Below are 53112 nucleotides of genomic sequence, written 5' to 3'. Positions count from 1 at the left end.
AACTGGGCCCATCCCGCGTCAGAACCGGGTAAGCCAAGGCGGATCCAGCCCTCGGAGTAGGGGAAAATGCGCGACCAGATGTGGCTTTGCGCTAATGAGTCTTGTGCGGCGCGGGCACCGCCTTGGGCGGTGGTGTCATAGGTGCGAAACAGTGGCGTGCCGCCGATCAGGGTCCATCCGGCCGCGACGGCCAATGCATCAAGCCGGACGGCATCTTTCGCCAAACGGGCGCAGGTCGCCTGCTGCCACGCCACGTCTGCCAACGCTGCGCAGCCCGTCGCGAGGGCCGGGCCGTTGACCGCCCAAGGGCCGGCCAATCCGCGCAATTTGGCTGCGTTGGTGCTGCCGGTGATGGCAAATCCGAGCCGCAGGCCAGCGAGCCCGTAGAACTTGCCAAACGACCGCATCACCACGATGCCTTCGTCGCGCGCGCCAAGATGCGGCGCGAGCGAGAGGTCGGGGGCGGTGTCGCCAAAGCTTTCATCCACCACCAACAGCCCGACCCGGCCCCGCAGCGCCAAAAGCGCCTCGGGCTGCCAGATCCGCCCATCGGGATTGTTGGGGTTCACCACGGTCACAAGATCGGCCCCGATCCCATCGGCGGGGGTGTCGATCATCGTCACCTCCCAGCCTTGGGCGCGCAGCGCGGCGGCGTGTTCGTTATAGGTTGGCCCGACAACGCAGGCCCGCCCCGGCGTGGCAAGGCGCGGTACCAGTTGGATCGCCGCCTGTGCGCCCGCCAGCGCCACCACGGCGGCCTCGCTGCGATAGGCAGTTGCGGCGGTCTGCTCTAATCGGGCGATGTCGGTCGCGGTGGGCAGGGTGGTCCAGGCGGTGTCGGGCAGGGTTGGCACCGGATAGGCCACCGGGTTGATCCCGGTCGACAGGTCGAGCCAGTCACCCGCGCCGAACGCAGCCTTGGCCCGGTCCAGATCGCCGCCATGATCCCGTTTCACACTCGCCATATCCCCGCGCTCCCTATCCACGCCCCTGCCGCCAGTATCCCCAGCAGTGCAAACATCGCCCGGCGGTAAACCGCAAGCCCCTGTGCCACATCGTGCGCCACAGGATCGGGCGCTGTGCCGTTCAACCAAGGCTCTTGCGCCGTGCTGTCGCCATAGATGCGCGGGCCAGACAGGCGCACGCCCAAGGCCCCGGCCATCGCAGATTCGGGCCATCCGGCGTTGGGCGATCGGTGGTGGCGGGCATCGCGCAGCATCACTTTCAGGGCCACGCCCGCGCGCCCCGAGACCAAAGCCATGAGCAGCCCGGTCAAGCGCGCCGGGATCAGATTGGCCACATCATCCAGCCGCGCGGCGGTCTTGCCAAAGTGCTCGTAGCGGTCATTGCGGTGGCCGATCATCGAATCCAGGGTGTTGATCGTCTTGTACGCCGCGATCCCCGGCAGCCCCGCCACAACGCCCCAAAACACCGGCGCGACGATGCCATCCGAGGTGTTTTCCGCCAGACTTTCGAGCGTGGCGCGGGCGATGCCGGCGGTGTCGAGCTGCTGTGGATCACGCCCGACAATCATCGAAACCGCGTGCCGCGCCGCCGCCAGATCGCCCGCCGCCAAGGGGCGCGCTATCGCCGCCACATGGGCGTGCATCGAGCGCAGCGCCACCAGCGGCCAGGCCAAAACGGCGCCGACAAGCACCGTGGGCCAGCCGTCGGGCAGCAGGGCTTGCACCGCGCTGGAAGCTCCTGCCGCCACGCCAACCAACAGGGCGGTGGTCAGGGTTCCGCGCCAAAAGCGGCGTCTTGCCGGGCCGGAGTTCCAGCGCCTTTCCAACGTGGTGATCCCTGCGCCGATCCACGTCACCGGATGGCCGATCCGCTGAAACAGCGCGTTGGGCCAGCCGATACAAACATCGATCAGACAGGCGAGCAGCATCATCGCGGCAAAGCTCATGCCGGGCCGCCAGTCTGGAACTGCAAAACGCGGCTGAGGCCTGCGGCGCGCAAGCGGGGCGCGGCCTCGGCGGGCACCGTGCCGGGGGCAAATATCAGCCCGCGCGCCGACCCGGTGTGCGCGCGCAGATGGCCCAAAGCGCCAAGCTGCTGGGCAAGCTGTGGCGTCGGGTCGTCTGTTGGCCCTCGGAGATCGGTACACCGCCGCGCGGACTCTGACGCGATGTCCGCCAATGCGGCCAGAGACATCGGCGCGCGCAGGGTGGGGACCAGATCAGAGATGTCGGAGAAATCGAGGTCGGACGGGTCGGTCGCGACCGGCGGCCCCCAGAACCCCCCGACAATCTCGGCGCGTGGCAGAGCTTCAATCGGCTCCAAAACTCGGCCCTCGCGCGGTGCCCAGAGCACGCCGTCGGGGCGCGGCAACATCAGCGGATCGCTGGCACCTTCGGTGGCAAGGCAGGCCGCCGCCAGCCGGGTTTCGCATCCGCCCGCCGCCCGCGCCAGAGCAACAAGCGCGGCTGTCGACGCCCCCGCACCGCCGCCCGCAGGCATGGTACCGACAAGCGAAAACGCTCCGGCTTCGCCGCCAACCCGGCCCAGAAACGCCTCTGCTTGCGGCAGGTCAAGGATGTCCGGCTGCTGCTCTAAGGCCATGACTGCTCGGGATAATCTGCGAGATTCGACATACAGCGCGGCACAGTTGACCGTGACCAGCGCCAAGGGTCCGCGCGGCCCCAACCGGCCTTGCACCCACTCGCCGAAGTGCCCGGAGACCCGCGTCAGCACGCGCTGCTCCGTTGATTGGAACACAAGGCCGCCCCCGATTCCGCATCATGCCACAGGAGGGCGCGGGAAAAAGGCGCGCTGGCCGCATGGGCTCGGCGGCTGGCCCGAGCGTCACGCGTGAGCCCCAAATTGTCCTGTGCGGTCTCGGCCAAGGCGCTCTTTCCTCATTAAAGCGATTTTGAAATGTCATGCCTGTGTCGGAAAGTCGATTCCAATCCTCGACGGCGCGCAAACCGACGTAGATGTTTGGCCAAGTATCGGAGGGGCTGGACTGTTTGGGGGAACAGGCGTGCAATATTACATAAGTCTGATTCTGCGTGCTGCCGTATGTCATCGCGGCCCGCCCCTCAGGGCGCGCAGGTCACAGGCGAATGTCGTCCAACCGCTGATCGCCGGGCAGTTTGGAGCGTTCGAGGATGATCTGCGAAATGGCGCGGGCGCGCACCGGATCGAGGGCCGCCAAAATCGGCGCGGCGTCGCGTTCGTCCATCGTGCCCATCACCATCACCGACACCTCGATATCGAGTTCGTTCATGATGTTGGCCGCATCTTTGGGCTTCATATTGCGATACAGCGCCACCAGACGGTCGACATCGGCGGTATGCGCGGCGGCCACGCGCGACAACAGCCCTTCGAGCTCTTGCTTGAGGTCGGTCAGCCGCTGCCGCTCGATCTCTAGGGTTTCAGAGGCCAGATCATGCTCGGCCGAGCGCTCCGCACCGCGGTCTTTCTGCGCCGCCAGCAGCTCGCGTTCGCGGCGGATCAGCGCGAGCAATTCCTCGGGCGCCTCGCAGACCTGCGGCGCAGGGGTTGCGACAGGGGCCGCGGCCTCGTCGGTTGCGGCGGATGCGGCGGAAATCAGGCTGCCGAGCCCCGCGTCACTGGCAGGCATTTCCAGATAGGTGATCGCGCCCTTGGCAAGGACAAGCGCGGCAATCGCAGGCAGGATAAGGCGGAAGGGGCGCATGATCGGGTCTCAGGCTTCGCGCTGGCGCACGGTGTCGAAAAAGCCGCGGATCAGCTCGGATTTACCGGCAATCGGGGTGGCTTCGGCGGCGGCAGCGGCGCGGTCACGGTTGCTGCGGAACGAGGGTTCGGGTTTGGCGGCGGGCTGTGCCGGGGCCTCTGCTTCAGCGCGGCGCAGGGGCTGGGCATTGTCGCGGGCGGCGCGCAGGGCGGACACGGTGCTTTCGCTGCGCTCTACCGCCTCGGAGAAATTGCCGATCATCGGTTCAACGTCGCGCAAGGCGTCCATCAGGCGGCGCACCCGGCGATCCACCATCCAAGCATAGCCCAGCGTTCCAACAAGTACGGCAAGGACAGCAAGATCAATCGCGAAGGACATCAGACAGTTCCTCTTCCTGATAAAGTTTTTCGGAGAATTGCAGCGCCACGCGCCCGTTTTTGCGACGGCCCACTTCGGCGCGGGCGATATCCTTGCCCGCACAGCACAGGGTCACCGGGTCGTCGGGCGCAATCCCGAGGTCGATCACCTGCCCCGGTGCCCAGGCCAAGACATCGCGCAGCGGCACCGACAGCCGGTGCATCACGGCGGCCAGCTCGATGCTGCTGCCGCCAAGCATATCGGTCATCTTGGTGCGCCAGCCGCTGTCGCCGCCCAACTGGCCGCCGGTGAAATTCTGCGACAGCACATGCACCACCGGTTCAAACGAGGTGTTGGGCAGCAGGAACACCATCTCGCCCACCCGGCCATCAAGCTCGATCCCGATCACCGCCCGCACGCAGGCGCTTGTTGGCGGCGCAATCAGCAGCCCACGGGCATTGGTTTCGATGTGGTCGATGGAAAAGCTGACCGGGGAAACCTTGTCAAACGCGGTGGAGAGGTCCGCCAGAACCGTTTCGCAAAAGGCGCTGCCGACCCGCTTTTCGATGCCGGTAAAGTTGCGCGATTGCGGCTGTCCGGGGGGGCACATGCGGCCGCCAAAGGTGACTTCGACGATGTTGAACAACAGCTCCGGGCTGACGACGGCGGCAATGGCCCCGCCCCACTCGGCTGCGTCGACCACCGCAATCAGCGCCACATTCGGCAGTTCGGCGTTGGCATCCTGGCAGGTGAGGTAGTCGATGGATTTCAGCTCGGTCTCGGCCATGCCGCCGAAGTAGCTGCGCAAGGCTTGTGCGAGCGACAGGGCAAAGCGGTCGAAGGCCACTTCGAGCATCGGCAGGCGGGCATAGGAATCCTTGGCGCGCTCGACCATGAGCTCTTGCACGGCGCGGGTCGAGGCGTGAGAGGCGCTGTCCGGGGTCATTGGATGATCAGATCCGCGATAAGGAATTGCTGGGGGGCGTCGCTGTCCGAGATCGCACGGGCACGGCGCAGCAGTTCGGATTTGAGCCGCACCAGGCCGATGCTGCCCTGAAGGTCGCTTTCGTTCAGTTGCCGCAGATATTCCTGGAAGCTGTCGCGCAGGAACAGCTTGCGGGCCTCTATGTTTTCCGCGCCGGGCATGGCGGAGTCATAGGCCAGCGCGATGTTAAGTTTGAGAAACCGCGTGGTTTGGCGGCCGGTGGCGGTGGTCGAGGTGATGTTGACGATGATCTCTTGGAACGGCGTGACCACGATGGGGGCTTTGGGCGCAGCCGCCTGTTTTGGCGCGGCCTCAGTCTCCGCCTCCACCGCGACCTCGGGCTGTGACGTCAGCAGCGCCAAGGCCCGATCCGGCCCGATCGACACCACCAGCCCGCCCGCCAGCGCCGTGAGGCAGGCGACAAGCAGCAACACCACGCGCAGCAACCCGCCCTTGCGGGGCGCGGCTTCGGCGGTGTGTGGTCGGGATGCGGCAGCCATGAATTACAAATTCTCAGTTCATTCTGTTCTTGCACCATGATGCGCATTCATCGGCGTCAAAGCAAGTATAAAACGAACAATATCCTTGATGAACAAGAATAGATGTGGTTAGTTTTAGGCGAACAAAGCGGGCAGTACTCGACGTGCAGGCAATCCTCGAAAACCTTCGATCCTTGGGCCAGACGCGCCTTATCGCCCTTGGGGCGGTGGGCATCGCGCTTGTGTTGGCGGTGTTTGTCGGCCTCTCGGCGCTGTCCTCGCGCGATTATGTGTCGCTGTACCGCGATCTGTCGCCGGGCGACGCGGGCAGCATCATTGACGCGCTGGAGCAGGCCGATATCGCGGCCCTGCCCGAGGCGGCGGGCACCGCGGTCAGCGTGCCGACGGATGAGCTGGCGCGGGCACGGATGGTTCTGGCCGGGGCTGGCCTGCCCAATGACGGCACGCCAGGCTGGGAGATTTTCGACGGTTCCAGCGGGCTGGGCATGAACAGCTTTATGCAGCGGGTCAACCGGATGCGCGCGCTTGAGGGCGAGCTGGCCCGCTCGATCCAGACGATTGACGGGATCGAAGCCGCGCGGGTGCATCTGGTGCTGCCCGAGCGTGAGCCGTTTACCCGCGAACGCCCCCGCCCCTCGGCCTCGGTGATTGTGCGCGGCTCGCGCCAGATGGCGACCCGGCAGGCGCAGGCGATCCGGGCGCTGGTGGCCTCGGCGGTGCCGGATTTGGCCCCGACGCAGGTGACGGTATTGTCAGCCTCGGGCGAGACGATTTTGGCCGAAGACGGCGCGCCGGGCAGTGAAGCCTCGTTGCAATCCACCCGCACCCAGATCGAAGACCGGCTGGGCCAGCGGATCAACCAGATCCTGACGGCGCGGGTGGGCGCGGGCAATGCGCGGGTGCAGGTCAGCGTTGATCTGTCGACCGAACGCCGCGTCATCCACCAGCAAACCTTTGACCCCGCGCAGCGCGTTGTCCGCTCGACCGAAACCCGCGAGGAATCGCGGCAAGACCAGCGCGCAGGTGGCGGCGAAGTGGGTGTGGCCGACAATATCCCGGCGGCTTTGGCGGGGGATATTCCCGGCGGGGCCTCAAACTCGGCCAACAGCACCAATGAGGTGGTCAACTACGAAATCGGCGGCACCACCTCGGAGATCGTGCAAGAGCCGGGCGAGATCCAGAAGGTCTCTGTCGCGGTGCTGGTCAACGGCATCTATAATGTGCAGGACGGCGGCGGCGTCGATTACCAAGAGCGCGAGGCCGAAGAACTGGCGCAACTTCAGACGCTTGTGCAAAGCGCCATCGGGTTTGACGGCGGCCGGGGTGACACCGTCGAAGTCGTGAGCCTGCGGTTCATGGACTATTCGATGGACGTGGGCGAGCCGATGGGCGGTGGCATTGTGCAGGTGCTGTCTGACAATCTCGGCACGGCGATGCGCGGTATCTTTGCGTTGGCGCTGGTGGGGGCGGTGCTGTTTCTCGGGGTGCGCCCGGCGTTAAACCGGATTTTGCCGCCCGAGGGCCTGCCCGGCCCCGGCGATGCCGACGCGCTGCCCAAATCGGGAACGCCGGCGCAGGTTACGGCCGAGGGCGCACCGGGCGAGATTACCAACATCACCAACATTCAGGCCGCGCGCGACGGCGACAAAACGGTGTTTCACAGCGGCACCGTGCTTGATCCGCTGCCGCCGGGGTCTGAGGGGGACACGGTCTCGCTCGCGTCGGTGCAAGGCGGGGTGCAGCGCGGCTGGATCAACACCGTCGGCGAGATGATCGAGCATGAGCCGGATGACGCGGTCAAGGTGCTGCGCGGCTGGCTGGCCGAGGGAACGGGCGCATGAGTTTTCTGTTCGATCGCAATTTCGATGCCGAGACGGACGCCGCCGCCCGGGGTGCGGCGCAGGTGGCTGGAGCGGTCTTTACCCGCGCCGAGTTTGATCGCGCCGTGGCCGAGGCCCGCGCCGCTGGCTTTGAGGCTGGTGCGCAACAGGGCCGGTCCGAGGCGCATGACGCTGCGCTCACCTCGGAAACCGCGCGCCGCCTGAAGGTGGCGGAATCGGTGGTGCCGCTGTTGCGCGATTTGTTCGACGATGCCGGGCGCCAACACGCGGCGCTTGAGGCGCAGATGATCGACTTTGTGCTGTCGGTGTTTGAGCAGGTGGCCCCGGATATCAGCGCCACCCTTGCCGAAGGTCAGGCCCGCCGCGAAGCGCAGGCGGCGGTGCGTATGGCGCTGGGGGCGGCGCAACTCACGCTGTTTTTCGCGCCTGACAGTCTGACGGCGGCCACCCCCGAGCTTGAGGCGGCGGCGCGCGATGCGGGATTTGGCGGGCGGCTCACGCTGCGCCCTGACCCCGCGCTCCAGCCCGGCGATGTGCGGGCAGATTGGGATCAGGGTGTGATGTCCTACAGCTTTGCCGAGGTCTGTGGCCGCATTCTCGGCACGCTTGGGCTGGCGCGCGACCAGATCGAGCAGAGGCTTGGGCAGAAGGTGAGCCAGAAATTTTCAGGAGAACCGTCATGAATGAAATGACCAATACCCCCGACGAGATGCTTGCGGATGAGAGCGAAGCGCCCACCGAAACGGGCAGTGAAACGCCAAGCAGCGAGGCCACCGCGCGCCCCGCAAAAAGCGGATCGGGCATTGATGCGATGCTCAACGTCGGTCTGGATGTGCAGATCGTGCTGGGCCGCGCCCGGATGCCAATCGCGCAACTGCTCAAGCTGAGCCGGGGGTCGATCATCGAACTCGACAAATCCATCGGCCAGCCGGTTGAGGTGGTCATCAGTGATCGGCTGGTGGCGCGCGGCAATCTGGTCAAGCTTGATGACGACCGGTTGGGCGTGTCGCTGACCGAGATCGTCAAGGACTTTGTGTCCGACGAATGAGCCACACGCGCGCCCTTTGCACCGGTTTTGCCCTTGTGGCGCTTACCGGGTTTCTGGCCAGTCAGGCCGGACCCGCCGGGGCGCAGCAGGCGGGCAGCGATCTGTTGGGCGCGATTGGCGATGCGTTAAGCGACGCGCCTGCCGGATCGGACGAACGCGCCAGCCTGTCGGGGCGGATTATCCAGCTGGTGGCGGCGATGACCGTGCTGTCGCTGGCGCCCGGCCTGTTGGTGGTGATGACCAGTTTCACCCGCTTTGTCATCGTGTTCTCGATGCTGCGCTCGGCGCTGGGGCTGAACCAGACGCCGCCGAATATGGTGCTGACCTCGATGGCGCTGTTCATGACGTTTTTCGTGATGCAACCGGTGTTTGAGGACGCCTGGGACCGTGGCGTGCAGCCGCTGATGAACAACGCGATCAACGAAGAGCAGGCGCTGCGCCGGGTCGGCGACCCCTTCCGCGCCTTCATGTTCGCCAACACTCGCGAAAAAGACCTGGCGCTGTTTCACGACATTGCCGGGCGCGATTTGAGCACCGCGAAACCGCTGGCCACCACCGCCGAAGACGCCGATTGGCGCACCCTGGTCCCGGCCTTCATGATTTCCGAGCTCCGCCGGGCGTTTACCATCGGCTTTCTGATCTATCTGCCGTTTCTGGTGATCGATCTGATTGTCGCCTCGGTGCTGATGAGCGCGGGTATGATGATGCTGCCGCCGGTGCTGATTTCGCTGCCGTTCAAGGTGATCTTTTTCGTTCTTATCGACGGTTGGTACATGCTGGCCGGCAGTCTCATGGAAAGTTACGCGCCGGTTTTGGGCGTCAACTGACACAGTCAAGGAAGCAGGCTCATGGCCCTCGCCAATCTCAAGCGCAAGAGCACCACAGAGACCACGCCCCGCCCGCGCAAGCTTAGCGGGCCGCAGAAAACGGCGATCCTGTTTCTGTGTCTGGGCGAAAAACGCGGCTCGGCGCTGTTGCAAAAGCTTGACGATATCGAGATCCAAAAGGTGACGCGGGCGATGTCGGGCCTTGGCTCGATCTCCTCGGAGTCGGTGGAGCAGGTGCTGACCGAATTCGTTGACAAGATCACCAATGGCGGCGGCGTGGTCGGGTCGTTCTCGGTGGCGGAAAACATGCTGCGCTCGCTGCTGCCCGGCGATCAGGTCGATGGCATTCTCAAGGACATTCGCGGCCCGCTGAAAGAGCGTGATCTTTGGGCGCGGTTTGGGGCATTGTCGGAAAATGTGATCGCGAACTACCTGAAAAATGAGCATGAACAAACGGTTGCGGCGATCTTGTCGAACGTGAACACCGATGTGGCGGCCAAGGTGCTGCCGCTTCTGGGGCCGGAAAAGATGAACAGCGTGGTGGAACGGATGATCCGGATGGAGGCCGTGCCGCACCATATGATGACCCAGATCGAAGAGTTGCTTCAGGCCGACATCATGAACGCCAGCGCCCAGCCCACCACCAACGAACAACATCAGCGGATGGCCGATCTGTTCAACAAACTCGACCGGCTGGCCTTTGATACGATGGCCCCGGCGCTGACCGCGGCGGTGCCCGACAGCTTTGATGCGATCAAGGCCAAGATGTTTACGTTTGAGGATCTGGCCAAGCTGGAGCCGCAGGATCTGGCCAAGGTGATGCGCGGCATGCCCGGCAACACCCTGCCCACCGCGCTGAAAGGCGCGAGCGAGGCCACGCGCGAGGTTTTCCTTGGGGCGCTGCCACAGCGGTCCCGCGATATGCTGGTGGAAGAGATGGATTCGATGGGGCCGGTGCGCCGCCGCGAAGTCGGTGCAGCGCAGGCGCTGGCGCTGGATTATGCCCGCAGCCTGGCCGAAGACGATCAGCTGCGCCTGCCGCTCAATGACGACGAAGACGACACGATGATCTAGAGCGTGACGCTATAGGCGGGTCAGCGCGCCTTGTAGCCGCTGAACCCTGACACGGCTGTGATGTCGATGGTGATCGGCACAAAGCTGCCCGAGTTCCAGCCGTTTGCCGCGCTGGTCAGCATTTGCACCGCCGCGTTGGTCGAGCTGATGTCGGATGTGGCATCCGAAATCGCGATGTAGCGGCTGATCAGCGTTTCCACTTCGGCGGGGTCTTGCAGCTTTTCAAGATCAAGCGCCTCGCTGAGGATCGCCGCCTGCCGGTCGATATCAAGTGCTGCCATTTCTTCGGGCAGGCCCAGAACAGTCCGGGCAAACTTGGCCATATCGGTGTCTTTCAGGATGTCATACGCGCTGGTGATATCCGCCGCAGTACGGCGAAATTCCAGAGCAATCCCAACGGCTTCGTTCTTCTTCTGCCTTGTCGTTGACGTATTGCGTATCGATGAACTTGTCGACGATGCCGGTTTTCCAGCTCTCCACCACGGTATTAAGATTGGTGGTCCCGTTGGCCCCAAACCCCATGCCGTTGTACAGGTCTTTGAACCGGCTATCGGTCAGCTTGTTCACCAGCGCGTCGTCATCCTCGATGTTGCTTTTGAGGATCTGCTCCATCATCGCCTTGCCGAAAATCTGGTCCTCCAGATCATGTGCCTTCATCACGAAACTATAGAGTTTGTAGTCCGCCATCAGGTCATCGACCGTCTCAACCTTGGAGATATTCTCCATGAAATAGTCGATCTCGCGCGCGTTTTGCGGCTGGCTGCGCATCAGCGCCTGTTCCTTGGATTCGGTCGCATCCACCAACTTGAGCGCAAGAAAGCCGGACATGCCGGAGACCGAAATCATGCGCGGACCTTCTCCGCCGGCCCAAGGATTTCAGCTTCGCGTTTAAGCAGCGGGCGCAGATTGCGCAGAGCGCCGAAGTAGTTGGACACGCTGACATTATTGGCGGCTTCAAACACGTTGGGCCGCAGCTCTGACGAAAACACATTGGCCAGAACGCCCAGCTCTTGCTGTGCGGCCTTCACGGTTTTTTGCCGCCGATCGGGGTCGATCAACGCGCTTTGAATCAGGAAATACACCGATTTGACCGGTGTATTTGCCTCTTCTGGCCGCAACAAATCCGCCTCGCGGATGATGCTGGCGCGGGTTTCTACCGTGATCGTGGTTTTGCGGCCGCCGTTGCGCAACATGCAGCCGTTGACGATAAGCCGTTCAAACGGTTTGAGCGTAAGATTGAGTGCCATCTTGTTCCCTTGCCGTTGGGGCCGGACGACGCCCGGAGAGGCCGCCCAGAATGTTATTGTTAACGTCGATCAGCGCTTGCAGACCGTCTTTGCCGCCGATCACATCGCCACAGGTGCGATCCACCCAAAGCGACAGCGAAATCAGATTGGCGCGCAGGGACTCTGGCAGTTGATTGCCCGGGTTGGCCAGATCGTTTTGCAACCGGACCCAAAGTTGGCGGTTTTCGGCCAGGGCGCTGCGCAGGCCATTGGCCAAGACGGTGGTGCGAAGGGTTTTGCTGTCTGCGGCGCTCCAGGCCTCGAGATGCTGGCCCATTGCGCCGGTGATGCGCGCAAAAACCCGTGCTTCGATTTGCCGGGGGCTCGCGCTTTCGCGGATGGTGTTTTTGTATGCTGCTATGCTCATGTTCAACTCTGCCTCTATCCCCATCTTTGCGGGGCAAATTCCAGTCCGGGTGCGGTGTTTCCGCTACTCCGGAGTAAGGGAGGCGCCACGCGGGCCCCTCCCCGTTGATCGTGTGACTGGCCCCATTCAGGGGCCAATCGCAGAGGTTACTGGAACAGGGACAGAATGTTCTGCGGCTGCTGGTTGGCAATCGAAAGCGACTGCGTGGCAAGCTGCTGCTGAACCTGAAGCGCCTGCAAGCGGGCCGCTTCTTCTTCCATATTGGCATCGATCATCGAGCCAACCGAGCTGTCGATGTTGTCGACAACCGACTCGAGGAAGTTTTGCTGGGTCTCGATCGAGTTTTCCGACTGGCCGAGTTTGGTGGCGATGTCCGTGACGCCGCTCAACGTGGTTTCTGTTGTTGCAAGAACACCGCTCAGGAAGGCTTCACCGGTTGCGGCGCTTGCGTTGGTCGCAAAGTTGGTCGCGATGGTGTTGAAATCCGAGACGCTGAGGCCAAGGTCATGCGTGCCAACGGTGATCGACGTGGTGGCATAGGTGCCACCCGCGCGGCTGACGCCGGTTACGGTATTGCGATCTACGCCAACGGTGGTGTCGGCATTGGCCGATGCGGCGCTGAACGTGCCGTCGGCCGCCACCAGTGTTGCTCCGGTGATGTCGGTGCCAGTGGCATAAGCGCCGGCGCCCAGCATATCGTCGCCGTTAAAGGTCGACTGGCTCAGCGTGGTTTCCATCGATTTGACCAGTTCTTTCAGGTCATCTTCGATTTCGGTCAGACCGCTGGTTGCGCCTTGGGCAAAGGCCACTTTGTCGAGGAACTGTTGCGCGAGATCCTGCACGGTTTCAGCACCGTTGCGCGCGGTCGAGATCGAGCTTTTGGTGACGGTCAGGCCTTCGTTGATCGAGGAATACACCGAGCTGTCGCTCTTCATGGTTTCCGAGATCTGGAAGTAGGCGGCGTTGTCTTTGCCGGACTGAACGCTGAGGCCCGAGGAAATGCGATCCTGGGTGCCGCTGAGATCGTTGTTGATGTTACGCAGTGTCGACAGGGCGGACATCGCGCTGCTGTTGGTGATGATTGAGGACATTGTTTTTCTGCTCCGATTTCTATCGTTGATCTTCGTCTTTCTGACGAAAACGGTCCTGCCGTCTGCAATTCGTAGCACGACAACCGGAAGCAGAAAGCGATTTGATAGAGTGCGTTACACGGATTGATCCAACCGTTGCGAAGGAGTCACATCTGCTCCCTGCCGTTCGCCGTCGCGATCATACAGCCCGCGCAGGCTTTGACGGTCGCGAATACGGTCTATTTCCTGCGCCACGGCCCCTGTGGCCTCGGTCATACGGCGTAAAAGCGTTAAATCCGCCTGAATTAGCCCGCGCAGCGCGTCAACTTTGCGCCGCAGGGCCACGGTGGCCGGATCATCGCCCGAGAATATTTCTGCCTGATCGGCAAAGGCCGCCTCAATTTCGCCTAACAGTGCTGATTTGCGAGGAAAAATTTCTTCGACGCGGGCAAGTTGTCCTTGACCAATGGCGGCAATTTCGTCTCGCAGCAGTTTTGCGAGCTGATCGACAAGGGCAGCGGCGCGGGCCGGGGTGAGATCGGTCATTTGTCCACCTTTGTGTCGGCCGGGCTGCCAGCTTGTGAATAGGCGTCCAGCGCGCCGCGCAGGCTGGTCATCAGGCCGCCGCCGTTTTGTTCGGCAATCTCGCGCCCAAAGGCATCGGCCAGGAAAGACCGCCAGTGTTCTTCCGCCTGGCCGCCGCCGAATTCACCGATATCGACCTGCGACAGCATCTCGTTAACCATCTGGCTCAGGAACATCGCCTCGAATTCGTCGGTGGCATTCTTCGCAGCATCTGGCGCGGCCTTGCCCGACTGGGCGGTCATAGCGCCGGTTGCCCGAAGCGCCGCCATATTGGTTGAAATGTCCATGTGGCCCCTCTTAGATGATTTCCAGATCGGCATGCAGCGCGCCGGCGGCCTTGATGGCCTGAAGGATCGAAATGGTCTGCGTCGCGGTCAGCCCGATGGCATTGAGCGCATCAACCAGCCGTTGCAGGCTCACATCCGCGCCTTCGAGAATGGTGAAATGGGTTTCGGACTCTTCGACCTCGACGGTGGTGCGCGGCACAACAACCGTGGTGCCGCCGATGGTCACCGGGTTGGGCTGGCTCACTTCGGGGTCTTCGCGCACCATCACCGTCAGCCCGCCCTGGCTTACCGCGACCCGGTCGATCCGCACGTTGGCGCCGATGACGATGGTGCCCGAGCGCGCATCAATCACCACCTTGGCGACACTGTCGGGCGCGACCCGCAGGTTTTCTATCGCCGACAGCAGTTCGGGCACCGACACCTTGCCAACACCGCGAAGCTGCACCTCAATCGTGGCCGGATCAAGCGCCCGCGCGCCGCCGCCGAAGTTGTTGCGAATGGCCTCTTCGACACGGATCGCGGTGGTGAAATCGGGGTTGCGCAGGTTAAGCCGGATGCTGTCGAGCGAGGACAGTTCGAACTCGATCTCGTTTTCCACCGTGGCGCCATTTTCGATCCGGGCGACCGTGGGCACGCCTTCGGTGATCGAGGCCGCATTGCCCTGCGCCGCCCAGCCCGCAACCGCAATCGGCCCCTGCCCCACCGCGTAAACCTCGCCATCGGCACCGGTCAGCGGGGTCACGATCAGGGTGCCGCCGCGCAAGGAAGACGCATCGCCCAGCGACGACACCACCACATCAATCGGCGAGCCGCGCCGGGCAAACGGCGGCAGCATCGCAGTGACCATGACGGCGGCGGTGTTGGCGGTTTTGATGGTGTCGTCCGAAAGATTGCCAACGCCGAGCCGCTCGAGCATCGCCTCGATGCTCTTTTCGGTGAACGGACTGTTGCGCAGGCTGTCGCCGGTGCCATTCAGGCCAACCACCAGTCCGTAACCGACCAGTTGGTTCTCGCGCACACCCTCGAACGTGGCGATATCCTTGATGCGCACCTCGGCCCAGCCCGGCAGGCCCGGCAAAAGCGCGGTGGCAAGGGCGGCAAGAAAGGCAGCGATACGCATGGCGCTCCGGGGCTCCGTTTCCAAGGAGTAAACATCGCCAGTGAAGAAATCGCAACAATTAATTCTTGATTAACCATTCTATTCTTGCGTAATACTTGAACCTGCCGCAGAATTTGCGCAGAGTATGCTTGCGAGAGCATGAAGAGAGCAAACAGCTTCAAGGGGGACGTGGTGCATATTTACCTTTACGAACCACGATCAAACCCTTTGGCCGGCCTGCTGTCGGACCTGCGCGAGGCCGAATGGGAGCCGGTCGCCGTCAGCGACGACTTCTTTGAGCGCCAGCTTGATCTTGTCGCCCCCGATGGGTTTGCCGACCGGCCGGTTCTGATGTGGGGCCATCCGCGCAGCGTGCAGCATATTGCGCGGCTGCGCCGCTCGGGCTGCCGCAATCCTGTGCTGGTGCTGCGCGCGCAGCGTGATCCCGAAGCGGCGATGGAAACCCTTGATGCCGGTGCCGATGATGACATCGTCGGGCCGCTGACCGGCATGGAGCTGCGGGCGCGGGTCAATGCGATCACCCGGCGCTTTCATGGCCACGCCGCCGCCTCGATTCATATCGGTGATGTGACCGCTTATTTCGATGGCCGCGACCCGGATGTTGCGGGCCAGCCGATGCGGCTGTCGCAGCGCGAACTGGCGATTTTCCAACAGATTGCGCTGGCCGCACCACGGGTGGTGTCGAAATCGCGGATCTATGATGCGGTGTATGGCATGGCCGACGACCAGCCGTTCGACAAGGTGATCGACGTCTATATCCACCGCATCCGCAAGAAGATCGAAGAGATGTCGCCGCTCGGTGATCCGCATATCCGCACGCTGCGCGGACGCGGCTATAAACTCGCCCCCGCCGAGCTGGCCGGGTCGGTTGCGCCGGTGCCGCTGGTCGGATCAGCTCATGTAGTTGAGAAAGCTCAGCTGCGATAGGCGCGCAGTCACCGCATAGCTGGCCTGAAGCTGGGTTTCGAGCGCGGTGATATTGGTGGCAGCCTCGTAACTGTCGACCCCGACCAAGCTGTTCACGCGGTTGGCATAGACTAAGGCGCGGTCTTCCATCCGGGTGTTGGCGGCGTCGATCCGCGATGAGGCGGCATCAAGCCCGATCTGGCTCGACAACAGCGCCTCATTACCCGAGCCGAGCAGTGCGGTCGCGGTGCCCATCCATTCGGTATAAGCCTCGGCGTCGGATATTTCGCTGACATCGGTGGCGGCGAGCATGACAAGCCCCTGAAGAACCTCACGAAACGCCGGATCGTTGGCCTGTGCGCCATAGCGCAGGATCTCGCCATCGCCAATGCTGGCCTGCAACGGGGCATCGGTGCTGCCCGGCGCAAACAGCGCGTCAAAGCTGCCGTCTGCATTGTCAAACAGGGCGTTCAACTCGCTGATCCGGGCGCTGGCGTCGGCCTGGGTGTCGAGCCCCGGTGCCAGCAGCGCCGCGATGGTGGCGGCGGGGCTTTGGCCGGTGCCGCTGCTTTGTGTGGTCCACGGCGTCAGCGCCAGCGCGCTGCCCGAGGTACCGGCGAAAAGCGCCATGCCGGAATGGGTGAGATTGGCCTGACTGATCAAGGCGTCCAGCGCGCCTTGGGCCTGCACTTGCAGCCCGCTCGCGGTGCTGCCGCCCGGCTGGCTGTTGGCCAGTGCCAATGCCAGAACCGGCTGCACAGAGTCGCGCATGGTGCCAAGCGCGCTGCTCATACTGTCGATCCGCCCGCCCAAAAGCGTGTTGGCGGCGATCTGGGTCGCGTCAAGGTCGCGGGCGGCGTTCAGGCCCAAAGCCTCGGACGCGCCTTGCCCGAGCGACTTGTAGATGTCGGTGCTGACGCCGGTGGCCAGCTCTTGTTCGGCCTGCGCCAGTTTGTTTTGCAACTCGGCGTTGGTGTTGCGGCGCAGCAGGTTGCTGTACAGCGACGAGGGGCCACGGGACATGTTGTAAATCATCGCGGTTTCCCTGTTCAGAACGCGGCCAGCAAGGTGTCAAACATCTCAGACACGGTTGTCAGCGTGCGGGCGTTCGCGGCGTAGGATTGCTGGATTGCGGTCAGTTGTTGCAGCTCGTCATCGAGATTGACGCCGGTAAAGGCCGAACGGCTGCCTTGGATCGTCACCGCCCCCGCCGCAAGGCTTGCGGCATTGGTTTCGGCATTGGCGCGGGTGGTGTTCTGGCTCGCAATCAAGCTTGAGATATAGTTGGGCAGCGTCGCGCTGTCGCCCAGCCCGGCCCCGGCGTCAAACCCGGTTGTCGCGCTCAGCGCCGCGGCGAAATCCATCGCTTGGCTGTTGTCGCCCGCCGCACCGGGCGCCATAGCGCCGATGCCATCGCGGATGCGCCAGCTCGCGCCGCCCGCCTCGGCCACAATCGCGTCATTGACGGCAATGCGGGTGGCAAGCCCCGGCTCAAACGGGTCGGTCAGCGCCGCGCCGGCGTCGGTGAACAGACCGGGCGCGCCTGCGGGCAAAGAGCCATCGGCAGCGGCCATATCCTCAATCAACGCGCGCGCGACCTCATCAAGCTGGGCCTGCATCTTTGGCAGCGTGTCGACCATCAGCGTGAACTGCCCCGCCAGCGCGCCTTCAGAGATTCCACGCACGCCGGGCTTGCCGGGGGTGATCTCGATATCGCCCGCGTGCAGCGTGCCAGCGGCGGCGTCAAACCGCAGCGTTTCTGCAGTGTTACCGGTCAACAGCGCAGTGCCGCCGGTGGTGAACAGCTCCACCCGGCCCTTGGTGTCGGTCCGCAGGGTAAAGTCGATCAGCTCGGCCAAACCGTCCAATTCGGCGTTGACCTGATCCTCGATCGCAAGCTGCGCATCGCCCAAAACCCCGCCCGACATCCGCTCGTTCAAAGCCTGCAAGCGTGACAGCGAGGCGTTCACCTCGCCCACATGTGCAACGATGGACCGGGTGGTGAGGCGGCTCGCCACTTGCAACGCATCGCTGCTGCGGTTGAGCGACAGCGCCAGATCCTGCGCGCCAGACACGGCGCTTTGCTGCAACACCGCATCCGACGGCGAAACCGCCAAAAGCCCAAGCGCGCCCTGAAAATCGGTCAGCCGGGTCAGGATTGTATCGCTGCTTTCGCTGTCGCCAAGCGTATTTGTATAGGTCGACAACCCGGTCGCCATCGCATCCTGCGTGGCGGTGCGCGACACTTCGGTGCGGTACATCGCGTCAAGCGAGGCATCGACGGCGCGGGTGATCACCGAGACCGTCGGCGTGCCCTGCGCATCGGTCGTGATCGCAGCTTCGCGCCGCGCATAGCCGGCGTTCCCGGCGTTGGCGATATTGCCCGACACGGTTTCGGCCCAACGCGAGGTGGTTTGCAGCCCGCTGCTGGCAACGCTGAGGGCGGAATTGAGGCTCATGGTGTCATCCTGTCAGCGCCTTACCGCTTGAGGTTCACCGTTTCCGACAGCATCTCGTCGGCGGCGGTGATGATCTTGGCGTTGGAAGAATAGGCGCGCTGGCGTTGGATCAGGCTGGTCAATTCTTGCGCGATGTCGACATTGGCCGATTCCACCCCGCCCGCTGACAAGGTGCCGGTTTCGCCACTGCCCGCCTGACCAAGATAGAATGCGCCCGAATCCAACGAGGTGGTGAAGGTCGAATTGTTGTTGGTTTGCAGCCCGTTGGGGTTGGCAAACGTCGCCAGCGGAATTTGCGACAGCGCGGTGCGCGCGCCATTGTCAAACACGCCCCAGACATTGCCGAATTCGTCAAACTCCAACCGGGTGAGCGAGCTGCTCTGTGCGCCGTCGGCATCGATATCAAGCGGGGTGTAATCGCCCGAGAACTGGCTTAGCCCGTCAAAGCTCCCCGGTGCGCCAAGCGACAGCTCGACCACCTGCGGCGTGGTGCCGTTGTCGATGGTCAGGGTCATGGTGCCGGTGGCCGGGTCAAACACAAAGTTGGCCGGGGCGGTCGTCAGATTGCTGATCCCGGCATAGTTCAGCGGCGACCCTGCGGTTGGCCCACTGTCGGCAAAGGTCATGGTGACCTGGCCGTAATCGGTGGTGTCGTCGCTGATCAAAACGTCCCAGCTGTTGGCATTTGCGGTCGGCTGGAACGACAGGGTCACACGCTCAGGCTCGCCCAAGGCGTTGTAATATTCGATCGACGACACAAACGGATCGCCGGGATTGGCCTGCCCGGTTTCCTGCGACGGCAGGTTGCCACTCACGCCGATGTTGCCGGTCATCGTGCCTGCAATCGATTGAAACGCCACGTTTACCGGCTCAAGATCGGCAAAGCTGTTGCGGTCCACCGCGCCAAGCGTGCCATCGGGGCCATAGGGATAGCCCATCAGGTACAGCCCGGCGGAATTGACCAGATTGCCATCTTCGTCCGGGGCAAAACTGCCGACGCGGGTGAACAGATTGCCCGAGGTAAAGGAGGCGTCGATGTTGGTGTTGACCACAAAGAAGCCATTGCCGCTGATCGCGAGGTTGGTCGCAATCGAGGTGTCGATGTAGTTGCCATCGATGGTGTTGCTGTGGATTTCGGCGGTGCGCACGCCCGACCCGGTGCTGCCTGCGGTCGAAGACGACCCAAGGGTGATCATCTGATCAAAGCTGCGGCGATAGCCGACCGTATCGGCATTCGCAATATTATAGGAAATACTGTCAACTGCCGTGGAGTTCGCCAAAAGTCCGCTGACGCCGGACGCCATCGCGTTGGTAATGCTCATAACCGCCTGCCTTTGCCGTGCCGTTGTTCGATCACTGGTTCGGGAATTATATAGCCGGCGCAGGTTACACCAAGTTTAAAGCGGCTTGTTCTTGGGGATATTTTTCATGTCTTTGGCCAGACCTTGGCTGTTTTTGCGCAATCTTTTGCGCATCAGTTCACCGCATTTGGCCCTGACAGGGTGTCGAGCATCTCTTGCGCGTTGTCGATGCGTTGCCGCGCGGTGCCTTCGCGCAGCGGCAAAAGGTCGGCGGGGGGCGCGGTGAGCGATCCGACCACCTCGGCCCATTCCGGCACATCAGCCAGCGTTTCAAACCGCACCGCGAGGGCACGGGCGGCCTCGGCATCGCCACTGCGATGGGCGGCGAGCAGATAGCGGATGGCATCCGGCAAGGGCAGATCCGCCCCCGCGCGCTGTGCCAAAAGCGCATAGGCGGCCTGCGCCTCGGCCCATTCTTCGCGCTCAAACCGCGCCTGCGCCCGCAGTCGAAGCACCTGTTCCGGGGCCCCGGCGCCATCGGCCGAGACCAAGGCGGCCCGCTGGCCGGTCTCATCCAGATACCGCGCCGACACCAGCGCCAATCTTTGCGCCATTTCAGGGTCTTTCGGCGTGGGCGGCGCGGCCAGCAGCGCGCCCAGCACCTCGAACTGGCCGCCGTGCAACAGCGCCTCGGCCTCTTTCACCGCCAGCCGGTCAATCTGGCCGGTGTCGGCGTCAAACAGGCCCAGATCCTGCCCCGCCATAAGGTAATTTCGGATCGTGGCAAACTCTTGCGCCGCCATCACCGTCGCGCCGGCGGCATGGAAGGTATCGGCAAAACGCTCGGCCGCCTCGGCAAAACCGGGGGTAAAGCGCAGCCAAGGCGCGGCGCGAGCATGCAGCGCCATAAAGCCCGACATCGACAGCGTGCCCTCGGCGCCCTTGGCGTACATCTCGCGGGTCAGCGCAATCGCCTTGGCCGCCGCCTGCTCGGCCACAGGTGTGCGGGCATGGCGCACCATCAGACGGCCATAGGTCTCAATCGCCGCGACAGGATCGCCGGCGATCACTCGCAAGTCGGCGAGATCAACAAGCGTGTCCGCCGCCAAGGCATCGCCCCGCCACAACTCGGCCTCCAGGGCCAGCAGCTCAACCGCCTCAGCCGCCGTCAGCGCCTCGTGACGCAGGCCAAGATCGACCAAAGCGCGCCGCGCTCGGTGCCCCCAAAGGCCGGTGTCGCCCTGCGCCTGCGCATAGCTGTCAAAGGCGGCCATTGGCGCGTCGCCAGTCTCGGCCACTTTGCCGAGCAGGAAATGCAGCGCGGCTCCGTCGCGCAAACCCGCGTGATCCTCGAACCGCCCCGCAATATCGCGGGCCAGCCGCCATTGCTGCCCGTCGATGGCGCAGTCCAACAGGGCTGGCAGCACGCGTTCCCGCACCGGGGCCGGAAAGCGCTGGAGCCGGTCAAAGGCGCCGCGCAGCCCCGAACCCGCCGCGCCACAGGCCCCCGCATTCAGCCGCGACAGTGTCAGCAACAGCACCTGATCGGGCCATCGCGCGTGCTGCGGTTCAAGCAGCCGTTGGGCACGCGCGCTCAGAGGCCGACCCAAAGGATCAAGCAACCCGAGCGCCAGTTCCAACGCCTCGGCCCGCAGCCGATAGGCCAGCGGCACCGCGCGCCCCTGCACCTCGGACAACAGCGAAAGCCCCTCGGACATCATGCCATGGGCAAAGTGAAATTCCGCAAGGTCAATCAGCGCCCGCGCCCGCCGGGGCACCACATCCCCGGCCCGCAGCACCGTCTCCATCAGCGCCGCGCGTTCTTCAAGGAACGGGCGCTGTGGCCGAGGCATAAGGTAAAACTCGGGCGGATCAAGCACCCGCTGCGGCAACCCCAGATCCTGTAGCATCGGCCGGTCGCGCGTTTGCCCGGTCGCGGCCTGCGCCACAGGGGCAACAGCCACGGCCAGCGCGAGTGCTGCGCCAAGGATCCAAGGATAGATCGGGTTATTTCGCCGTTTCTTCATGATTGTTCTTGATATACACGAGATGAAATCGCATTGTCAGCAAGAAAAGAGCGTCAAACTGGATGCAAATCAAGAATTGATTGAGAGGGTCAATGGATAATTCAACCTACGTTGCGCTCTCCCAGCTCTCGGCGCTGGAACGACAGCTTGACGTGACCGCCAACAACATCGCCAACGCCAATTCGAACGGCTTCAAGGCCGAACGCGTGCTGTTTGAAAGCTATTTGCCGCCCGAAGGCACCGTCGCGCCCGAGGAAGCAACCAACTATCTGATCGACCGCGGCTCTTATATCGATGACCGCTCGGGCGTGATGATCCAGACCGGCAACCCGCTGGATGTGGCGCTGTCGGGCGAAGGCTGGTTTGCCTATGAAATGGCCGACGGCCAGCAAGCCTATGGCCGCGATGGCAATTTCGTGCTCGACCCGCAGGGCCGCGTCGTGACCACCAGCGGCGCGCAGGTGCTGGATGCCGGTGGCGCGCCGCTGGCTTTGCCGCCCGCGCTCGCCGCCTCGGTGTCGATTGCCGACGACGGGGTGATCTCTTCGGACGTTGGCGGCGTGCTCGGCCAGGTCGGCCTGTACGCCCTGCCCGACCGTCAGGCGCTTGGGCGTGCGGGCGGCGGCATGTTCGTCGCCTCCGAGGGCACCTTCCCGCTCACCCCCGATGAGAGCGGCACCAAGGTTATTCAGGGCGCGCTTGAATCAAGCAACGTGCAGGCGGTGAGCGAAGTCACCCGGCTGATCGACATCCAACAGGCCTATCAACACGCGCTCAATCTGCTCTCGTCCGAGGATGAGCTGAAGAAAGAGATGCTGAGCCGTATCGGCCAGAACAGTTAAACAGGGAACCGCAGATGAAAGCTCTTGGCATCGCCGCGACCGGCATGATGGCGCAACAGACCAACGTCGATGTGATTTCGAACAACATCGCCAACGCCAACACCACCGGGTTCAAAAGTTCCCGCGCCTCCTTTACCGATCTGATCTATGAGAACATGTCGCGCGAAGGTGCGGTGACGGCGGAAGAGGGCAACACCCGGCCTGTCGGGCTTGATGTCGGGCTTGGGGTGCAGGCGGTTGGCACCGTGCGGCTTAACACCCAAGGTGGGCTGACGCAGACCCAGAACCAGCTTGATCTTGCCATCGACGGGCGCGGCTATTTCGCCGTCAACCTGCCCGATGGCGAACAGGCGTTCACCCGCGACGGGTCATTCCGGCTGTCGGCTGAGGGGCAGGTGGTGAATGGCAAGGGCTACGAGATTGACCCCGGCGTGGTGCTGCCCGACAACACCACCGCGATTGAGATCAGCGACACCGGCATCGTGAGCGCCTATGTCGACAATGACTCTGTGCCGGTCGAGATTGGCCAACTCACCCTTGCCACCTTTGTCAACGATGCCGGGATGCGGCCCTTGGGCGACAACCTGTTTGCCGCCACCGTCGCCTCGGGCGATGCCATCCCGGCGCTGCCCGGTGACGAGGGCGTTGGCATCCTGCGGCAAGGCTATCTCGAAAGCTCGAACGTCGACATCGTGCGCCAGATCACCGATCTTATTCAGGCGCAACGTGCCTATGAGATGAATTCCAAGGCCATTTCGACCGCTGACGAGATGATGTCGGCCGCCAACCAGATCAGGTAAGCCATGCGCCTTGTCCTTGCCCTTTGGTGCGCTGTCCTTGCCCCGTTGATGGCGCAGGCCGAAACGCCCGAGATTCTGATCGAAGAACAGGTGCGCCAATCCTTGGGGGCCGAACTCCCCATCGAAGCCCTGATCCGGGTGCGGTTTTCCGGCGCGCAGATCAAACAGGCCGAGCTGATTTCCGCCTTCTGGATGGACCGCGACAGCGGCCAGTTCCTTGCCAATGCGGTGACAGACCAAGGCGTAACCCACCGGCTTTCGGGCGTGGCGCTGGCGGTGATGGAGCTGCCGGTTCCGGCGCGCCGTCTGATGCCCGGCGAGGTTGTCACCGACGCCGATATTGTGCTGACCGAGCTGTCATTGCGCCGTGTCGGGGCCTTTACCATCACCGATCCGGCGCAACTGCAGGGCATGCAGGTGCGCCGCATGCTGGCACAGGGCCGCCCGGTGATGACGCAATCGGTGATGCAGCCGCTGGTGATCGACCGCGGCGACAAGGTGAATATTCTCTACGACGATGGCCGGCTGGTCCTGACCGCCCCCGGCCGCGCGCTTGACAGTGCCCATCGCGGCGCCGAGTTGCGCATCGTCAATCTGGTCAGCAACACCTCGCTTGCCGCCATCGCGCGCGCGCCGGGGCTTGTCGAGGTAATCCGCTAATGTCTTTTCGCCGCTATCTGCTCACCCTCCCGACGCTGGCCCTTGTGACGGGCTGCACCGAACCGGTGTTTGACCGCGAACCCGAGCTGAGCCGGCTTGGCGTCGATCAAGAGGATCTGACCGCCGCGCGCACTGTGAATGTGCCGATGCCCGCGCCCGAAATCGCGCGCGCGCCGCACCGGGCCGAACGCGCCTCGCTTTGGGGTCAGGGCAGCGACGGCTTTTTTGCCGACCAGCGTGCCACCAATATCGGTGATCTGCTGACCATCGTGATCGAGATCGACGACGAGGCCAGCCTCGACAATGCCACCCGCCGCAGCCGCTCTGGCCAGTCCGCGATGGCCCGGCCCGGTCTGTTTGGCTATGGCTCGCAGATCGACAAGATCCTGCCCGGCGTCGGCCCCGCCGACCTGCCCTCGGGCGATATCGTCGACATCAGTTCCGAAACCAGCGCCCGTGGCGATGGCTCGGTTGATCGCAGCGAGTTGATCTCTTTGCGGATGGCCGCGCTGGTGGTGCAATCGCTGGCGAACGGCAATCTGGTGGTGGTCGGGCGCCAAGAGGTCAAGGTGAACGAAGAGCTGCGCGAACTGCGCGTTTCCGGCATCATCCGGCCACAGGACATCGACCGGGGCAACACCATCCGCTATGACAAAATGGCCGAAGCCCGGATAAGCTATGGCGGGCGCGGCGCGCTCAGCCGCCAGCAGGTGCGCGGCTATGGCGAAGACGTGATGGACGTAATTCTGCCCTATTAAATCGAACTTAAGTCAAGGTTTACCACAACTTTTGACTGAATGCGCCGCGATACAGGATCTCGACTCAACCAGTTCGGGATCCAATTATGAAGAAGTCCGTGATCACCTTTGTCGGCCTTCCCCTCGCATTTGCGGTGGCGGGATATGCGGGTGGCCTTGTGCTGCCCGCCGCAGCACGGCCGCAACATTCGGCGGTTGCGCCCGAGATCCCGGATCAGACAGCCGCAGCGCTTGTTCTCGACACGCTAGCCGAGGAAGAGGCCGCCAAGCTGGTGGTGGATGAGGCCGCGACAGCGCCGGGCGATCCCGCCGAAACCGCGCGCGAGAACCACCGCACCAATGCCAATGTGGTGCGGTTGGGCCGGGTGAGCATCCCGGTGTATCGCGCCAGCAGTGTGACCTATGTGATGTCAGATGTCGGCGTGGAAATGCGCGATGTCACCGTCGCGGCAGCCTTTGCCGAGGCCGAGAATGCCGCCCGTTTGCGCGACGCGGTGCTGACCTCGCTGCACAAGGCCGCCGAGGGGCTAAGCCTGACTGGTGGGGCCGTCGACACGCCCCAGCTCAGCGAACGGTTGGCGACGGATCTGCGCGCCGGGTTTGGCAGCGACGTGGCCAATGTGCTGCTGTTGTCGCTGATCCAGGCCGATGTGCCGCGCAGCTAAAGCGTTACGCAAAACAACAAGCATCGCCTAATGCGTTGAAATCTTTGATTTCAGGCAGTCTGAGGTGCGCCCGTTTTTTCGCGCAACGCTATAGGCAGCGTCAGCGCACCTCTTCGATCATCCCCGCCATCACGCTTTCGCCGGTGTCCAGTTGCAGCACCGCCAGCCCCTGATCATAGGTCAGCCCAGTGACCTGCGACAGCGCATAAGTCTGTGAAATCACCGTGTTACCGTCAAGGTCCAGCGCCGTGAGCTGCACGCCATAGGTGCCATCGGGCAGCGGCTGGCCCTGCTCGTCCAACCCGTCCCATTGCACTTCGTGCAGCGCGCCGGTGCTGCCCGGCAGGCCATACAGACTGCGCAAGATCGTGCCGCTGCCATCGGTGATGTCCATCGTCACCAGCTGCGCCTCGTTGTTCAGCCGATAGCCCAGCATGCTCTCGCCCCCCGCAAGCGATGCCTCGGACGACGGCACAACCACGCCGCGCCCGATAAGGCCCAGCCCGGACATCGCCGAGAGACTCGAGATCTGCGAGGCGATGCCTTCTAGGTTGGCGTTCTGCGCCACCGCCTGCTCTACCTGCGTCAGCGTCGCGAGCTGCGACACAAACGCGGTGCTGTCCATCGGTTCGAGCGGGTCCTGGTTCTGGATCTGCGCGGTGAGCAGGGTGATGAAGCTTTGGTAATCATTGCTCAATTGGCTCAGCGCATTGCCTGCCGCGCTCGAGGATCCTGTGGTGCCGGTGGTTGCGCCGCTCAGGGCGTAGGGATCGATGGCCATTGTGTTGTCCTGCTCAAACCGTGATGTCGATACGGCCCGAAGGCAGTGTGACACGGATCGGTGTTTCAGTTGTCTCGCCCGCTGCAGCGTCTTGCGCCGCCCCGATGGGAACGTTGCGGCCGGCAGAGGCGCCTTGTTCGGCCTCTTGCCCCATATTCTGTCCCGCGTTCTGGCCTGCGTTTTGGCCCGCTCCGCGCCCGCCCAAGTCATCAAAACTCAGCGCGCGGCTGTCGATCGGGTGGCCCGCGTCCCGCAGCAGCGCAATCAACCCGTCGCGGTCCGCGCGCAATGTGCCGAGCACAGCGGCTTGGTCGGCCCGAACGGTCACGCTGAACTGGCCATCTTCCGCCGGGGCCAGCACAATTTCGACCCGCCCCAACCCCTCGGGGGTGAGCGCAACCCGGATGGTGCCGCTGTCGCTGACATGGGCGCGCAGCTGGCACAGGATCTGCGCACTGTCGGGCAACGGAGGCGGCGCAGAGGGTGCAGTTGTCGGGGCAGTGGCGCTGGCGGCACTGGTGGCAGACACCGTCGTTAGCAGCGCCGGTGGCACATCCGCCCCGGCGGTGGGCACGGCAGGCGCGCGGGCATCAAGAGCGGCGGTCGGCATCGCCCCCGGTCCACCGCGCAGCGCCGGCGCCGGGGCCTCAGCGCCCGATTGCACCGCCCTGTCAGGGCGCGTTTGCACAGCGCCGTCAGCATGAGATTGCACCGCGCTGTCCGCGCGCGATTGTACTGCGCCGTCAGCGCGAGAGTGTACTGCGCCGTCAACGCGCGACTGTACTGTGTCCGCGCCGCCACGGGCCAAAGCACTGGCGTCGAGCGCACGCGGCGCAGCCTTGGCTTGCTCAGACAACGCTTCGAGCGCCTGCCCCAACTCGGCCCGCACCCCAGCGGGTGCCGGTGCCTCTGCGGGTGCTTCGAACGGGGCCGCACTCGGGTCGGCTTGGATAAAGTCGCGCAAGAGCGTCACAGCCTCGGTCAACCCCGCGCCCGGCTCCGCTGCCGCCAGCGCGCTGAACTGCGGCGCAAAACGGTTCGGATCGATCATCGCCGCGATCTCTGCAAGGATCGGGATCAACGCCTCGGCCAACTCAGCGTCACTCAAATCAGCCTGCGACAGGGCTGCATCCGCCGCATCGAACAGCGCCGCCAGATCGGTTTCACCCGCCTCCTGCTCAATCGAGATCGGGATGTCGTCGCGCGGCGCATCGGCCAAACGCTTGCCCACGAGCGCGGCAAACGGCCCGGCAGAGAGGTCGCCCTTGGGCTTCGACGCTGCACCGCCGCCACCGACATCCGAGGCCAAACCGGCCAGAGCAGACAGAATGTTCATCATGCCTGCAACAGGCTCCGCGAAAAGCCCGCCTCCACCAAATTCCGGCGCAAACGTGCCAGCGCGCGCCGCTCGATCTGGCGCAACCGGTCCTGCGTCACCGCCATTTCGGCGGCGATCTGGGCGTGGGCCTCGGGCTGCGCGGTCAGGTGCCGACGGCGGATCACCTCAATCTCTTGCGGCTCCATCTGTCGCAACGCCGCCGCCAAAACCTGCGCCAACCGCGCATCGCGGCTTTGCTGGCTCAGGCGATCTTCGGGGCCGGGCGCGTCACAAACCAACGCATGGCCGGGGTGCGCCGTCGGCCCGTCCGGCAGGCCATTGATCTCGATTGCGGCCTGAATCGCGCGACGGATCAGCCGGTGTTCGTCTTCCGGCAACCGCCCCGCACGCGCATCAAGATAGGCGCGGGCCGGCACATCGATCACCGCTTTGATGCCCGCCACGGCCCCGGAAATCGCGCTGCGCACCCACCAGGCGGCGTAGGTCGAAAACCGCACATTGCGGCTTCGGTCAAAACTGTCAGCGGCGCGCATCAGGCCCAGGATCCCCTCGGCGGCAAGGTCTTCGCGGTGGGTGGGATTGTCGGAAAAGCGGACGGCAAGCGCCCAGGCCTGACGGGCATGCGCACAGATCAAACGCTCCAGCGCTTTGCGGTCGCCCCGGTCCTGCCAGCCGCCAATGGCCGCGCGCTCCTGCTCATAGCTGAGCAGCGGCGCGCGCATTGCGGCCTGGTACGACATCGCCATCATCAGAAACTTCGCCTATCCTTGTTCGCAAGAATAGATAAACACATTTCTTGGATAGCAGAAAGAAATTAAAGGTTTAGTGAAAGTTAAACCGCGCCACGATGTCCTGCTCAAGCGGCTGGAATTCGCGCTCCGGCGCCCCCATGCACGCGCGCAGCATCATCGAGGTGCGGCTGGTCCAGTCCTCAAAGCCAAGCGGGTCGCTGGACACGTCAAGCAGGCGACTGCCAAACAGGAACAGGTCGGGCTGAACAAAACCGGGGTCAAGACGGCTGAGATGCGCCAGCATGTCGGGGCTGGTCAGGAAATCGGGCTGCGCCATCACGTTGCTGTCGACCAACCAATGCCGCCCGAGGCTCTGGGCCATACCGGTGCGAAAGCCGTCGAAATCAAGCGTCGCGCCGCCGGCCTTAAGCTCGGCTGCACGGGTCATCGCGGCCTGCGCCAAGGCATGCAGCGCTTCGTTTTCGCGCTCCATCGGCAGATCGCCCATGGTGATCGCAAGGATAAGGCTTTCGGCCACGGCCCCACCCAACAGACACCCCAGGTTGTGCTGATCGCGCGGCAGGAACAAAACGACGGTGTCATACGACAGATCCACCGGCAGCTCTTCGACAAGAACATCGCCCAAAGGCAGCCCCGCCGTCAGTTCAAGCTCATCCGACATCGCCATAGGCCGCGACAATCCCGCACCGGCCATCAGCGGCGCAGTCCGCAGCGGCAGAATGCTCGAAAACTGCGCGGCAAAGCGCTGCGAGGTCAAAGCGTCGGGCAGGGCAACGTGGCCTTCCCAGATGAGATCAAGAACTTGTTTTCCGAGCATTTCTATTCCGTCCGTGAGCAGTCGAGACACTCAATCGGTACGTGCAAATTAACCGTACTGAAAGACTCTTTGTGTAAAGACACGTACCAGATATAGCGACGGCGATTCAGGGAGACGCTATATTGTGGTCCAAGAGTCGCGCACCTAGCGCATTGATTCAAAGAGGAAAATTCAAAAATGCCACGAAAAAGGCGCATTATGAAACCATGAACACCCACTGAGTTTTCGTTACAATGCAGGAGGGAACTGCTATATTTTGCATTCAATACTAAACCAGACACTAGATAAGAGGCCACGGCGCAGGATTGTGCATCGGATTCACCGTGCAACCGGACGGACTTTTAGAATGTGGAAGAATCGGTCGCCAAAATCCGGGACCTACCTAGGATATAGCACCATGATGCCGATCCGCCGGTTCTCTGCCGCATCCGGGCTAAGCCCGCCCAGCGGGGCGGTATCGGCAAGGCCCGAAATGCGCATGATCCGTGAGGGGTTCACCCCATTTTCAACCAGGGCGCGACGCGTGGCATTGGCGCGGTCGGCTGAAAGCTCCCAGTTGGAATAGCCGTCGCCAGCATAGCGGCGCGAATCCGTGTGGCCCGTGATGGTCAGCGCATTGGGCAGGTCAGCCAATGCCTCGGCCACCACCTGCAACAGCTTGCGGGTCCGGTCGAGAATGCGCGCACTGCCGGAGCTGAACATCGACTGGCCGGTCTTGTCCACGATCTGGATCTCGAGCCCGTCCTGACGCCGTTCAAACCGGATATGCTCGGCCAGGGTTTCAAGCCCGGCCGTTGACGCGATCTCGTCAGAGATTTGCTGCTCCAACTGTTCCTGCGTCGCCTCCCAGGCTTCGCGCGCGTGCCCTGCCTCTAGCGCCGCCATCGCTTCGGCGGCGTCCTCGATGGCATCGCTCAACACGGTGCTGTCCGGCTTTTGCTCGGGCGCGACGGCGGGATCGGCATCAGCATCGCGCAACCGGCTGTCGAACAACGCCAGCGGGTTTTCCTGCCCAAAGGTCGGCACCTGAACCGGTGCGGCCTCGCCATCGGCCCCGCCCAACACACCCTCGGTGCCAAGCACGGTGCCGTCGAGAAAGCCATCGCCCCGCCCGCCCCGCTCCGACAGGCTGGGCGTGAAATAATCCGCCAGCCCGCGCAGCTTTTCCTCATCCGAGGCGGCGAGGATCCACAACAACAGAAAAAACGCCATCATCGCGGTCATAAAGTCCGCATAGGCCACCTTCCACCCGCCGCCGTGGTGGGCATGACCTTCGTCTTCCTCAACCCGGCGGATGATGATTGTCTGATCTTTGTTCGACGCCATAATCGGGCTCTATGCTTCGCCGGCCACAACCGAACGCGCGTATTTGCCAAGCCCGGCCTGTTTGGCATGGTCGGCCTTCTTGCGCGAATAACTGGGGGCAACCAGCGGGAAATCTTCGGGCAGATCAAAGGCGGCCCGATAGGCGGACTCGGTCATGCCATGTTCGGACCCGAGATGCCGCTTGAGCATCTTGAAGCTGCGCCCGCAGCACAGACAGGTCACACGGTCCTCAGACACCGCCTGATCCAGCGGCAAAGCGGGGCGCATCCCGTCTTCACGCGCAGGCAGGGCGGTGGATTTGGTAAGGCCGGAGGGGCGGGAAAATTCCTCGGCCAGCCGCCGGTACAGCGCGACAATCTCCTCAGGCCCGACATCCTGCCGCGAGGCATAGGCCGCGACGATCCGACCAGCGGTTTCTTCTTTCATGGCTTGGGCACACATGTACATTCTCCTATCAAACAGAGCCCGGCGGTCTTGCTGCCGCGCTGGTCCCTGCTGATCACCGTTGCAATCAATCGATGCGTAGGGTCGCCGTCCTTGGCTCACCATACGCTAAAACGTTCTATAATCCTTGCAGATTCTTGCAGGCCCCTTCCGGCGGGAAATTTTTCGCCGTATAGTTGCGCCCGAAGGGCAAGGTGCAATCTCCGTATATCAAAGTCTTTCCAAAGAGTTGTAAAGCGTTCGCGCCAGCGGTCAACCCTTTCGTTGCCCTGCCGATATTGGCATCTCTTTTCATGTCGCACGCTCTCATATGGTGGCTCTCTTCTTGTCCGTTGAAAGATAGATAGGACGCGAAAGTTAATCGGAGTTGAAAACCATTGAATAATTTGCGCAAATCTTGAGAACACTGCCATGCGGCGCCGTCACGAGGGGTATCAAACGGTCAATGTCACAGAGGGGCTCTTTCGCGGCTGTTGTCGAACGCGATACCGCGCGGCGGTCGGCCTGGGCTGCGGTGTTGCGCGATTGCGGGCTGCCCAAGGTGTTGCGCCGCACGCGGCCGTCAGAGATGCGCGATCTTTTGACCGAGGGTGCCCCGATCAGCGCCTTGGTTGTCGGGCTGTCGGCGCGGCAGGTGCCCGACGATTCGATGCTCACCCTGATCGCCGCCACCCGCAGATTGTCGCCCGAAGCGGTTATTCTGGCGATTGATCACGCCAATCGTTCGCAGGGGGCGGTTGCCGCCTTTGCGGCCGGGGCCGATGACGCGCTGTCGGCGGATCATGACCCCGGCGAATTGCGCGCCCGCCTGTCGCTGCGGCTGCAGGGGGCGGTTCGGGGCCGTCGGCGTGCCGCGCGACTGGTGCAGCTTGGACTGACGCCGATTGAAGAGCGCATTTTCAAGCATTTGAGCCGCCACGCCGGTGAAATTGTCGAACGAGAACACCTGGCCCGCGTGTTGGGCGAGGCGGATTGGACCTATGGCGACCGGCGCATCGATATGCATGTCGCGCGCATTCGCCAGAAGCTCGAGGCGCGCTCGGATGAAAATCTCGAGGTGCGGTCGATCCGGGGCCGCGGCTATCTGCTCGATGAGGGCGGCAGCGATTAACGCGCGGCCAAGCGGGTGTCGGACGGGCGCACTTCGGCGGGAACGGCACCGGTTGTGACCGGCTGCGGGTCTGCGCCAAGAGAGGCCGGAAGCACCGAAAACTGTGGCAAATCAACGTCCCGCAGCAGCGCCCCGGCCGCAAACCCCACAAAGATCAGCCCGATCAGCGCCGACAGCACTGGCGCAAACAATCCCCGCCGGCGCGGTTTGGCCTCGGGTGCCGGAGGCGGCAACAACGCGCCGGGCGTCACAAAAACCCCCTGCCCCGTCACCGTCACCTGCGCGTGGCGCGGGCCTTGCGCATAGCGTTGGCGCAACGCCTTGGGAAACCCCGTTTCCAGCATATCGATCACCAGCGCCTCGCCCGGGCCCCAGCCCGACACAACATGACGCGGCAGCACGAAACAGGAAAAATCATCGCGAAACCCTATCTGCGCGGCCCGCCGCACCGGGGTGCGAATGGTCTGCAGATCCGGTGCCAAATTAAGCCGCAACCCGTGCCGCCCCACCTCAAGCACGCCCTCGGCAAAGTCACATTCCGACGCGGCGTCGCGCGGGGCAAACCCCTCAGGCAAATCAGGCGCGGGGGCCCGTCGCGGCGGCGCTTCGGACAGATGCAGCCGGGGTTTCCAGCGAAACGCCTCGGTCAGCGCGGCGATTTTCGGCGCAGCTGACGGGCGCGGCTCTGCACTTTTGCGCGACACCTCAAAGCGATGGTTGAGCAGATAATCCTGCGCCAGCTCGGCCAGATCATCCTCGTCCGAAATCAGCGACAGCAGCTTTTGCTCGTCGGTGAACATCATCCGCCGCGTGGCATAGCCCTCGACCTTGGGCACAATCTCCAGATCGCCCCGCGCGCAGTTCAGAACCGCCGCAGCCTTGGCCGGCATCCGGCCGCGCTCGCTCTCGTGAAACAGCAGCGACTCACACAGCCCCGCTGCATCAAGACACAGCACCAACCCGATTTCCCCCGGCCAGTCCGCAAAGACATGGGCCAGATCGCAGGCTTCAAAGAAATAGGCGAGTTTGCCGGTCGACATTGCGCGACTCCAAGAACTACTTCGTCACAACTTGAAACTATCCTTATTTATACTTGAACGAAAGTCAAATATATCTATGCTTTCCATGTAACTTGGGTGCGCCCACAACCTTAGACAAAGCAGAGACACCACCATGACCTTCTTTATCGGGCTTGCTCTTGTGTTCGGCCTTGTCTTTGGCGGCTTTATGCTTTCGGGCGGCAAGATGGACATCGTTCTGTACGCTCTGCCGTTTGAGGGCATGATGATTGGCGGCGCGGCGATGGGCGCTTTTGTGATCGCAAACAGCATGTCGGTGATCAAAAGTTCGGGCAAAGGCGTGCTGAAAGTGGTGCGCGGCACACGCTGGAACGCCAAAGATTACAACGACTTGCTGCAACTGTTGTACGAGCTGACCCGCGCCTATAAATCCAAGGGCATCCTCGCGCTCGACAGCCATATCGAAGACCCGTCCAGCAGCGATATTTTCGCCCGCTACCCCAAGATCATGACCGATCATTTCGCCATCGACCTGATCCGCGACAGCTTTCGTATGTTGTCGATGCAGTTCGACGACCGTTATGCCACCGAGGACGTGATCAACCGCAAGATCCGCAAGCATCACCATGAATTGCTGGCCTCTGTTCATGCGGTTCAGCAGGTGGCCGACGGGCTGCCCGCCATTGGCATCGTCGCGGCGGTTTTGGGCGTGATCAAGACGATGTCGTCGATTGACCAGCCGCCGGAAATCCTTGGCAAAATGATCGGCGGCGCGCTGGTGGGCACCTTTCTTGGCGTTTTTCTGGCCTATTGCATGGTGCAGCCGATTGCCGGGCGGTTGAAACAGATCGAAGACGAAGACGGCGCGTTTTACTTGGTGATCCGCGATGTCTTTGTGGCGATGGTGTCGAACCACCCGCCCAACATCTGTGTCGAGATTGGCCGTGGCAACATCCCGACCCGGATGCAGCCCGATTTCTACGAAGTTGAATCGGCGCAAAAAGAGCTGCCGGTGGCATGATCCGCCTGCTGACCGCCGCCCTGCTGACAGTCTCCGCTCCGGTCTGGGCGGCCGAGGACGAAGACCCCGATTTCACCTCCGCCGCCGTCGCCGGCAGCTTCGAGGTGATGCCGCCCAGTGCCACAGGCTATCCACGCGCCATGCTGCTGAAGATGCGCGAACGGCTGGGCGGGACACCCCCACCCGACCCCGCAAAAACGTCTGAGACTGGGGCCGATGGCCACTGACCGGCTGCGCCCGCTGGCGATCATGGAACGGGTGAAAGAGCTCGAAACCCGCGAGCGCGCCGCCGCCGTCGGCACCCTGCGCGCCACCGCAGACCGGCTTGCCACCGAGCGCAGCGCCCTGATGGCGCGGCTGGCGGGAGAGTCGCATATCGACGGGTTGGAAGGCGCGCCATATCTGGGCCAGTTCATCCGCTCGATCCGTGCCGAGCTTGACCACAACGCCCGTGAGGCCGCGCGCCTTGCACCCGAGTTGGCCCGCGCCGAAGACGCCCTGCGTGATGCGATTTCGGAGCAGAAAACCTTTGAAATCCTGCGTCTTACCCGGATTGAGCAACAGCGCAAAGACCGCACCCGACGGGCCGCCGCCGCGCAGGATTTCCAAACGCTACAGCGCTGGTCACGCGGGCGCTGACCCCTCCGCTGCGGCGGGCAAAGCAATCTTCGCCGCCTCAAGACAGGCGCGCAGGGCGGCAAAGGTTTCCTGAGGCGGCATCTTCTCGCGCTTGGACTGCCCGAGCAACGCCTCCAAAGGCCCCGACAGCCGGATTGCGGCGTCCACCTCGGCATCGCTGCCCGGCCGATAGGCGCCAATACGGATCAGTTCCTCCATGTCGCCATAGCGCGCGGCGGCCTGACGCGCGGCGCGGTACAGCGCGTATTCCTCGGCGCTGTGACAGTCCGGCATCATCCGCGACAGTGAGCGCAGAATGTCGACCGCCGGGAACCGCCCGCGCTCGGCAATCCGCCGATCCAGGATGATGTGGCCGTCCAGAATGCCGCGCACCGCGTCGGCCACCGGGTCATCCATATCGTCGCCGTCCATCAGCACGGTATACAGCGCGGTAATGTCGCCGCCGGTGCCACTGCCCGGCCCCGACCGCTCCATCAGGCGCGGCAGTTCGGCGAATGTGGTCGGCGGATAGCCCTTCGAGGTTGGCGGCTCCCCCCCCGCCAACCCGATTTCCCGCTGCGCCATCGCAAAGCGGGTCACGCTGTCGAGCAGCAACAGCACCTGTTTGCCCGCGTCGCGAAAATGCTCGGCCACGGCGGTCGCGGTCCAGGCGGCCTGACGGCGCATCAATGGCGGCTGATCACCGGTCGAGACCACCACGACCGAGCGCGCCAGCCCCTCTTCGCCCAGATCATCGCGGATGAAATCCTGCACCTCGCGCCCACGCTCCCCGACCAAGCCAACCACAATCACCTCGGGCTGCGCATGTCGCGCCAGCATCGCCATCATCGAGGATTTGCCCACGCCGGACCCGGCGAACACCCCCATCCGCTGGCCCTGACAGAGCGGCGTAAAGGCGTCCATCACCTTAAGCTGTGTGGCAATGCGCGGCCCGACCCGGCGGCGGTCAAACGCTGGCGGCGCATCGGCGCGCACCGGGCGGGGCGTGGTGCCTTCGGGCAGGTGGCCCCGGCCATCCAAAGGCCGGCCCAACGCATCCACCACCCGGCCCAACCAGGCCGCATCGGGGCGAATCTCGGTCGCCGCGCGGGTCACTGTCACCGGGTCGCCGGTGCGCACCCCGTCCCATGTGCCAAACGGCAGCAGGCGGGTGCCTTGCGCGTCGAAACCCACCACCTCGGCCAGCACCGAGCCGTGCGCGCCCTGCACCGTGCAATGCGCGCCAATCCCGATCGCCCGCTCCAACCCTGACACAACCAGAGACAGACCCAGCGCCGAGGCAACCCGACCCGTTATGCTTGTACGCTCAAGCCCCCTTGCAAGGCTAGACAGCTCTGAAAATGCGGTGTGCATGTTTACTATCCATTGCTTATCAAGAATTAATAATGCTATTCTTGATCAAAGTAAAAGGAAAGTGTTGATGAAGCTTGCGGGAATGTCCTTTTTTCAGCTCGCCTCCCAGCGGATGAGCTGGCTTGGGGCGCGCCAGTCGGTGATCTCGGAAAACATTGCCAATGCGGATACGCCGAATTTCCGCTCAAAAGACATCACCAGCTTTGGCGAGGTGCTCAAGGCCAGCGCGCCGGTGCAGGGCATGGCCGTCACCGACCCCCAGCACATTCGCAGCGGCCCCACCCCGCCGCCGGGCGTGCGCGTCGAAACCGACGAAGGCGCTTGGGAAGGCTCGCTCAACGGCAACAACGTCGTGCTTGAGCAACAGACCATCAAGGCGGCGGAAGTGGCGGGCAATTACCGCCTCGCGGCCGAGCTGTATCGCAAGGGCCACACCCTTCTGACCGTCGCCGCAACCGGCATCAAATAGGAGCACGTCATGGACTTTTTCAAATCGATCCTGACGGTGGCGGCCAGCGGCATGAGGGCACAGGGCGAGCGGCTCAAAATCGTGTCGGAAAACGTGGCCAACGCCAATTCCACTGGCACCACACCGGGCGAAGAGCCCTATCGCCGCAAGATCATCTCGTTCGAGGAAATGGTCGACCGGGGCACCGGCAGTTCCACCGTCGCCGTCGCCAAAGTCAGCCGCGACGAGGCCAACTTTGAGCTGCGTTTTGATCCCGCCCACCCCGCCGCCGATGACGAAGGCTTCGTCAAGGTGTCGAACGTCAAGACCATCATCGAAATGGCCAACATGCGCGAAGCCTCGCGCAGTTATCAGGCCAATCTCAACATGTTCGAGACCGGGCGCACCATGCGTTCGCAGCTTCTCGATCTGCTCAAGTAAGGCAAGACGCGCATGGCCGATCCCACTTCCTTAATGTCCGTCAACGCCGCGTCGGGCGCTTACCGCGCCTCGCGCGACATGACCACGACAAGCGCGCCCGAGACCGGTAGCTTTGCCGAAATGCTGGCGCAATCGGGCCAAGACGCGATGACCTCGATCCGCCAATCCGAGGCGACGGCGATGTCGGGCTTGCAAGGCAACGCCGACACCCAAGCCGTTGTCGAAGCGACGCTTGAGCTGGAATCGACGGTGCAGGTGGCGATCTCGGTGCGTGACAAGCTGGTCGAAGCCTACAAGGAAATCCTCAACATGCCGGTGTAATCCGGCGCTGCTCCTGAACGGAATTCGATGACCGAAAGCGATGTTCATACCGTCCTGTCCGACGCCTTTCTGACCGTGCTTTACGCCGCCGGTCCGATCATGGCGATCGCGCTGGTGGTCGGTTTGATCATCGCATTTTTTCAGGCGCTGACGCAGGTGCAAGAGATGACGCTGACCTTTGTGCCCAAGATCGTGGCAATCTTTCTTGGCCTGCTGGTGTTCACCCCGTTCATGTACGCGATGGTCAAAAAGCTGTCGGACAATGCCTTTGACCTGATGATAAGCGGGTGGTTGTGATGCGCCTTGCCCTCCTGTTCGTCGCCCTGATGTCCGCCCCTGCGCAGGCCGATTGGAGCCGGTTTTACAGCCCCTCCCCCAGCGCGACAGCCCCGGCCATCGCCCCCCAGCCAACGGCCCGCGCGGTGCCGGCGGCAGGCGTCTGCATCCGCGAAATCCTCACCGCGCAACTGCGCCACGCCATCCCCGGCAACCTGCTACTGGCCATCGGGCTGCAAGAGGCCGGGCTGATGCATGAGGGCGAGCTGACCGTCTGGCCCTGGGCCGCGAATGCCAACGGCGATGGGCGCTATTTCGATCAACCCGGCACCGCACAAAGCTGGGTCCGGGTGCAGCAATCCTCGGGCACATCGTCGATTGACGTTGGCTGTATGCAGATCAATCTGCGCTGGCATCCCGAAGCCTTTGCCACCATCGAACAGGGCTTTGATCCAGCGGCCAATGTCGATTACGCCGCCCGCCGCTTGGCCGAACTCTACGCCGAAACCGGCGATTGGACCGAGGCCGCCGGGCGTTATCACTCCGCCACCGAGACCCTCAAAACCGCCTATCTCGACCGGCTGCGCAGCAATGTCGCGATCGCCAACAAGCGGCTCGACGTGTTCCGCGAACTGGCCGCCCGTGGCGGGGCCACGCGCCGGGTGGCCGCCGCCCCCTCTGCCGCCCCGCTGCCCGCCGGGCATTTCTGGACCTCGGATTTGACCCGCCGCACCAAAGGCACCGCCGATGGCGCGCGCTCCTTGTTCGGCCGCGAGCCGATGCAACCCGTGCTGCCCTCCTTCGAAAAGATGTTCTGATGGCTCTGACCGACACCCTCTCCTCTGGTGCAGGCGCATCGCTTTTGTCGCGGGGCCGCGCCAACCGCGATGTCGGCTTTGCCGTCGCGGTGGTGCTGATCCTTGCGATGCTGTTTGTGCCGCTGCCGCCGGTACTGCTCGACCTCGGGTTGGCAATTTCACTGTCGCTTTCGGTGCTGATCCTGATGGTGGCGCTGTGGATTCCGCGCCCGCTTGATTTCAACTCTTTCCCCTCGCTTTTGCTGATGGTGACGATGCTGCGCCTGTCGCTCAACGTCGCCTCGACCCGGCTGATCCTGTCACAAGGCCACACCGGCAGCGATGCAGCAGGCGGCGTCATCGAAGGCTTTTCGCGTTTCATCGTCTCGGGCAATTTCGTCATCGGCATTGTGGTGTTTGCCATCCTGGTGGTGATCAACTTCGTCGTGATTACAAAGGGATCGACCCGCATCGCCGAGGTCACCGCCCGTTTCTCGCTCGACGCGATGCCCGGCAAACAGATGGCGATTGATGCTGATCTTGGCGCTGGCATGATCGACGAAGACCAAGCCCGCAAACGCCGCAAAGACCTTGAGGACGAAAGCGGTTTTTACGGCGCGATGGACGGTGCCTCAAAATTCGTGCGCGGCGATGCGGTGGCCGGGATCATCATCACCCTGATCAACGTGATCGGCGGCATTCTGATCGGCGTGGCACAGCATGACCTTTCGCTGACCGACGCCGCCGGCTTCTATACCACGCTGACCATCGGCGACGGGCTGGTGACACAGGTTCCGGCGTTGATCGTCTCGCTTGCCGCCGGTCTGATCGTCACCAAGGGCGGCACCGAAGGCGCGGCAAACGAAGCAGTTCTGGGCCAGCTCGCCCGCTTTCCCAAGGCGTTGTTCATGGCCGCCGCCCTGCTGCTCGGCATCGGCCTTCTGCCCGGTTTTCCCATCCCGGTGTTTGCGTTTCTCGCCGCTTTGATGGTCGGCCTCGGCGTCTTTGTGGGCCGTCAGGCCGAGGCCGAGCGTCAAAGCGCCGCCGAGGCCGACGCCCTGCAAAAACGCAACGAAGCCGCCGCGCCAGAGGACGACATCAAGGAAACGCTGAAGCTCGACAGCTTGCGGCTTGAACTCGGGCAGGCGCTGGTGCCGCTGATCTCGGCCAGCGATGCGGCCCTGACCGGCAAGATCAAAAGCCTGCGCAATCTTTTTGCCCGCGAATTCGGATTTGTGCTGCCCTCGGTGCGGATTAAGGACGAGCCGATGCTGCCCGCCCAAACCTATGCGCTGGTGGTCCAAGGCGTCGAAGTGGCGCGCGGCGAGGTGCGGCCCGCGGGCCTCATGGTGGTCAATCCCGGCGAATGCGGCCTGCCGGGGGAACGCGGGCGCGACCCATCGTTCGGGCTTGAGGCGCTGTGGATCGACCATGCCACTGCCCCCAAAGCCGAGGCGATGGGCCTGACCGTGGTGGACCCCGAAAGCGTGATCATCACCCATCTGACCGAGGTGGTGAAAGACCACCTGCCCGAGCTGATGACCTTTGGCGCAACGCAAGATTTGGTCGCCGGGCTGGACCGCGAATACCAGAAATTGGCGGGCGAAGTCGCCCCCAACGCGCCCTTGGTGCTGATCCAACAGGTGCTGCAATCGCTGCTCGCCGAGAAGGTTTCGATCCGCAACCTGCCGCTGATTGTCGAGGCCATCGCCGATGGGCGGCGCGGCACCACCAATGTGGTGCAAATTGCCGAAACGGTGCGGCGGCGGCTGTCCAACCAGATCTGCAAATCGCTGCTTGATGGGGCCGGGTTCATCTCGGTCATCACCATGGCACCGGCTTGGGAAAAAGAGTTCCTCGAGGCGCTGCGGGTCAATGGCGACGAGCGTAATTTCGTGATGTCACCGCAACGAGTGCAGGAGTTTGTGCTCAACGCCCGCCGCGAAATCCAGCGCCACGCCGAGCAAGACCAATGGCCCGCGCTGCTGGTCTCGCCCGAAGTGCGCAGCTATGTCCGCTCGATGCTCGAACGGGTCAGCCCGATGACAGTGGTGCTGTCGCACAACGAGGTTCACCGCAAAGCCTCGCTGCGCACCGTCGCGACCATCGGTCAATAGCGTGGATCTCGGCACCCTTCTCACGACGCAAGTGCTGGGTGTGGCGGTGGTGTTTGCCCGCATCGGCGGGCTGATCATGTACATGCCGGCGCTTGGCGAAAGCTTCATTCCGGTGCGCCATCGGCTGGCGATGGCGGTCCTGTTCTCGCTCGCGCTCTACCCGGTTTTGCCGGTCGGGCCGCAATCGCTCGAGGCGCCAGGGCGGTTGATTGCGGTGCTGGCGATCGAGCTGACGCTGGGCCTCTGGATCGGCATGACCGCCCGTATCCTCTTGGGCGCGCTGCAATTTGCGGGCTATCAGATCGGGATGATCGCCGGTCTGTCCAATGCCTTTTCGCCGGACATGGGCTCGTTCCAAGGCTCTACCCTGATCTCAACCGGGCTGATGCTGGGCGGCGTTGCGGTGATCTTTGCCACCGATCTGCACCACCTTATCGTCAGCGCGATGGTGCTGAGTTATGAGGTCTTTCCCCCCGGCGCCATCATGGCCGGTGATCTGGCGCAACAGATCGTGCGCGCGGTCAGCCAGAGCTTTTACCTCGGGCTGTCGATTGCCGCGCCGTTCTTTATCATGGGCGTGCTGTTCAACCTCGGCATGGGGCTGGCGGCGCGGATGATGCCGACGCTGCCGGTGTTCTTCGTCGCCGCGCCGCTGTTGATCGTCGCCGGGCTTTTGATGCTTGGCGTCGCCGCGCCGATGATGCTGCACGAGTTTGCCGTCCGGTTTGGCGACTGGCTCGGCCTGTTGGTGTTCTGAGCGATGGCCGAGGAAGACCAGAGCAACAAGACCGAGGAGCCGACAGAGCGCAAGCTGCGAAAGGCGCGCGACAAGGGCGATGTTGCCTCCTCGCGCGAGGGCAGCACGCTGATGGCGATGCTCTCGCTGTTTGTCATCACGGTGTTTGTGCTGCCTGCCACGGCGGGACCGCTTTCGGGGCTGTTGCGCGATGTGTTTGAAACCGCCGGGCAAATCGGCGTCGGCACCGATATTGCCGGGCTGCGTGATCTCGGCGGCGTCACCCGTGGGCTGATCCGGGGCGTGGCTTTGCTATTGGCACCGCTGGTGTTGTTGATGGTGCTGGGTGCCTTGGCGGGCGCAGCGCTTCAGGGCGAGGTGGTGGTGGCCGCCGAGCGCCTGCGACCGAAATGGTCCAAAATTTCGCCGGTTGCGGGGCTGAAACGGTTGATCTCGGCGGCGTCGCTGGTGGAGTTTGCCAAGAGCGTGGCCAAGGTGCTTTTGGTCGGCTCCATTGCCGGCTACGTGACCTATCGCGCCGTCACGCAGGTCTGGCGCGGCCCCGGCATGCTGCCCGAAGCCTTGGCCGAATTTGCCCGCGCGGCGGCGGCCCAGATGCTGCTCTATACGCTGGTGCTGGTGGCGGTGATCGCCGTCGCCGACATCCTGTGGAAACGCTTTGACCACCGGCGCAAACAACGGATGTCGCTGAAAGAAGTGCGCGACGAGCACAAGGACACCGAAGGCGATCCGCTTATTCGCGCCAAACGCATGGGTCTGCGCCGCGAACGCGCGCGCCAACGGCTGGCCTCGGCGGTGCCGCGCGCCACGGTGATCCTGACCAACCCGACGCATTATGCGGTGGCGTTGAAGTACGAAACCGGGGCCGATGTTGCACCGGTGTGCGTCGCCAAGGGCACCGATCTGATCGCCGCGCGCATCCGCGAATTGGCCGCGGACTCCGACATCCCGGTGGTGGAAAACCGCCCCCTCGCCCGCGCGCTGCACGACGTCGCCGTGATCGACCGCGAAATTCCGGTGGAACATTGGGAAGCTGTCGCCGCGATCATCGGCTATGTGATGGAGCTGAAAAAGGACAGCCGCCGCGCCCCGCCCGAAGGCTCGCGTTTGCGGCTGCCGGATTGATCCGGGCGCGTTACCCGAACCGCGCCAACGTCACGCCACTGTCGTGCAACGCCCGCCGCACCTCTGCCGCGATCCGCACCGCCGTCGGCGTATCGCCATGCAGGCAGATCGTGTCGATCTCGGTCGGAATGCGCTTGCCGCTTTCGGTGATAATCGCCCCTTCGCGCACCATCTCGGCCATGCGTTTCCCGGCCAACTCAGGGTCATGGATCACCGCGCCGGGCAGGCTTCGATCCACCAGCGTCGCGTCGTCATTATAGGCCCGGTCCGCGAAAATTTCGCAGGCAATCGGACAGCCAAGCCCCCGCGCCGCGCGCTCTTGCGCCGTGCCCGCCAGCACCATGACGATAAGGTCCGGCGCCACCGAAAGCGCCGCCTCGTAACAGGCCCGCGCCATGCCTTCATCCTCTGCTGCCATGTTGGCCATCGCCCCGTGCAGCTTCAGATGCCGCACTGCACCGCCTGCCGCCTTTGCCATTGCCAAGGCCGCACCCACTTGATATCGCACCACATTCTGCAACGACGTCTGCGGCATTTGCATTCTCTGGCGGCCAAAGCCGTGCAGGTCGGGAAAGCCGGGATGCGCGCCGATGCCCACGTCCTTTGCCACCGCCGCCGCCATCGTCGCGGCCATCACATCCCAGTCGCCAGCGTGAAAGCCGCAGGCGACATTGGCCGAGGTCACGATGTCCAAAAGCGCGGCATCGTCGCCCATTTTCCAGGCCCCAAAACTCTCGCCCATATCGGCGTTCAAATCGACAGATCGTGGCATGGTCTCTCCTTAGGCTTCGTCTTCAGTGCCAGCGATAGCGCCGCTGATCAACTGATAGGACAACAAATCGGTGATGCGGTGCGGATCGCGCACCAAGGGGCACAAGCCACGCCCCAGCGCGCCGCGCATCTTAAGATCAGCGCGCTCCAAATCCACCGCCTCGGGCAGATCGACAAAGCGAAACCGCAGCTCCGCCCCCGCCGGCGCCTGCGCCACACGCGGCAAATCACAGGGCAGAACCGTGCCGATCCGGGGATAGCCGCCGGTGGTCTGGCTCTCCGCCATCAGCACAAACGGCGTGCCGTCGCCAGTGATCTGGATGTCGCCGGGCACGATCACCTCGGACAGCACATTGCGCCCGCCCTCCACGTTTAGACCGCCGCCCTCAGGCACAAGCTTCACCCCCATCCGATTGGCCCGCGCATCGCGGCGAAAGGCGATCTGTTCCAGCCGCGCCAGCTCGGAGACGGCAAACAGATGGGTTTGAAAGCTGGCGACGATGCGAATTGGGCCGCCGCTAAATCGATCCTCCGGCGTCAGGAAAAACCCCGTTTCCGTTCCGCTGTCGGTGCCAATCTCAAGACGCGCGCCACCCGCCAGCAGCCCGCCGACACCTGCCGAAAGATGCGCTGATTGCGCCCCAAGTTTGGCCGGCGTGGCAAAGCCGCCACCCACATGCAGATAGCCGTAACAGCCGCGCGTGACCGGCCCAATGGTCAGCCGCGCGCCCGCCGGCATCAGATACGAGGCGTTCCACGACAGCGCCGTTCCGTCGAGATCGGCCCTCATCGGCGCCCCAGTCAGGGCGATGCGCGTGTCGTCACCCACCTCAAATTCGCCGCCCATCCCGGCCATTTCCAAAGCCGTTCCAACAGGTTGTTGCAACAGCGCCGCCCCTTCGGCCAGCGCCAAACGGTCCGCCGCCCCGCCGCGCGACAGCCCGACATCAAGATAGCCGCTGCGGCCCAAATCCTGCAGCGTCAGCCCCGGCCCGGCACGATGGATCATCAACGCTCTCATTGCAGGGCCTCGCTGTTGGCCCCGCCACGCGGATCGGCGCGCATCGCCTCGAGTGCCTCAGCATCGGTCGGCACAAACTGCACCTCGTCGCCGGGACGCAGCAGAAAAGGCTCCTCTGCCTCGGGCTGAAACAGCCGGATCGCGGTCTGGCCGACATGCTGCCAACCCGTTGGCGTGGTGACAGAAAACAGCACCAACTGCCGGATCGCCACCACCAGCGCGCCCACCGGCACCCGCTCGGTTAACTGGCTCTGGCGCGGAATATCCCAAGCCTCGGGCAACTCGCCGAGATAGGGCTGACCGGGGGCAAAACCGATGGTCTGCACCCGCACCCGCGCCTGTGACAGCGACGTAATCGCCTCGGCCTCCGTCATCCCCGCCGCCTCGGCCGCCTGTGCCAATTGCGGCGCGAGATCGGTGCCAAACACCGTGGGAATGCGCCAAAACCGCCGCCCCACAGGCAGATCAGCAGCGTACCAATCGCGACTGTGCAGCAGAGTTTCCAGCCGCGCCTTGGCCGTTTCATGATCAAGATACAGCGGATCAAACCGCACGAAAGCCGACACCAAAGACGACGACGTTTCCTCGATCCCGTCCCACCCCGCCGCATTCACCTCTTCGCGAAAGGCAAGCGCTGCGCGATTGGCAGGTTCGCTTAACCCATTGGCAAAGCTCACCAACATGCCGTTGAAACCGGCGGGGCGGACCACGGGAAAGGGTGGGGTCTGGGGTTTGGTCGCGCGCACATCTGCTCCGTCAAATGGGGTCGAAATCGGGAACCGGTAGGATGCGCTTTACAGGCGAAATGGCAAGACCGTAAACCACCAACGCGCCGGCACGTTTGGCCGAAAAGGCCCCCTCGACCATGCAGAGCGCACAATCGAAGGGGCCCGAAATTTAGACCGCGCCGGTGTATTCGCCGCGCGCCGGGTAGTCTTTCTCAATCGCGAAATCGACCGCCTTGACCAGTTCCGCAAAGTGCGGCCGCACAAACGGCATGGTCTGGGTCGAGCCGTAATACAGCGTCTGCTCCGGCGTCACCAGAAACAGGCCGGGCTCGGAAAACAGCGCCGGTTCTTCGATGCCGATCGAGGTTTTGCCGCGCGACGTCGAGATATACAGCCCCCATTCGCGGGCCTTCTCAAGCGAGAGATCGTAACCAAACCGCAGCGTGTCGGCGCCGATCTTGGTCGCCATCTCGCGGGTGCGCTCTTGGCCATCCGAGCTCACCGCGATGGTGTTGACGCCGCGCTCGGCAAAATCCGCGACACGCTTTTGCAACTCGCCAAGGTAGTTGGCGCAGATCGGGCAATGCAGGCCGCGATAAAAGCAAATCACTGTGCCGCGTTCGGACACTTCGGAGGACAGGTCAAAATCGCCGTGGTCGAGGGTGGGCAGGGCAAGATCGGGGGTCTTTTTGCGGGGGATCAGCATGAATTCTCTCTTGTTGGATTGCGTTAGACTGGTGTATTTCAGATGCTACTGTCACAAGACTCCCAGAAACCTGACCGGAAATCCGAAATGTCGCGTCCCGACCGGCTCACCACCCTGATCTCGCGCTTTACGCTACAGGTGCATCCCGCGCCGTTGAACGAGGCGACTTTGGTGGTGACATCCGCCGCCGACGGCACCCCGGCACAGGCGATTTTCCGGCCCCGCAGCACTGGATTTGACCTCGCCCCCGACAGCGTTTTGGTGGCCGCGGCCGTCGATTGGGGTGGCATATCCAACCCGCTGGTCTTGGCCTTGCCGCCGGAAATCGAGGTCGACATGACCCGCGACGCCGAAACCATGGCGCTGGCGCAGCTGATGAAATCCGAGATCGACGCCCAACGCTGCGGCGCCGCGTCGGTGGTCAATCGCTTGGGCGAGGTGCTGGTGGTCCGCATCCTGCGCGGCCAGATCGAGGCCGGATCGACCCGCCCCGGCGTGCTTGCCGGCCTGTCCGAACCGCGCCTGAGCCGGGCCATCGTGGCGATTCATGATCGCCCCGGACGCGACTGGCGCAACGAAGATCTGGCCGAAATCGCCGGTCTGTCGCGCAGCCGCTTTGCCGAGATGTTCCTGAGCGCCGTTGGCGAACCGCCCGCCGCCTATCTGCGCCGCTGGCGGCTCACCCTCGCCCGACAAGACGTGGAAAAAGGCCACCGCGTCGATGCGATTGCCCGGCGCTATGGCTATGGCTCGCCCGAGGGTTTTACCCGCGCCTTTCGCAAGCAATTCGGCGAACGGCCCATCGCGCTGCGGCCCAAACCCGCCGCCTGATCACCTATCAGAAAACCCGATAGTAAACATCAGAAAGTTTCAGTTTTTCCGCTGGCTCCGCTGCGCCACACTGCAAGGCGAAGCCAAGGAGATGTCTGATGAAACTGTCGTTCTTTACGATGCCGATCCACCCGCTGGGCAAACCCTATGCCAAGAGTCTGGCCGAAGACCGCGAGGCGTTTATCCTTGCCGACAAGCTCGGATATGCCGAGGCTTATTGCGGCGAACACACCACCGATCAGGCCGAGATCATCACCTCTTGCGTCGCCTTTCTGGCCAGTCTTGCTTATGAAACCAAGACCATACGCCTTGGCACCGGCACCGTGAACATGCCCAATTCGCACCCCGCCCGCATCGCGGCAGAGGTTGCGATGCTCGACCATATGCTCGAAGGGCGGCTCAATTTCGGCATCTCTCCCGGCGGTCTGATGTCGGATGCGGAATGCTTTGGCTCGCTCGACAAAGACCGCAATGCGATGTTCCTTGAGAGCATCAATATGGTGCTCGACATCTGGAAAGGTCAGGCGCCGTATAACCTCAAAGGCGAGTTCTGGGAGGTGTCGACCGAACGCACAATGATGCGCGATATCGGCCAGGGCGACATCATGAAACCCTATCAGGACCCGCACCCCCCCATCGTTGGCACCGCCGTTGCGCCGTTTTCCAAGGGCGTGAGCGCGATGGCCGAACGTGGCTGGCAGCCGATTTCCGGCAACTTCCTTTTGCCGAAATGGGCGGCGACCCATTGGCCGAAATACGTCGAGGGCTGCCAGAAGGCCGGCATCACCCCCGACTATGCCGATTGGCGCGTGGCCAAGAATATCTGCGTCGCCGACGACATGGAAACCGCCCGCGCTTATGCCCGCGATCCCGGCTCGCCCTATGTGCTGTATTATTCGCAATTGCTCACCAAAATGCGCAAAGGCAAGCGGCTGAACCTGTTCAAAGAGGATCAGAACATGCCCGATGACGAGGTCACGCTCGACTATGTGCTCGACCGTCTGGTGATTCACGGCGACCCGAGTTCGGTGGCCGATCAGATCCTTGAGATGCGCGAAACCACCGGCCCGTTCAAGCATCTGGTCTATGCCGGTCACGATTGGACCGACTATGACCTTGGCCGTAAGGGTATGATTTTGATGGCGGAAAAGGTCATGCCGATCCTGACCGAAGCCACCAAGGCGGAACCCACCGCCACCGCTGCGGCCGCCTAAGCTGCACAGACCGGGCGCGGCGCTCCCCGCCCGCCCGACCCCCAAGGGAGACCCGACATGACCCAATTGATGACCAAACCACAGCCCGAGACCGACGCTGCGATTGATCCCAAAGCCTTTCGCCGCGCGCTTGGTAACTTTGCCACCGGGGTCACGATCATCACTGCCCGCGCCCCCGATGGCACCCATGTCGGCGTCACCGCCTCGAGCTTTAATTCGCTGTCGATGGACCCGCCGTTGATCTTGTGGAGCGCGATGAAAACCGCGCGCAGCTGTGCCGCGTTTGAAAACGCCAGCCACTTTGCAGTGAACATTCTCGCGGCGGATCAGATGGAGATGTCGAACCATTTTGCCCGCCAACAGGACGACAAATTCGCCGGTATCGACTATGAGGAAGGCATCGGCGGCGCGCCGATCTTTCCGGGATGCGCCGGGCGGTTTCAATGTGAAACCTATGCCAAGCTCGACGGCGGCGATCACTGGATTTTCGTTGGCCGCGTTGTGGCGTTTGACGATTTCGGCCATGCGCCGCTGTGCTTTCATCAGGGGTCTTATGCGATGGTGTTCAACCACCCGCAGACCTTCCCCAAATCCGCCAAGAGCGCGCCCGACGATGGCCGCAACCGTATGGAAAACCACGCCTTCTTTCTGATGCTGCGGGCCGTGCGGGCCTATCAGGCGCGCTATCAGCCCAAGCTTGAAACGCTGGGTCTTAGCGTGATCGAGGCCCGCATTCTCTTGGTTCTCAAAGACCTCTCACCGATGATCCCCGAAGAGCTGGTCACGCATCTGCATGCCCCGATCACCGAGGCGCGCGCCGCGCTTGCCAACCTCTCGGACCGCGATTTGGTGGTGGCCGACGGCAAAGCCTATGCCCTGACCGACGCAGGCCAAACCAAGGCCGATCACTGCTGGTATGTCGCCGACACCCACGCCGAAGAGACATTTGAGGGCTTCTCGGATGCAGAGGTCGACACCTTCAACAAGGTCCTGAAAACGCTTATCGCGCAATAGATTTCCGGCTCCTCAAACGGGCCCTCCGCCCGCTCCCCACCGGAAAATCACCCGGCCCACGCATGTCGCGGGCCGGGTTGATACGTTTTGAATTAGGCCACATCGGGCCGTTCCAGACCCCGCAGCGCCTGGTCAACCACCTGCACACGCTCGGCATTGTCGCGCGCCAAAGTGCCGTCGGAATGCCAAAGCGAATTTTCGAACCCGACCCGCGCCTTGCCGCCCAGTTCGGCTGCCCGCACAAGGCTCGCGGTTTCCTCGGGGCCAAAGGCGCAGGCCATCCAGTCGAACGCCCGCCCGCTGTCGGCCAGCGGGGCCAGATAGTCCTCAAGCGGCACGCTGTCCTGGGCACCATTGGCGTAACTTCCCTGCACAAACAACAGCATCTGCGGCACCTCGGGGATCAGCCCGCTGTCCCAAGCGCTGACAAACGCCTGCACCTCATGCGGCGAATACAGGATGTGTTGTACGCCCACACCGCTCTCCGCCGCCCAGCGATAAAAGTCGCGCGCGACCGGCCAATCATCCGGCGAACGCACCATTTCGCGAAGCCCGATCGAGATATGCGCCGGTCGCAGCGCGCGCACCATCTCGCGCTGTTCCTCGGCCTCGTAGGCCCCTGCCGCTTCGGACGTCACCTGAAGATACATCCCCGGCACCGCCTCCTCCAATGCGGCCAACAGCGCGCGATAACGCCCAGCGTCAAGCAAATGCCGCCCCGCCGCATCGCGGATATGCAGGTGGATGCCATCGGCGCCCGCCTGCTGGCAGGCGCGCGCAGTGGCAATCATTTCGGCGTCGGTGATTGGCAGTTCCGGGTGATCGGCCTTGCCGCGCCGCGCGCCATTGGGGGCCACCATAAGGCGCGGCAACGGGGTGCCACGAGGGGGGGAAGCGGTCATCGGTCTCTCCTGAAATTGTCTCTGGGCGGAAAATACCGGAGGCCGGGCCTTCACATCCAAAGATAAGATCGGATATGTCCTAGAAGAAAATCGGATAGCCACATGAAGCTGCAACAGTTGCGATATTTCGCGGCGGTCTATGAACAGGGATCGTTTTCGGCGGCGGCGGACAAGGTCAACGCCACCCAATCCGGCCTGTCGATGCACGTCAGCCAGATCGAAAAACGCTATGACGTGACGCTGTTTACGCGCTCTTCCTCAGGTGTCACCCCGACCGAAGCAGGCCGCGCGTTTTACCTTGAGGCGGTCAAGGTGCTTGCCGCCGCGACCCATGCCGAGGACCGGTTGCAAACCCTGTCCAAGGCCGTTGTCGGGCACATCCATGTCGGCCTGATGCCCACTTTCACCCGCTCGGTGCTGACCTCGGTTTTGTTGCGCATGGTGACGGAATACCCCGAAATCCGCCTGTCGATTTCCGAGGCGTATTCTGGCGCTTTGGCGCAGGAAGTCGCCGAAGGGCGGCTTGATTTCGCAGCGGTGCCCGCCTCATTCGAGCTGAACGAAGCACTGGTGGCCAAAACGATGGGCGAGGACCGGGAATGTCTGGTGTCCGCGCGGGGCCGTGAGTATCCGGTGCAAAAGGACGGCGTGAAACTCAGCCGCCTGCCGCCGCTCAAGCTGGTGATGCCCGGCTTTAGCAACGCGCGCCGCCACCGGATCGAGACCTATCTATCGGTCAACAATATCGAAATCACAGACCGGCTTGAGCTTGATACCATGCATGGCACGCTGGATCTTGTGGCCAATTCCGATTGGGTTTCGGTGCTGCCCGGCATCCTCTGCCTGCCCGATCTGGATGGCAAACGCCGCAAGGTGGTGCCGATTGCCGATCCGCCGTTAACCGTGACCTATATGATGATCCGCACCCGCAAACGCCCGCTTAGCGCGGCGGCGCAGGCCTTTGCCAACATCCTGCAAGAAGAGCTGAACTCTGCATTGGAAATACCGCCCGTCAGCGTCGGCTAACGGGCGGCACAGGTCATCGTGAGTGGTGGTCGTTACATAAAGGTGTTGGGCATCCAGGTGGCCAACTCGGGCCAGACCAGCACCATCACCGCGACGATCAGGATCAAGATCCAGAACGGGATCGCGCCGCGAAAGATGTCGCCCAGTTTCACATCCGGGTCGGGCACCGCCGCCTTGACGGTAAAGACCAGAATGCCGAACGGTGGCGTCAACAGCCCGGCCTCGATCACCAGAATGCCAAAGATCGCAAAGGCCAGCGGATCAACCCCCAGCGTGGTGGCAACCGGCGCGAAGATCGGCACCGTCAGCAGAATGATCGAGGTCGAGTCGATGAACATGCCGAGCAGGATCCAGACGGTAAAGATGATCCCGAGCACAATCGCCGGCTCTTCGCTGACCGAGAACAACAGGTCTGTGATCACCTGCGTCGCCCCGCCCATCGCAAGGAACCGCGAATACATCGACGCGGCGATCAGCAGGATCATGATCGGCGCAGTCGTCCGCCCGGCGCTATAGATCGCCTCGAGCACGTCTTGCCGCTTCATCCCCTTGGCCAGCCCAAGCAGGAACGCCCCCATCGTGCCAAAGCCAGCGGCCTCGGTCGGGGTCAGAAACCCGCCCCAGATGCCGCCAATAACAACCCCGATCAGCCCAAGGATCGCCAGCCCGCCCATCATCTGACGGCGCAGCGCCTCGGGGTCTTCGTCCGCAGGCGAGGTCGCAGGCATCATCGGCGCACAGCCCGGATTGCGGATCGCATAGACCACGCAATAGCCGCAGAACCCGACCGCAAGGATCAGCCCCGGCAGCAGCCCGGCAATGAACAGCGCGCCGATGGATTGCTCGGTCAACACCGCCCAGACGATCATCAGGATCGACGGCGGGATCAGCATCCCCAAACAGGCACTGCCCGCCACGGTGCCAAGCGAAAACTGCTTGGAATAGCCGAGCTTGACCATCTCAGGGTATGCAATCCGCGAAAAGGTGGCCGCTGCGGCAATCGACACGCCGGTGATCGCGGCAAAGATCGCATTGCCCGCCACCGTCGCCACACCCAAACACCCCGGCAACCGCCGAAACGCCCGGTTGCACAGTGCATACAGATCATTGGCCGAGCCGGATCGGCTGACGAAATCGCCCATCAGAACGAACAGCGGAATGATGATGAACACGTCCTTGCGCAGCGCCTCATAGGCGGTGGTGCTCAGGATCGACAACCCGATGTCGAAGCTGCCCATCATCCAGTACACGCCGACAAAACTGACGGTGCCAAGTGCGACGGCCAGATGCACGCCCATAAAGATGAACAGCATCAGCAGGCCAAGAATGCCAAAGATTGTAATGGTCATGTCAGGTCCGCTCCGGTCTGGGGTTTCACGGGGGCAAAGACCGCGTCATTGCCGTTGCCTGTGCCGCGCAACTCTTCGATCAGCACCGAGATATAGGCGATGGCCGCAAAGCCGCAGGTGCCCACCAACAGGAACCGCACCGGCCAGGTGTAAATCCGCATCGCGCCCTCCCCCTCATATTCGCCCAAACGCACGGCGGTCAGTGCCGACGGGATCGAGGCATAGGCAATCGCGGCAAACAGCCCCGCGCCCAACAGCCAGGCAAACACCCGCAGCGCCTGCGCCCAGCCGGGGCTGAGGTTGTCTAACAACAGCGTCGTGCGCAGCATCGAACCGGAATACACCGCCAGCGGCAGTTGCAGGAAGGTCACCGCAATCACCGAGTTTTGCAGGATTTCCTTGGTGCCCGCGATGGGATGCAGGAACACGGTACGCCCCACCACATCCGCGATGATCAGCAAGGCAAGCAAGAACACCCACCCCGCCGACAACACATGTGCCCATCGGGCAATTGTCTGTTGAAGTTTCATCGTGCCTCCCAGTCCTGATGGTTTGGCCCAAACTAGGCGGGGTGCGACATTTGCACAAGATTTTTATTTATCGACTGATAATTTAATGTATGACTGGAGACACCGCCGCGAATCTGTCGAGCGCGCGAATGGGGCGTGACCCGGCCGCGAAATCACGGCAAAGTCTTTTACCGGGAGGAAACCACCTTGAAATCACTATCCAAACCACTCACCTACGCCGCCACCGCCGCACTTGGCCTCGCGCTTGTTGCATCCACCGCACAGGCGGACCGCTTTACATTCCGCATCGGGTCAGGCCACCCCAAAGGCCCGGCGCCCTATGTCACCACCATGTCGGATTTCTTTGTCACCGAAGTGAAACGCCGCGCCGCCGAGGAAACCGACCACAAGGTCAACTTCATCGAATCATACGGCGGCGGCATCGCCGGTGTCTCTGAAACGCTCGAAGCGGTCCAGAACGGGTTGCTCGATTTCGGCGGCTACTGCGTCTGCTTTGAACCGTCCAACCTCTACCTGCACAACTTCCCGTATTTCGAGCCCTTCGGCCCACAGGCCTCCTCGGATGCCATCACCGCCGTGCGCGTGGTCTATGACAAAAATCCCTGGCTCTCCGAAGTCTTTGAAACCGAGTTCAAACAGCAATTGCTCGGCCTTGGTGCCTGGGACAATTACCACCTCGGCACCAAGGAAGAGTGGACATCGGT

General features: G+C 63.2%; 63 protein-coding genes (2 of these 63 running past the window's edge). 28 read left to right on the top strand and 35 right to left on the bottom strand.

Annotation, left to right across the window (positions count from 1 at the left end):
• From cobD to ACW9UO_RS19025, 7 genes are all read right to left on the bottom strand, one after another.
• Positions 1–965, bottom strand: the 5' portion of a protein-coding gene (gene cobD / locus ACW9UO_RS19055) for a threonine-phosphate decarboxylase CobD (protein WP_457088951.1). The gene continues 19 nt to the left of window position 1, outside the view; only the first 965 of its 984 coding nucleotides appear in the window; its start codon is at positions 963–965; its stop codon lies off the left edge, out of view.
• The gene (gene cbiB, locus ACW9UO_RS19050; protein ID WP_457088950.1) at positions 953–1912 is read right to left on the bottom strand and encodes an adenosylcobinamide-phosphate synthase CbiB; all 960 of its coding nucleotides are present in this window, start codon (positions 1910–1912) and stop codon (positions 953–955) included. Before cbiB ends, cobD begins: the two co-directional genes overlap by 13 nt.
• Positions 1909–2724, bottom strand: coding sequence for a propanediol utilization protein (locus tag ACW9UO_RS19045; RefSeq protein ID WP_457088949.1), 816 nt, complete (start codon positions 2722–2724; stop codon positions 1909–1911). Before ACW9UO_RS19045 ends, cbiB begins: the two co-directional genes overlap by 4 nt.
• A 337-nt stretch (positions 2725–3061) precedes the next feature.
• Positions 3062–3667, bottom strand: a complete 606-nt coding sequence (locus ACW9UO_RS19040; protein ID WP_457088948.1) for a MotE family protein — start codon at positions 3665–3667, stop codon at positions 3062–3064.
• 9 nt (positions 3668–3676) lie between these two features.
• Positions 3677–4045 (bottom strand): flagellar motor switch protein, encoded by a 369-nt coding sequence (locus ACW9UO_RS19035; RefSeq protein ID WP_457088947.1) that lies wholly within the window; start codon positions 4043–4045, stop codon positions 3677–3679.
• Positions 4029–4970, bottom strand: a complete 942-nt coding sequence (locus ACW9UO_RS19030) for a flagellar motor switch protein FliM (protein WP_457088946.1) — start codon at positions 4968–4970, stop codon at positions 4029–4031. The genes ACW9UO_RS19035 and ACW9UO_RS19030 overlap by 17 nt, the downstream gene beginning before the upstream one ends.
• Positions 4967–5509 (bottom strand): flagellar basal body-associated FliL family protein, encoded by a 543-nt coding sequence (locus tag ACW9UO_RS19025; RefSeq protein WP_457088945.1) that lies wholly within the window; start codon positions 5507–5509, stop codon positions 4967–4969. Before ACW9UO_RS19025 ends, ACW9UO_RS19030 begins: the two co-directional genes overlap by 4 nt.
• Before the next feature lie 173 nt (positions 5510–5682).
• Here ACW9UO_RS19025 and fliF point away from each other — a divergent pair, with 173 nt between their 5' ends.
• From fliF to ACW9UO_RS19000, 5 genes are read left to right on the top strand one after another with little or no spacing between them, the layout of a single operon-like run.
• The gene (gene fliF, locus ACW9UO_RS19020; protein WP_457088944.1) at positions 5683–7350 is read left to right on the top strand and encodes a flagellar basal-body MS-ring/collar protein FliF; all 1668 of its coding nucleotides are present in this window, start codon (positions 5683–5685) and stop codon (positions 7348–7350) included.
• Complete coding sequence (locus ACW9UO_RS19015; protein WP_457088943.1) at positions 7347–8033, top strand: FliH/SctL family protein; 687 nt, start codon at positions 7347–7349, stop codon at positions 8031–8033. Before fliF ends, ACW9UO_RS19015 begins: the two co-directional genes overlap by 4 nt.
• Positions 8030–8398: a FliM/FliN family flagellar motor switch protein gene (locus tag ACW9UO_RS19010; RefSeq protein WP_457088942.1), complete on the top strand. Its 369-nt coding sequence runs from the start codon at positions 8030–8032 to the stop codon at positions 8396–8398. Before ACW9UO_RS19015 ends, ACW9UO_RS19010 begins: the two co-directional genes overlap by 4 nt.
• Complete coding sequence (gene fliP / locus ACW9UO_RS19005) at positions 8395–9225, top strand: flagellar type III secretion system pore protein FliP (protein WP_457088941.1); 831 nt, start codon at positions 8395–8397, stop codon at positions 9223–9225. The genes ACW9UO_RS19010 and fliP overlap by 4 nt, the downstream gene beginning before the upstream one ends.
• Before the next feature lie 21 nt (positions 9226–9246).
• The gene (locus ACW9UO_RS19000) at positions 9247–10299 is read left to right on the top strand and encodes a flagellar motor switch protein FliG (RefSeq protein ID WP_457088940.1); all 1053 of its coding nucleotides are present in this window, start codon (positions 9247–9249) and stop codon (positions 10297–10299) included.
• A gap of 20 nt (positions 10300–10319) precedes the next feature.
• Here ACW9UO_RS19000 and ACW9UO_RS18995 read toward each other — a convergent pair whose 3' ends face one another.
• The 8 genes from ACW9UO_RS18995 to ACW9UO_RS18960 form a co-directional block, all read right to left on the bottom strand.
• Positions 10320–10685 (bottom strand): DUF1217 domain-containing protein, encoded by a 366-nt coding sequence (locus ACW9UO_RS18995; RefSeq protein ID WP_457089018.1) that lies wholly within the window; start codon positions 10683–10685, stop codon positions 10320–10322.
• Positions 10642–11145 carry a DUF1217 domain-containing protein gene (locus tag ACW9UO_RS18990; protein WP_457088939.1) on the bottom strand — a complete coding sequence of 168 codons (504 nt, stop codon included), beginning with the start codon at positions 11143–11145 and terminating at the stop codon, positions 10642–10644. Before ACW9UO_RS18990 ends, ACW9UO_RS18995 begins: the two co-directional genes overlap by 44 nt.
• Positions 11142–11546 carry a flagellar biosynthesis repressor FlbT gene (locus ACW9UO_RS18985; protein WP_457088938.1) on the bottom strand — a complete coding sequence of 135 codons (405 nt, stop codon included), beginning with the start codon at positions 11544–11546 and terminating at the stop codon, positions 11142–11144. Before ACW9UO_RS18985 ends, ACW9UO_RS18990 begins: the two co-directional genes overlap by 4 nt.
• A complete protein-coding gene (gene flaF / locus ACW9UO_RS18980; protein ID WP_457088937.1) occupies positions 11515–11952 on the bottom strand; it encodes a flagellar biosynthesis regulator FlaF in 438 nt (145 codons plus the stop codon). Before flaF ends, ACW9UO_RS18985 begins: the two co-directional genes overlap by 32 nt.
• 146 nt (positions 11953–12098) lie before the next feature.
• The gene (locus tag ACW9UO_RS18975; RefSeq protein ID WP_457088936.1) at positions 12099–13043 is read right to left on the bottom strand and encodes a flagellin N-terminal helical domain-containing protein; all 945 of its coding nucleotides are present in this window, start codon (positions 13041–13043) and stop codon (positions 12099–12101) included.
• Between the two features lie 114 nt (positions 13044–13157).
• Positions 13158–13568, bottom strand: a complete 411-nt coding sequence (locus ACW9UO_RS18970; protein WP_457088935.1) for a hypothetical protein — start codon at positions 13566–13568, stop codon at positions 13158–13160.
• Complete coding sequence (locus ACW9UO_RS18965; protein ID WP_457088934.1) at positions 13565–13894, bottom strand: rod-binding protein; 330 nt, start codon at positions 13892–13894, stop codon at positions 13565–13567. Before ACW9UO_RS18965 ends, ACW9UO_RS18970 begins: the two co-directional genes overlap by 4 nt.
• 10 nt (positions 13895–13904) lie before the next feature.
• Positions 13905–15014 (bottom strand): flagellar basal body P-ring protein FlgI, encoded by a 1110-nt coding sequence (locus ACW9UO_RS18960; protein WP_457088933.1) that lies wholly within the window; start codon positions 15012–15014, stop codon positions 13905–13907.
• 138 nt (positions 15015–15152) lie between these two features.
• On the opposite strand from ACW9UO_RS18960, the gene ACW9UO_RS18955 reads away from it, so the two are divergent.
• The gene (locus ACW9UO_RS18955; protein WP_457088932.1) at positions 15153–15941 is read left to right on the top strand and encodes a winged helix-turn-helix domain-containing protein; all 789 of its coding nucleotides are present in this window, start codon (positions 15153–15155) and stop codon (positions 15939–15941) included.
• Here ACW9UO_RS18955 and ACW9UO_RS18950 read toward each other — a convergent pair.
• The 4 genes from ACW9UO_RS18950 to ACW9UO_RS18935 form a co-directional block, all read right to left on the bottom strand.
• A complete protein-coding gene (locus ACW9UO_RS18950; protein WP_457088931.1) occupies positions 15906–16955 on the bottom strand; it encodes a flagellin in 1050 nt (349 codons plus the stop codon). The two genes, ACW9UO_RS18955 and ACW9UO_RS18950, sit on opposite strands and share 36 nt — an antisense overlap.
• A gap of 14 nt (positions 16956–16969) precedes the next feature.
• Positions 16970–18379, bottom strand: a complete 1410-nt coding sequence (gene flgK, locus ACW9UO_RS18945) for a flagellar hook-associated protein FlgK (RefSeq protein ID WP_457088930.1) — start codon at positions 18377–18379, stop codon at positions 16970–16972.
• 20 nt (positions 18380–18399) lie between these two features.
• Complete coding sequence (locus tag ACW9UO_RS18940; RefSeq protein WP_457088929.1) at positions 18400–19701, bottom strand: flagellar hook protein FlgE; 1302 nt, start codon at positions 19699–19701, stop codon at positions 18400–18402.
• Positions 19702–19853: 152 nt separating this feature from the next.
• On the bottom strand, positions 19854–21707 hold the full coding sequence (locus ACW9UO_RS18935; RefSeq protein ID WP_457088928.1) for a hypothetical protein: 1854 nt from the start codon (positions 21705–21707) through the stop codon (positions 19854–19856).
• A 92-nt stretch (positions 21708–21799) separates the two neighbouring features.
• On the opposite strand from ACW9UO_RS18935, the gene ACW9UO_RS18930 reads away from it, so the two are divergent.
• The 5 genes from ACW9UO_RS18930 to ACW9UO_RS18910 all read left to right on the top strand — a co-directional run bounded on the left by ACW9UO_RS18930 (position 21800) and on the right by ACW9UO_RS18910 (position 25432).
• On the top strand, positions 21800–22549 hold the full coding sequence (locus ACW9UO_RS18930) for a flagellar hook basal-body protein (protein WP_457088927.1): 750 nt from the start codon (positions 21800–21802) through the stop codon (positions 22547–22549).
• Between the two features lie 14 nt (positions 22550–22563).
• On the top strand, positions 22564–23349 hold the full coding sequence (gene flgG, locus ACW9UO_RS18925; protein WP_457088926.1) for a flagellar basal-body rod protein FlgG: 786 nt from the start codon (positions 22564–22566) through the stop codon (positions 23347–23349).
• Positions 23350–23352: 3 nt separating this feature from the next.
• Positions 23353–24009 (top strand): flagellar basal body P-ring formation chaperone FlgA, encoded by a 657-nt coding sequence (gene flgA, locus ACW9UO_RS18920; protein WP_457088925.1) that lies wholly within the window; start codon positions 23353–23355, stop codon positions 24007–24009.
• Positions 24009–24767 (top strand): flagellar basal body L-ring protein FlgH, encoded by a 759-nt coding sequence (locus ACW9UO_RS18915; RefSeq protein WP_457088924.1) that lies wholly within the window; start codon positions 24009–24011, stop codon positions 24765–24767. The genes flgA and ACW9UO_RS18915 overlap by 1 nt, the downstream gene beginning before the upstream one ends.
• Before the next feature lie 86 nt (positions 24768–24853).
• Positions 24854–25432, top strand: a complete 579-nt coding sequence (locus ACW9UO_RS18910) for a hypothetical protein (RefSeq protein WP_457088923.1) — start codon at positions 24854–24856, stop codon at positions 25430–25432.
• A 100-nt stretch (positions 25433–25532) separates the two neighbouring features.
• Here ACW9UO_RS18910 and ACW9UO_RS18905 read toward each other — a convergent pair whose 3' ends face one another.
• The 7 genes from ACW9UO_RS18905 to ACW9UO_RS18875 form a co-directional block, all read right to left on the bottom strand.
• Positions 25533–26213, bottom strand: coding sequence for a flagellar hook assembly protein FlgD (locus ACW9UO_RS18905; protein WP_457088922.1), 681 nt, complete (start codon positions 26211–26213; stop codon positions 25533–25535).
• A gap of 13 nt (positions 26214–26226) precedes the next feature.
• Positions 26227–27552 carry a flagellar hook-length control protein FliK gene (fliK, locus tag ACW9UO_RS18900; RefSeq protein ID WP_457088921.1) on the bottom strand — a complete coding sequence of 442 codons (1326 nt, stop codon included), beginning with the start codon at positions 27550–27552 and terminating at the stop codon, positions 26227–26229.
• Positions 27549–28301 carry a sigma-70 family RNA polymerase sigma factor gene (locus ACW9UO_RS18895; RefSeq protein ID WP_457088920.1) on the bottom strand — a complete coding sequence of 251 codons (753 nt, stop codon included), beginning with the start codon at positions 28299–28301 and terminating at the stop codon, positions 27549–27551. The genes fliK and ACW9UO_RS18895 overlap by 4 nt, the downstream gene beginning before the upstream one ends.
• A 73-nt stretch (positions 28302–28374) precedes the next feature.
• On the bottom strand, positions 28375–29121 hold the full coding sequence (locus ACW9UO_RS18890; RefSeq protein WP_457088919.1) for a hypothetical protein: 747 nt from the start codon (positions 29119–29121) through the stop codon (positions 28375–28377).
• 378 nt (positions 29122–29499) lie between these two features.
• Entirely contained in the window at positions 29500–30447 is a 948-nt protein-coding gene (locus ACW9UO_RS18885) for a flagellar motor protein MotB (protein ID WP_457088918.1), read from the bottom strand.
• Positions 30448–30456: 9 nt separating this feature from the next.
• Positions 30457–30888: a Ros/MucR family transcriptional regulator gene (locus ACW9UO_RS18880; RefSeq protein WP_457088917.1), complete on the bottom strand. Its 432-nt coding sequence runs from the start codon at positions 30886–30888 to the stop codon at positions 30457–30459.
• A 121-nt stretch (positions 30889–31009) separates the two neighbouring features.
• A complete protein-coding gene (locus ACW9UO_RS18875) occupies positions 31010–31186 on the bottom strand; it encodes a hypothetical protein (RefSeq protein WP_457088916.1) in 177 nt (58 codons plus the stop codon).
• 150 nt (positions 31187–31336) lie between these two features.
• On the opposite strand from ACW9UO_RS18875, the gene ACW9UO_RS18870 reads away from it, so the two are divergent.
• Complete coding sequence (locus tag ACW9UO_RS18870) at positions 31337–32002, top strand: winged helix-turn-helix domain-containing protein (protein ID WP_457088915.1); 666 nt, start codon at positions 31337–31339, stop codon at positions 32000–32002.
• Here the strand turns inward: ACW9UO_RS18870 and ACW9UO_RS18865 are convergent.
• Positions 31999–33042: a hypothetical protein gene (locus ACW9UO_RS18865; RefSeq protein WP_457088914.1), complete on the bottom strand. Its 1044-nt coding sequence runs from the start codon at positions 33040–33042 to the stop codon at positions 31999–32001. The genes ACW9UO_RS18870 and ACW9UO_RS18865 overlap by 4 nt on opposite strands.
• Positions 33043–33175: 133 nt before the next feature.
• On the opposite strand from ACW9UO_RS18865, the gene motA reads away from it, so the two are divergent.
• The 3 genes from motA to ACW9UO_RS18850 are packed head-to-tail and all read left to right on the top strand — an operon-like array spanning position 33176 to position 34681.
• Complete coding sequence (gene motA, locus ACW9UO_RS18860; RefSeq protein WP_457088913.1) at positions 33176–34042, top strand: flagellar motor stator protein MotA; 867 nt, start codon at positions 33176–33178, stop codon at positions 34040–34042.
• Positions 34039–34269: a hypothetical protein gene (locus ACW9UO_RS18855; RefSeq protein ID WP_457088912.1), complete on the top strand. Its 231-nt coding sequence runs from the start codon at positions 34039–34041 to the stop codon at positions 34267–34269. The genes motA and ACW9UO_RS18855 overlap by 4 nt, the downstream gene beginning before the upstream one ends.
• Entirely contained in the window at positions 34259–34681 is a 423-nt protein-coding gene (locus ACW9UO_RS18850; protein WP_457088911.1) for a hypothetical protein, read from the top strand. The genes ACW9UO_RS18855 and ACW9UO_RS18850 overlap by 11 nt, the downstream gene beginning before the upstream one ends.
• Here ACW9UO_RS18850 and ACW9UO_RS18845 read toward each other — a convergent pair.
• The gene (locus ACW9UO_RS18845; protein ID WP_457088910.1) at positions 34667–36034 is read right to left on the bottom strand and encodes a FliI/YscN family ATPase; all 1368 of its coding nucleotides are present in this window, start codon (positions 36032–36034) and stop codon (positions 34667–34669) included. The genes ACW9UO_RS18850 and ACW9UO_RS18845 overlap by 15 nt on opposite strands.
• A gap of 67 nt (positions 36035–36101) precedes the next feature.
• On the opposite strand from ACW9UO_RS18845, the gene ACW9UO_RS18840 reads away from it, so the two are divergent.
• Genes ACW9UO_RS18840 through ACW9UO_RS18805 form a run of 8 tightly spaced genes read left to right on the top strand, consistent with a single transcriptional unit; the run spans position 36102 to position 42316 of the window.
• Positions 36102–36503 (top strand): flagellar basal body rod protein FlgB, encoded by a 402-nt coding sequence (locus ACW9UO_RS18840; protein ID WP_457088909.1) that lies wholly within the window; start codon positions 36102–36104, stop codon positions 36501–36503.
• A 9-nt stretch (positions 36504–36512) separates the two neighbouring features.
• Positions 36513–36923, top strand: coding sequence for a flagellar basal body rod protein FlgC (gene flgC, locus ACW9UO_RS18835; RefSeq protein ID WP_457088908.1), 411 nt, complete (start codon positions 36513–36515; stop codon positions 36921–36923).
• A 33-nt stretch (positions 36924–36956) separates the two neighbouring features.
• The gene (locus ACW9UO_RS18830; RefSeq protein ID WP_457088907.1) at positions 36957–37244 is read left to right on the top strand and encodes a flagellar hook-basal body complex protein FliE; all 288 of its coding nucleotides are present in this window, start codon (positions 36957–36959) and stop codon (positions 37242–37244) included.
• 27 nt (positions 37245–37271) lie between these two features.
• On the top strand, positions 37272–37541 hold the full coding sequence (locus ACW9UO_RS18825; RefSeq protein WP_457088906.1) for a flagellar biosynthetic protein FliQ: 270 nt from the start codon (positions 37272–37274) through the stop codon (positions 37539–37541).
• Positions 37541–38338, top strand: coding sequence for a lytic transglycosylase domain-containing protein (locus tag ACW9UO_RS18820; protein WP_457088905.1), 798 nt, complete (start codon positions 37541–37543; stop codon positions 38336–38338). The genes ACW9UO_RS18825 and ACW9UO_RS18820 overlap by 1 nt, the downstream gene beginning before the upstream one ends.
• Complete coding sequence (flhA, locus tag ACW9UO_RS18815) at positions 38338–40434, top strand: flagellar biosynthesis protein FlhA (RefSeq protein ID WP_457088904.1); 2097 nt, start codon at positions 38338–38340, stop codon at positions 40432–40434. The genes ACW9UO_RS18820 and flhA overlap by 1 nt, the downstream gene beginning before the upstream one ends.
• Position 40435: 1 nt before the next feature.
• Positions 40436–41191: a flagellar biosynthetic protein FliR gene (locus ACW9UO_RS18810; protein ID WP_457088903.1), complete on the top strand. Its 756-nt coding sequence runs from the start codon at positions 40436–40438 to the stop codon at positions 41189–41191.
• A 3-nt stretch (positions 41192–41194) separates the two neighbouring features.
• Positions 41195–42316, top strand: a complete 1122-nt coding sequence (locus ACW9UO_RS18805) for an EscU/YscU/HrcU family type III secretion system export apparatus switch protein (protein WP_457088902.1) — start codon at positions 41195–41197, stop codon at positions 42314–42316.
• Positions 42317–42326: 10 nt separating this feature from the next.
• Here the strand turns inward: ACW9UO_RS18805 and ACW9UO_RS18800 are convergent, their stop codons facing one another.
• The 4 genes from ACW9UO_RS18800 to ACW9UO_RS18785 form a co-directional block, all read right to left on the bottom strand.
• The gene (locus ACW9UO_RS18800; protein WP_457088901.1) at positions 42327–43088 is read right to left on the bottom strand and encodes a LamB/YcsF family protein; all 762 of its coding nucleotides are present in this window, start codon (positions 43086–43088) and stop codon (positions 42327–42329) included.
• Positions 43089–43097: 9 nt separating this feature from the next.
• Complete coding sequence (locus ACW9UO_RS18795) at positions 43098–44096, bottom strand: 5-oxoprolinase subunit C family protein (protein ID WP_457088900.1); 999 nt, start codon at positions 44094–44096, stop codon at positions 43098–43100.
• An 8-nt stretch (positions 44097–44104) separates the two neighbouring features.
• Positions 44105–44791: a 5-oxoprolinase subunit B family protein gene (locus tag ACW9UO_RS18790; protein ID WP_457089017.1), complete on the bottom strand. Its 687-nt coding sequence runs from the start codon at positions 44789–44791 to the stop codon at positions 44105–44107.
• Positions 44792–45005: 214 nt separating this feature from the next.
• Positions 45006–45542 carry a peroxiredoxin-like family protein gene (locus tag ACW9UO_RS18785; RefSeq protein WP_457088899.1) on the bottom strand — a complete coding sequence of 179 codons (537 nt, stop codon included), beginning with the start codon at positions 45540–45542 and terminating at the stop codon, positions 45006–45008.
• 87 nt (positions 45543–45629) lie between these two features.
• Here ACW9UO_RS18785 and ACW9UO_RS18780 point away from each other — a divergent pair, with 87 nt between their 5' ends.
• The 3 genes from ACW9UO_RS18780 to ACW9UO_RS18770 all read left to right on the top strand — a co-directional run bounded on the left by ACW9UO_RS18780 (position 45630) and on the right by ACW9UO_RS18770 (position 48601).
• Positions 45630–46373, top strand: a complete 744-nt coding sequence (locus ACW9UO_RS18780) for an AraC family transcriptional regulator (protein ID WP_457088898.1) — start codon at positions 45630–45632, stop codon at positions 46371–46373.
• A gap of 98 nt (positions 46374–46471) precedes the next feature.
• On the top strand, positions 46472–47587 hold the full coding sequence (locus ACW9UO_RS18775) for an LLM class flavin-dependent oxidoreductase (protein WP_457088897.1): 1116 nt from the start codon (positions 46472–46474) through the stop codon (positions 47585–47587).
• 57 nt (positions 47588–47644) lie between these two features.
• Positions 47645–48601, top strand: a complete 957-nt coding sequence (locus tag ACW9UO_RS18770; RefSeq protein ID WP_457088896.1) for a p-hydroxyphenylacetate 3-hydroxylase reductase component — start codon at positions 47645–47647, stop codon at positions 48599–48601.
• A gap of 92 nt (positions 48602–48693) precedes the next feature.
• Here ACW9UO_RS18770 and ACW9UO_RS18765 read toward each other — a convergent pair whose 3' ends face one another.
• Complete coding sequence (locus ACW9UO_RS18765; protein ID WP_457088895.1) at positions 48694–49503, bottom strand: beta-keto acid cleavage family enzyme; 810 nt, start codon at positions 49501–49503, stop codon at positions 48694–48696.
• 102 nt (positions 49504–49605) lie between these two features.
• On the opposite strand from ACW9UO_RS18765, the gene ACW9UO_RS18760 reads away from it, so the two are divergent.
• The gene (locus ACW9UO_RS18760; protein WP_457088894.1) at positions 49606–50529 is read left to right on the top strand and encodes a LysR family transcriptional regulator; all 924 of its coding nucleotides are present in this window, start codon (positions 49606–49608) and stop codon (positions 50527–50529) included.
• A gap of 32 nt (positions 50530–50561) precedes the next feature.
• Here ACW9UO_RS18760 and ACW9UO_RS18755 read toward each other — a convergent pair whose 3' ends face one another.
• Positions 50562–51878: a TRAP transporter large permease gene (locus tag ACW9UO_RS18755; protein ID WP_457089015.1), complete on the bottom strand. Its 1317-nt coding sequence runs from the start codon at positions 51876–51878 to the stop codon at positions 50562–50564.
• Complete coding sequence (locus tag ACW9UO_RS18750; protein ID WP_457089014.1) at positions 51875–52354, bottom strand: TRAP transporter small permease; 480 nt, start codon at positions 52352–52354, stop codon at positions 51875–51877. The genes ACW9UO_RS18755 and ACW9UO_RS18750 overlap by 4 nt, the downstream gene beginning before the upstream one ends.
• 240 nt (positions 52355–52594) lie before the next feature.
• On the opposite strand from ACW9UO_RS18750, the gene ACW9UO_RS18745 reads away from it, so the two are divergent.
• Positions 52595–53112, top strand: the 5' end (the start) of a protein-coding gene (locus ACW9UO_RS18745) for a C4-dicarboxylate TRAP transporter substrate-binding protein (protein WP_457089013.1). 562 nt of this gene lie beyond the right edge of the window; only the first 518 of its 1080 coding nucleotides appear in the window; it begins with the start codon at positions 52595–52597; the stop codon falls past the right edge of the window.

It is taken from the genome of Marinovum sedimenti (assembly GCF_054052205.1).
The sequence above is the reverse complement of the archived record's forward strand: the minus strand, read 5'-3'. Positions and strand labels throughout refer to the sequence as shown.

Bases quoted from the DNA above. Each gene is read 5' to 3' on its own strand.
- cbiB (WP_457088950.1), bottom strand. From the start codon at position 1,912: ATGAGCTTTGCCGCGATGATGCTGCTCGCCTGTCTGATCGATGTTTGT.
- ACW9UO_RS19040 (WP_457088948.1), bottom strand. From the start codon at position 3,667: ATGCGCCCCTTCCGCCTTATCCTGCCTGCGATTGCCGCGCTTGTCCTT.
- ACW9UO_RS19035 (WP_457088947.1), bottom strand. From the start codon at position 4,045: ATGTCCTTCGCGATTGATCTTGCTGTCCTTGCCGTACTTGTTGGAACG.
- ACW9UO_RS19030 (WP_457088946.1), bottom strand. From the start codon at position 4,970: ATGACCCCGGACAGCGCCTCTCACGCCTCGACCCGCGCCGTGCAAGAG.
- ACW9UO_RS19025 (WP_457088945.1), bottom strand. From the start codon at position 5,509: ATGGCTGCCGCATCCCGACCACACACCGCCGAAGCCGCGCCCCGCAAG.
- ACW9UO_RS19015 (WP_457088943.1), top strand. From the start codon at position 7,347: ATGAGTTTTCTGTTCGATCGCAATTTCGATGCCGAGACGGACGCCGCC.
- ACW9UO_RS19010 (WP_457088942.1), top strand. From the start codon at position 8,030: ATGAATGAAATGACCAATACCCCCGACGAGATGCTTGCGGATGAGAGC.
- fliP (WP_457088941.1), top strand. From the start codon at position 8,395: ATGAGCCACACGCGCGCCCTTTGCACCGGTTTTGCCCTTGTGGCGCTT.
- ACW9UO_RS19000 (WP_457088940.1), top strand. From the start codon at position 9,247: ATGGCCCTCGCCAATCTCAAGCGCAAGAGCACCACAGAGACCACGCCC.
- ACW9UO_RS18990 (WP_457088939.1), bottom strand. From the start codon at position 11,145: ATGATTTCGGTCTCCGGCATGTCCGGCTTTCTTGCGCTCAAGTTGGTG.
- ACW9UO_RS18985 (WP_457088938.1), bottom strand. From the start codon at position 11,546: ATGGCACTCAATCTTACGCTCAAACCGTTTGAACGGCTTATCGTCAAC.
- flaF (WP_457088937.1), bottom strand. From the start codon at position 11,952: ATGAGCATAGCAGCATACAAAAACACCATCCGCGAAAGCGCGAGCCCC.
- ACW9UO_RS18975 (WP_457088936.1), bottom strand. From the start codon at position 13,043: ATGTCCTCAATCATCACCAACAGCAGCGCGATGTCCGCCCTGTCGACA.
- ACW9UO_RS18970 (WP_457088935.1), bottom strand. From the start codon at position 13,568: ATGACCGATCTCACCCCGGCCCGCGCCGCTGCCCTTGTCGATCAGCTC.
- ACW9UO_RS18965 (WP_457088934.1), bottom strand. From the start codon at position 13,894: ATGGACATTTCAACCAATATGGCGGCGCTTCGGGCAACCGGCGCTATG.
- ACW9UO_RS18960 (WP_457088933.1), bottom strand. From the start codon at position 15,014: ATGCGTATCGCTGCCTTTCTTGCCGCCCTTGCCACCGCGCTTTTGCCG.
- ACW9UO_RS18955 (WP_457088932.1), top strand. From the start codon at position 15,153: ATGAAGAGAGCAAACAGCTTCAAGGGGGACGTGGTGCATATTTACCTT.
- ACW9UO_RS18950 (WP_457088931.1), bottom strand. From the start codon at position 16,955: ATGATTTACAACATGTCCCGTGGCCCCTCGTCGCTGTACAGCAACCTG.
- flgK (WP_457088930.1), bottom strand. From the start codon at position 18,379: ATGAGCCTCAATTCCGCCCTCAGCGTTGCCAGCAGCGGGCTGCAAACC.
- ACW9UO_RS18940 (WP_457088929.1), bottom strand. From the start codon at position 19,701: ATGAGCATTACCAACGCGATGGCGTCCGGCGTCAGCGGACTTTTGGCG.
- ACW9UO_RS18935 (WP_457088928.1), bottom strand. From the start codon at position 21,707: ATGAAGAAACGGCGAAATAACCCGATCTATCCTTGGATCCTTGGCGCA.
- ACW9UO_RS18930 (WP_457088927.1), top strand. From the start codon at position 21,800: ATGGATAATTCAACCTACGTTGCGCTCTCCCAGCTCTCGGCGCTGGAA.
- flgG (WP_457088926.1), top strand. From the start codon at position 22,564: ATGAAAGCTCTTGGCATCGCCGCGACCGGCATGATGGCGCAACAGACC.
- flgA (WP_457088925.1), top strand. From the start codon at position 23,353: ATGCGCCTTGTCCTTGCCCTTTGGTGCGCTGTCCTTGCCCCGTTGATG.
- ACW9UO_RS18915 (WP_457088924.1), top strand. From the start codon at position 24,009: ATGTCTTTTCGCCGCTATCTGCTCACCCTCCCGACGCTGGCCCTTGTG.
- ACW9UO_RS18910 (WP_457088923.1), top strand. From the start codon at position 24,854: ATGAAGAAGTCCGTGATCACCTTTGTCGGCCTTCCCCTCGCATTTGCG.
- ACW9UO_RS18905 (WP_457088922.1), bottom strand. From the start codon at position 26,213: ATGGCCATCGATCCCTACGCCCTGAGCGGCGCAACCACCGGCACCACA.
- fliK (WP_457088921.1), bottom strand. From the start codon at position 27,552: ATGATGAACATTCTGTCTGCTCTGGCCGGTTTGGCCTCGGATGTCGGT.
- ACW9UO_RS18895 (WP_457088920.1), bottom strand. From the start codon at position 28,301: ATGATGGCGATGTCGTACCAGGCCGCAATGCGCGCGCCGCTGCTCAGC.
- ACW9UO_RS18890 (WP_457088919.1), bottom strand. From the start codon at position 29,121: ATGCTCGGAAAACAAGTTCTTGATCTCATCTGGGAAGGCCACGTTGCC.
- ACW9UO_RS18885 (WP_457088918.1), bottom strand. From the start codon at position 30,447: ATGGCGTCGAACAAAGATCAGACAATCATCATCCGCCGGGTTGAGGAA.
- ACW9UO_RS18880 (WP_457088917.1), bottom strand. From the start codon at position 30,888: ATGTGTGCCCAAGCCATGAAAGAAGAAACCGCTGGTCGGATCGTCGCG.
- ACW9UO_RS18875 (WP_457088916.1), bottom strand. From the start codon at position 31,186: ATGAAAAGAGATGCCAATATCGGCAGGGCAACGAAAGGGTTGACCGCT.
- ACW9UO_RS18870 (WP_457088915.1), top strand. From the start codon at position 31,337: ATGTCACAGAGGGGCTCTTTCGCGGCTGTTGTCGAACGCGATACCGCG.
- ACW9UO_RS18865 (WP_457088914.1), bottom strand. From the start codon at position 33,042: ATGTCGACCGGCAAACTCGCCTATTTCTTTGAAGCCTGCGATCTGGCC.
- motA (WP_457088913.1), top strand. From the start codon at position 33,176: ATGACCTTCTTTATCGGGCTTGCTCTTGTGTTCGGCCTTGTCTTTGGC.
- ACW9UO_RS18855 (WP_457088912.1), top strand. From the start codon at position 34,039: ATGATCCGCCTGCTGACCGCCGCCCTGCTGACAGTCTCCGCTCCGGTC.
- ACW9UO_RS18850 (WP_457088911.1), top strand. From the start codon at position 34,259: ATGGCCACTGACCGGCTGCGCCCGCTGGCGATCATGGAACGGGTGAAA.
- ACW9UO_RS18845 (WP_457088910.1), bottom strand. From the start codon at position 36,034: ATGCACACCGCATTTTCAGAGCTGTCTAGCCTTGCAAGGGGGCTTGAG.
- ACW9UO_RS18840 (WP_457088909.1), top strand. From the start codon at position 36,102: ATGAAGCTTGCGGGAATGTCCTTTTTTCAGCTCGCCTCCCAGCGGATG.
- flgC (WP_457088908.1), top strand. From the start codon at position 36,513: ATGGACTTTTTCAAATCGATCCTGACGGTGGCGGCCAGCGGCATGAGG.
- ACW9UO_RS18830 (WP_457088907.1), top strand. From the start codon at position 36,957: ATGTCCGTCAACGCCGCGTCGGGCGCTTACCGCGCCTCGCGCGACATG.
- ACW9UO_RS18825 (WP_457088906.1), top strand. From the start codon at position 37,272: ATGACCGAAAGCGATGTTCATACCGTCCTGTCCGACGCCTTTCTGACC.
- ACW9UO_RS18820 (WP_457088905.1), top strand. From the start codon at position 37,541: ATGCGCCTTGCCCTCCTGTTCGTCGCCCTGATGTCCGCCCCTGCGCAG.
- flhA (WP_457088904.1), top strand. From the start codon at position 38,338: ATGGCTCTGACCGACACCCTCTCCTCTGGTGCAGGCGCATCGCTTTTG.
- ACW9UO_RS18805 (WP_457088902.1), top strand. From the start codon at position 41,195: ATGGCCGAGGAAGACCAGAGCAACAAGACCGAGGAGCCGACAGAGCGC.
- ACW9UO_RS18800 (WP_457088901.1), bottom strand. From the start codon at position 43,088: ATGCCACGATCTGTCGATTTGAACGCCGATATGGGCGAGAGTTTTGGG.
- ACW9UO_RS18795 (WP_457088900.1), bottom strand. From the start codon at position 44,096: ATGATCCATCGTGCCGGGCCGGGGCTGACGCTGCAGGATTTGGGCCGC.
- ACW9UO_RS18790 (WP_457089017.1), bottom strand. From the start codon at position 44,791: ATGTTGGTGAGCTTTGCCAATGGGTTAAGCGAACCTGCCAATCGCGCA.
- ACW9UO_RS18785 (WP_457088899.1), bottom strand. From the start codon at position 45,542: ATGCTGATCCCCCGCAAAAAGACCCCCGATCTTGCCCTGCCCACCCTC.
- ACW9UO_RS18780 (WP_457088898.1), top strand. From the start codon at position 45,630: ATGTCGCGTCCCGACCGGCTCACCACCCTGATCTCGCGCTTTACGCTA.
- ACW9UO_RS18775 (WP_457088897.1), top strand. From the start codon at position 46,472: ATGAAACTGTCGTTCTTTACGATGCCGATCCACCCGCTGGGCAAACCC.
- ACW9UO_RS18770 (WP_457088896.1), top strand. From the start codon at position 47,645: ATGACCCAATTGATGACCAAACCACAGCCCGAGACCGACGCTGCGATT.
- ACW9UO_RS18765 (WP_457088895.1), bottom strand. From the start codon at position 49,503: ATGACCGCTTCCCCCCCTCGTGGCACCCCGTTGCCGCGCCTTATGGTG.
- ACW9UO_RS18760 (WP_457088894.1), top strand. From the start codon at position 49,606: ATGAAGCTGCAACAGTTGCGATATTTCGCGGCGGTCTATGAACAGGGA.
- ACW9UO_RS18755 (WP_457089015.1), bottom strand. From the start codon at position 51,878: ATGACCATTACAATCTTTGGCATTCTTGGCCTGCTGATGCTGTTCATC.